The sequence below is a fragment of the Chromobacterium sp. ASV23 genome (assembly GCF_016428945.1).
Classification (GTDB): Bacteria; Pseudomonadota; Gammaproteobacteria; order Burkholderiales; family Chromobacteriaceae; genus Chromobacterium; species Chromobacterium sinusclupearum.
In genome coordinates this window covers 1-57,019 of the sequence record NZ_JAELTR010000017.1, presented here as the reverse complement: position 1 = coordinate 57,019, position 57,019 = coordinate 1, and the positions used below count along the sequence as shown (strand labels likewise).

General features: G+C 62.3%; 50 protein-coding genes (1 of these 50 cut by a window edge). 13 read left to right on the top strand and 37 right to left on the bottom strand.

All coding sequences use genetic code 11. The features are described 5' to 3' along the window. The 4 genes from JHD59_RS09570 to JHD59_RS09555 all read left to right on the top strand — a co-directional run. A protein-coding gene (locus tag JHD59_RS09570) for an intermembrane transport protein PqiB (protein ID WP_199154060.1) crosses the window boundary here: on the top strand, positions 1-136 show its 3' portion. 1,484 nt of this gene lie to the left of the window's left edge; the window shows 136 of its 1,620 coding nt (coding positions 1,485-1,620); its start codon lies off the left edge, out of view; it ends in the stop codon at positions 134-136. After that, complete coding sequence (locus JHD59_RS09565) at positions 133-714, top strand: membrane integrity-associated transporter subunit PqiC (protein WP_199154059.1); 582 nt, start codon at positions 133-135, stop codon at positions 712-714. Before JHD59_RS09570 ends, JHD59_RS09565 begins: the two co-directional genes overlap by 4 nt. Next, positions 711-1,235 carry a molybdopterin-guanine dinucleotide biosynthesis protein B gene (gene mobB / locus JHD59_RS09560; RefSeq protein WP_199154058.1) on the top strand — a complete coding sequence of 175 codons (525 nt, stop codon included), beginning with the start codon at positions 711-713 and terminating at the stop codon, positions 1,233-1,235. Before JHD59_RS09565 ends, mobB begins: the two co-directional genes overlap by 4 nt. 143 nt (positions 1,236-1,378) lie before the next feature. Then, positions 1,379-2,320, top strand: a complete 942-nt coding sequence (locus tag JHD59_RS09555) for a DMT family transporter (RefSeq protein ID WP_199154057.1) — start codon at positions 1,379-1,381, stop codon at positions 2,318-2,320. Between the two features lie 180 nt (positions 2,321-2,500). Here the strand turns inward: JHD59_RS09555 and JHD59_RS09550 are convergent, their stop codons facing one another. From JHD59_RS09550 to JHD59_RS09510, 9 genes are all read right to left on the bottom strand, one after another. Further along, complete coding sequence (locus tag JHD59_RS09550; protein ID WP_103321625.1) at positions 2,501-3,070, bottom strand: hypothetical protein; 570 nt, start codon at positions 3,068-3,070, stop codon at positions 2,501-2,503. Further along, a complete protein-coding gene (locus tag JHD59_RS09545) occupies positions 3,067-3,720 on the bottom strand; it encodes a DUF484 family protein (protein WP_199154056.1) in 654 nt (217 codons plus the stop codon). The genes JHD59_RS09550 and JHD59_RS09545 overlap by 4 nt, the downstream gene beginning before the upstream one ends. 54 nt (positions 3,721-3,774) lie before the next feature. After that, on the bottom strand, positions 3,775-4,605 hold the full coding sequence (dapF, locus tag JHD59_RS09540; protein ID WP_199154055.1) for a diaminopimelate epimerase: 831 nt from the start codon (positions 4,603-4,605) through the stop codon (positions 3,775-3,777). A 108-nt stretch (positions 4,606-4,713) separates the two neighbouring features. Next, positions 4,714-5,280, bottom strand: coding sequence for a C40 family peptidase (locus JHD59_RS09535; protein ID WP_103321628.1), 567 nt, complete (start codon positions 5,278-5,280; stop codon positions 4,714-4,716). A 379-nt stretch (positions 5,281-5,659) separates the two neighbouring features. After that, positions 5,660-6,925: an Hsp70 family protein gene (locus JHD59_RS09530; RefSeq protein ID WP_199154054.1), complete on the bottom strand. Its 1,266-nt coding sequence runs from the start codon at positions 6,923-6,925 to the stop codon at positions 5,660-5,662. A gap of 77 nt (positions 6,926-7,002) precedes the next feature. Then, on the bottom strand, positions 7,003-8,097 hold the full coding sequence (locus tag JHD59_RS09525) for a site-specific integrase (protein WP_199154053.1): 1,095 nt from the start codon (positions 8,095-8,097) through the stop codon (positions 7,003-7,005). 89 nt (positions 8,098-8,186) lie between these two features. Continuing rightward, on the bottom strand, positions 8,187-9,647 hold the full coding sequence (locus tag JHD59_RS09520) for a GDL motif peptide-associated radical SAM/SPASM maturase (protein ID WP_199154052.1): 1,461 nt from the start codon (positions 9,645-9,647) through the stop codon (positions 8,187-8,189). 82 nt (positions 9,648-9,729) lie between these two features. Further along, on the bottom strand, positions 9,730-10,284 hold the full coding sequence (locus JHD59_RS09515; RefSeq protein ID WP_071108554.1) for a DUF1842 domain-containing protein: 555 nt from the start codon (positions 10,282-10,284) through the stop codon (positions 9,730-9,732). A 52-nt stretch (positions 10,285-10,336) separates the two neighbouring features. Then, positions 10,337-10,990, bottom strand: coding sequence for a DUF1842 domain-containing protein (locus JHD59_RS09510; protein WP_199154051.1), 654 nt, complete (start codon positions 10,988-10,990; stop codon positions 10,337-10,339). A gap of 292 nt (positions 10,991-11,282) precedes the next feature. On the opposite strand from JHD59_RS09510, the gene JHD59_RS09505 reads away from it, so the two are divergent. The 3 genes from JHD59_RS09505 to JHD59_RS09495 all read left to right on the top strand — a co-directional run bounded on the left by JHD59_RS09505 (position 11,283) and on the right by JHD59_RS09495 (position 14,211). Then, positions 11,283-12,326, top strand: coding sequence for a DNA-binding protein (locus JHD59_RS09505; RefSeq protein WP_199154050.1), 1,044 nt, complete (start codon positions 11,283-11,285; stop codon positions 12,324-12,326). A gap of 123 nt (positions 12,327-12,449) precedes the next feature. Next, positions 12,450-13,178, top strand: coding sequence for a pseudouridine synthase (locus JHD59_RS09500; protein WP_071108556.1), 729 nt, complete (start codon positions 12,450-12,452; stop codon positions 13,176-13,178). Positions 13,179-13,212: 34 nt separating this feature from the next. After that, a complete protein-coding gene (locus JHD59_RS09495; protein ID WP_199154049.1) occupies positions 13,213-14,211 on the top strand; it encodes a hypothetical protein in 999 nt (332 codons plus the stop codon). Positions 14,212-14,409: 198 nt separating this feature from the next. Here the strand turns inward: JHD59_RS09495 and JHD59_RS09490 are convergent, their stop codons facing one another. The 4 genes from JHD59_RS09490 to JHD59_RS09475 all read right to left on the bottom strand — a co-directional run bounded on the left by JHD59_RS09490 (position 14,410) and on the right by JHD59_RS09475 (position 17,859). Then, on the bottom strand, positions 14,410-15,474 hold the full coding sequence (locus tag JHD59_RS09490) for an RNA methyltransferase (protein WP_199154048.1): 1,065 nt from the start codon (positions 15,472-15,474) through the stop codon (positions 14,410-14,412). A gap of 178 nt (positions 15,475-15,652) precedes the next feature. After that, a complete protein-coding gene (locus tag JHD59_RS09485; RefSeq protein ID WP_103321635.1) occupies positions 15,653-16,879 on the bottom strand; it encodes an MFS transporter in 1,227 nt (408 codons plus the stop codon). Beyond that, positions 16,869-17,315, bottom strand: coding sequence for a MarR family winged helix-turn-helix transcriptional regulator (locus JHD59_RS09480; RefSeq protein WP_071108560.1), 447 nt, complete (start codon positions 17,313-17,315; stop codon positions 16,869-16,871). Before JHD59_RS09480 ends, JHD59_RS09485 begins: the two co-directional genes overlap by 11 nt. A gap of 271 nt (positions 17,316-17,586) precedes the next feature. After that, positions 17,587-17,859, bottom strand: a complete 273-nt coding sequence (locus JHD59_RS09475) for a hypothetical protein (RefSeq protein ID WP_199154047.1) — start codon at positions 17,857-17,859, stop codon at positions 17,587-17,589. Between the two features lie 73 nt (positions 17,860-17,932). On the opposite strand from JHD59_RS09475, the gene JHD59_RS09470 reads away from it, so the two are divergent. Further along, complete coding sequence (locus JHD59_RS09470; RefSeq protein WP_199154046.1) at positions 17,933-18,157, top strand: hypothetical protein; 225 nt, start codon at positions 17,933-17,935, stop codon at positions 18,155-18,157. A gap of 369 nt (positions 18,158-18,526) precedes the next feature. Continuing rightward, complete coding sequence (locus JHD59_RS09465; RefSeq protein WP_199154045.1) at positions 18,527-19,825, top strand: CitMHS family transporter; 1,299 nt, start codon at positions 18,527-18,529, stop codon at positions 19,823-19,825. Positions 19,826-19,910: 85 nt separating this feature from the next. Here JHD59_RS09465 and JHD59_RS09460 read toward each other — a convergent pair whose 3' ends face one another. Further along, complete coding sequence (locus JHD59_RS09460) at positions 19,911-24,143, bottom strand: hypothetical protein (protein WP_199154044.1); 4,233 nt, start codon at positions 24,141-24,143, stop codon at positions 19,911-19,913. Between the two features lie 437 nt (positions 24,144-24,580). Here JHD59_RS09460 and JHD59_RS09455 point away from each other — a divergent pair, with 437 nt between their 5' ends. Further along, complete coding sequence (locus JHD59_RS09455; protein ID WP_233163974.1) at positions 24,581-25,798, top strand: glycerophosphodiester phosphodiesterase family protein; 1,218 nt, start codon at positions 24,581-24,583, stop codon at positions 25,796-25,798. Between the two features lie 56 nt (positions 25,799-25,854). Here the strand turns inward: JHD59_RS09455 and JHD59_RS09450 are convergent, their stop codons facing one another. After that, positions 25,855-26,691: an alpha/beta fold hydrolase gene (locus JHD59_RS09450; RefSeq protein ID WP_199154042.1), complete on the bottom strand. Its 837-nt coding sequence runs from the start codon at positions 26,689-26,691 to the stop codon at positions 25,855-25,857. Between the two features lie 27 nt (positions 26,692-26,718). Next, entirely contained in the window at positions 26,719-27,237 is a 519-nt protein-coding gene (locus JHD59_RS09445; protein WP_199154041.1) for an acylphosphatase, read from the bottom strand. A gap of 190 nt (positions 27,238-27,427) precedes the next feature. Between JHD59_RS09445 and JHD59_RS09440 the strand changes: the two genes are divergently transcribed. Continuing rightward, a complete protein-coding gene (locus tag JHD59_RS09440; protein ID WP_199154040.1) occupies positions 27,428-27,913 on the top strand; it encodes a GNAT family N-acetyltransferase in 486 nt (161 codons plus the stop codon). 127 nt (positions 27,914-28,040) lie between these two features. Continuing rightward, the gene (locus JHD59_RS09435) at positions 28,041-29,624 is read left to right on the top strand and encodes a hypothetical protein (protein WP_199154039.1); all 1,584 of its coding nucleotides are present in this window, start codon (positions 28,041-28,043) and stop codon (positions 29,622-29,624) included. Between the two features lie 115 nt (positions 29,625-29,739). Here the strand turns inward: JHD59_RS09435 and JHD59_RS09430 are convergent, their stop codons facing one another. From JHD59_RS09430 to JHD59_RS09330, 21 genes are all read right to left on the bottom strand, one after another. Further along, entirely contained in the window at positions 29,740-31,272 is a 1,533-nt protein-coding gene (locus tag JHD59_RS09430) for an aldehyde dehydrogenase (NADP(+)) (RefSeq protein WP_233163973.1), read from the bottom strand. Continuing rightward, positions 31,269-32,648 (bottom strand): diaminobutyrate--2-oxoglutarate transaminase family protein, encoded by a 1,380-nt coding sequence (locus tag JHD59_RS09425; RefSeq protein ID WP_199154038.1) that lies wholly within the window; start codon positions 32,646-32,648, stop codon positions 31,269-31,271. Before JHD59_RS09425 ends, JHD59_RS09430 begins: the two co-directional genes overlap by 4 nt. A 150-nt stretch (positions 32,649-32,798) precedes the next feature. Then, the gene (locus JHD59_RS09420; protein ID WP_199154037.1) at positions 32,799-34,229 is read right to left on the bottom strand and encodes an FAD-binding oxidoreductase; all 1,431 of its coding nucleotides are present in this window, start codon (positions 34,227-34,229) and stop codon (positions 32,799-32,801) included. After that, on the bottom strand, positions 34,226-34,777 hold the full coding sequence (locus JHD59_RS09415) for a hypothetical protein (RefSeq protein ID WP_199154036.1): 552 nt from the start codon (positions 34,775-34,777) through the stop codon (positions 34,226-34,228). The genes JHD59_RS09420 and JHD59_RS09415 overlap by 4 nt, the downstream gene beginning before the upstream one ends. Before the next feature lie 63 nt (positions 34,778-34,840). After that, a complete protein-coding gene (locus JHD59_RS09410) occupies positions 34,841-35,899 on the bottom strand; it encodes a TauD/TfdA family dioxygenase (RefSeq protein ID WP_199154035.1) in 1,059 nt (352 codons plus the stop codon). Between the two features lie 17 nt (positions 35,900-35,916). Further along, entirely contained in the window at positions 35,917-36,579 is a 663-nt protein-coding gene (locus JHD59_RS09405; protein WP_199154034.1) for a class I SAM-dependent methyltransferase, read from the bottom strand. A gap of 125 nt (positions 36,580-36,704) precedes the next feature. After that, positions 36,705-37,877 (bottom strand): citrate/2-methylcitrate synthase, encoded by a 1,173-nt coding sequence (locus JHD59_RS09400; RefSeq protein ID WP_199154033.1) that lies wholly within the window; start codon positions 37,875-37,877, stop codon positions 36,705-36,707. Then, positions 37,849-39,726 (bottom strand): acyl-CoA dehydrogenase, encoded by a 1,878-nt coding sequence (locus JHD59_RS09395; protein ID WP_199154032.1) that lies wholly within the window; start codon positions 39,724-39,726, stop codon positions 37,849-37,851. The genes JHD59_RS09400 and JHD59_RS09395 overlap by 29 nt, the downstream gene beginning before the upstream one ends. Before the next feature lie 34 nt (positions 39,727-39,760). Continuing rightward, positions 39,761-40,747: a hypothetical protein gene (locus JHD59_RS09390; protein WP_199154031.1), complete on the bottom strand. Its 987-nt coding sequence runs from the start codon at positions 40,745-40,747 to the stop codon at positions 39,761-39,763. A gap of 4 nt (positions 40,748-40,751) precedes the next feature. Next, positions 40,752-42,299 carry an acyl-CoA ligase (AMP-forming), exosortase A system-associated gene (locus JHD59_RS09385; RefSeq protein WP_199154030.1) on the bottom strand — a complete coding sequence of 516 codons (1,548 nt, stop codon included), beginning with the start codon at positions 42,297-42,299 and terminating at the stop codon, positions 40,752-40,754. Continuing rightward, positions 42,296-43,486, bottom strand: coding sequence for a hypothetical protein (locus JHD59_RS09380; protein ID WP_199154029.1), 1,191 nt, complete (start codon positions 43,484-43,486; stop codon positions 42,296-42,298). The genes JHD59_RS09385 and JHD59_RS09380 overlap by 4 nt, the downstream gene beginning before the upstream one ends. After that, positions 43,473-44,465 carry a hypothetical protein gene (locus JHD59_RS09375; protein ID WP_199154028.1) on the bottom strand — a complete coding sequence of 331 codons (993 nt, stop codon included), beginning with the start codon at positions 44,463-44,465 and terminating at the stop codon, positions 43,473-43,475. Before JHD59_RS09375 ends, JHD59_RS09380 begins: the two co-directional genes overlap by 14 nt. Positions 44,466-44,488: 23 nt before the next feature. After that, on the bottom strand, positions 44,489-45,478 hold the full coding sequence (locus tag JHD59_RS09370; RefSeq protein ID WP_103321656.1) for a ferritin-like domain-containing protein: 990 nt from the start codon (positions 45,476-45,478) through the stop codon (positions 44,489-44,491). 10 nt (positions 45,479-45,488) lie between these two features. After that, positions 45,489-46,031 (bottom strand): hypothetical protein, encoded by a 543-nt coding sequence (locus JHD59_RS09365; protein WP_199154027.1) that lies wholly within the window; start codon positions 46,029-46,031, stop codon positions 45,489-45,491. Then, positions 46,028-46,876 carry a hypothetical protein gene (locus tag JHD59_RS09360; RefSeq protein WP_199154026.1) on the bottom strand — a complete coding sequence of 283 codons (849 nt, stop codon included), beginning with the start codon at positions 46,874-46,876 and terminating at the stop codon, positions 46,028-46,030. Before JHD59_RS09360 ends, JHD59_RS09365 begins: the two co-directional genes overlap by 4 nt. A gap of 28 nt (positions 46,877-46,904) precedes the next feature. Continuing rightward, positions 46,905-47,150, bottom strand: coding sequence for an acyl carrier protein (locus JHD59_RS09355; protein ID WP_103321658.1), 246 nt, complete (start codon positions 47,148-47,150; stop codon positions 46,905-46,907). Between the two features lie 31 nt (positions 47,151-47,181). Then, complete coding sequence (locus JHD59_RS09350) at positions 47,182-48,276, bottom strand: hypothetical protein (RefSeq protein ID WP_199154025.1); 1,095 nt, start codon at positions 48,274-48,276, stop codon at positions 47,182-47,184. A 53-nt stretch (positions 48,277-48,329) separates the two neighbouring features. Further along, positions 48,330-50,204, bottom strand: coding sequence for an AMP-binding protein (locus JHD59_RS09345; RefSeq protein WP_199154024.1), 1,875 nt, complete (start codon positions 50,202-50,204; stop codon positions 48,330-48,332). Positions 50,205-50,656: 452 nt separating this feature from the next. Further along, the gene (locus tag JHD59_RS09340) at positions 50,657-52,114 is read right to left on the bottom strand and encodes a hypothetical protein (protein WP_199154023.1); all 1,458 of its coding nucleotides are present in this window, start codon (positions 52,112-52,114) and stop codon (positions 50,657-50,659) included. Between the two features lie 422 nt (positions 52,115-52,536). After that, entirely contained in the window at positions 52,537-53,001 is a 465-nt protein-coding gene (locus tag JHD59_RS09335) for a hypothetical protein (protein ID WP_103321662.1), read from the bottom strand. A gap of 295 nt (positions 53,002-53,296) precedes the next feature. Beyond that, positions 53,297-53,965 carry a hypothetical protein gene (locus JHD59_RS09330; RefSeq protein WP_199154022.1) on the bottom strand — a complete coding sequence of 223 codons (669 nt, stop codon included), beginning with the start codon at positions 53,963-53,965 and terminating at the stop codon, positions 53,297-53,299. Between the two features lie 606 nt (positions 53,966-54,571). Between JHD59_RS09330 and JHD59_RS09325 the strand changes: the two genes are divergently transcribed. After that, positions 54,572-55,912 carry a DUF5677 domain-containing protein gene (locus JHD59_RS09325; protein WP_199154021.1) on the top strand — a complete coding sequence of 447 codons (1,341 nt, stop codon included), beginning with the start codon at positions 54,572-54,574 and terminating at the stop codon, positions 55,910-55,912. The last annotated feature ends 1,107 nt before the right edge of the window (positions 55,913-57,019 follow it).

The following is a 57,019-nucleotide window of genomic DNA, read 5'->3' as shown; positions in this document are numbered from 1 at the left end:
CGATTCGCCATTGCAGCAGGATGTGCGCTCCGCCGCGCAGGAAGTCAAGGAAACGGCGCGCAGCTTCCGCGCGCTAGCCGATTATCTGGATCGCCATCCCGAGGCGCTGGTGCGCGGCAAGGAGGCGCAGCCATGATGAAGAATTGGATACTCGCCGCGTTATTGGCGGCGGCATTGGGCGGCTGCGCTACGCCGCCGGCCCGTTTTTACGGCCTGGACGCCGTGTCCGGTCCTACCGCGCCATCGCGGCTGGGACAGCGCGTGCTGCTGGGGCCGGTGACGCTGCCGGCGGCGCTGGATAGGCCGCAGCTGGTGCTGGACAATGGCGAGGGCGAGCTGAGCCTGCAGGAGTTCGCGCGCTGGAGCGCGCCGCTCGACCGCTTGCTGGCGCAGAATCTGGCGCTGGGCGTGTCCCGGCACAGCGGCCTGGCCAGCGTCTATGCGTATCCGCAGCCGGGCATGGACGGCGGCGAACTGCGCTATGTGCTCGATGTGCGTCGCCTGAGCCTGCAGCCGGGGCGGCAGGTGGCGCTGGAAGCGGTGTGGCAGTTGCAGAATGTAGCGGATGGCAAGGTGTTGGCGGGCGGCAGCTTCAGCCGTGCGCAGCCGGTGACGGCTGCCGACGCGCCAGCCTTGTTGGCCGCCCTGCGGACGCTGCTGGATGGCCTGTCCCTTGATATGGCGGCGCCGTTGCGGGAGCAGCCGGTACGATGAGCGCGAATCATTCTATTGTTTTGGGTATTTGCGGCACGTCCGGCAGCGGCAAAACCACGTTGCTGGAGGCCGTGTTGCCCAAGCTGCGCGAGGCCGGATTGGCGGTATCGGTCATCAAGCATAGCCACCACGATCTGCAGCTGGATGCGCCGGGCAAGGACAGCTTTCGCCATCGCCAGGCGGGCGCCTGCGAAGTGATGGTGGTGTCGCCGCATCGCTTCGGCTTGTTTGCCGAGACCGCCGCCGAGCTGACGCTGGACCAGCAACTCTCCCGCCTGTCGCCGTGCGATCTGGTATTGCTGGAGGGGCACAAGGCGCAGCCGGTGCCTAAGCTCGAAATCTATCGGCCCGCGCTGGGCAAGCCGCCGCTGTTCGAGTCTGATCCCGGGGTGATTGCCGTGGCAAGCGATAGCGCCTTGGATGCGCCTTGCCCGGTGCTGGACCTGAACCATCCCGAAGCCGTGGCGCGTTTCATCGTCGGCTGGCTGGCGCAGCGGAAGGCTGCGGCGCCGAGAGCGTGATATTCCATCATATGGATCTTGTCTGAAATAAATTACGAAACTCGCTGTTTTTTCTGGAATTTATTCTATCCGGTTTGGATTTGATTGAATTATAGTGTTGCGCTGTTTTGGTATAATTCTGGCAGTTTATTCCAGTTATCGCCATGAACAACGCAACAAACAATCGAAACGCCTATCTGCTATTGGTGCTGACCATGTTGATGTGGTCCACCAATTTCATCATCGCCCGCGCCTTGCATCAACAAGTGGGACCGTTCACGCTGGCATTTGCCCGCTGGGCCATCGCGCTATGCTGCGTGCTGCCGTTCGCCTTGCCCCGCTTGCGGCGCAATTGGGACAAGCTGCGCAAACAATGGCCGCTTTTGCTGCTGCTGGGTCTGTTCGGCATCGGCCTGACCAATACCTTGGTCTACTGGGCGGTGCAAACCACCACAGCCACCAATGCCGTGATTTTGAACAGCGCCACGCCGGTGATGGTATTGCTGCTGGGTTCGCTGTATTTCCGCCAGCGCTTGAGCAGCCGGCAGTGGTTGGGCATGACGCTGGCGCTGTGCGGCGCCTTGCTGATCGTGCTGAAAGGCAAGCTGCTGGCCATAGGCTCGTTTCATTTCGGCGCGGGGGACTTGCTGGTCTTGGCCGGTGGCCTGTGCTGGGCGATCTATACCTTGGGCCTGCGCAAGCTGAAGCCCGGGATCGATGCCATGGTGCAGATGGCGGTGCTGCTGCTGGTCGGGGAGGCGGTATTGCTGCCCTTGTTCGGCATGGAGCTGGCGCAACGCGGCTTGCCGACTCTGGACCGCGCCGGCTGGGCCAGCCTGTTGTATCTGGGCGCCTTGCCGTCGGTGGTGGCTTATCTGTTGTACAACCGTGCCATCGCCATGGTCGGCACCGCCAAGGCGGCCAGCTTTTTGTATCTGATGCCGGCCTTTGGCGCGCTGCAGTCCATTGTGTTGCTTGGCGAGGAGCTGCACTGGTATCACGCGGCCGGTTTGGCCGCCATTTTTGGCGGGATTGCGTTGAGTTCCTTGACCCGGGCGCGGACGGACCCATCTGCTGCGCCGGCCTTGCGCCCGCGGGAATCGTGATTTTCCGCTAGCGAGTCAGCCGTGGTAAGCTGATGACATTAGCAGCCGGTTTGCGTTGCCTATTTTTGTTTATGCACCCGCAAAAAAACCGTTATTGGAACGATCTGCAACGCAGGGCTGTAGCGGCGCCGTGAGAACGGCGCCGCTTTTTTATGCCTATGCGAAAGTCTGGCTATGGCTTTAGGTCATGTGCAGCAACAGCGGCACGGCCCAGTCCTTCAGCCAGGTCATCAGCAAGGGGATCATCAGGCATAGCGCGCCCCAGCTGATCCAGCTGGTGCCGCACACCGGCTGCCTGCGCATCGCCAGCAGCTGCAGCCGGTAAGCCAGATAGCTGACTATGATGGTCAGCGGCGGCGCCAGCAGATAAATGGCGCGCGGTTGCTGGCTTAGCCAAGGCGACAGGCCAAGCACGCCGATATGCAGCGCCAGCTGGCTGCACAGCAGGGCGGCCAGCCGCCGGTCTTGCCCGGGGAAACTCAGCACGCGTCCGTCCACCCGCATATGCGCCGCGGCCCACATCACGGCCGTCACGCCCAACCAGGCATAGGCATAGACGAAGGGCAGCAGCAGGGGGGAAACCAGAGCGGTATCGACTTGCTGCCGCAACAGGGCAACCAGGATCAGATAGGCGGCGGCAAAGCAGGCCAGCGCGCTGCCGCTGCGGCTGGTGCCCAGCCGCCATAGCAGGTGCAGGAAAAACAGGATGACGATGCAAAGCAGCAGCAGGCCGCCTGCCGTAGCCGTCATGCCGCCTCCAGCGCGGACAGCAGCGCGGCGGAGGCCAATTCCCCGATCTGGGCCAGGTACTGCGTATGCATGTCGAAGGTGAAGCGCTGCGCATCGTCGCTGGCCAGCACCAGAATGCCGAAGGCCTGGCCGTCTGCGCCGCGCAGGGCCACCTGGGCGAACGATTGCAGTACCGGCTTGGCCGGGAACCAGCCCATCACCTCGTCGTTGACGTAAGGGCCGCAATACGGAGCATTCAGATTGCGCGCCAACCCTTGCACCTCGTTGCGCGAATTGTAGTGCTCGTCGTCGCCTTCGGCGGCCGGGTGCCACAGTTTCAGCGCGACGCGGTCCAGCTGGAATTCTTCCGCCAGCGCGCGCTTCAACGCGGCGATGCGCTCCTTGGCGCCGCGGGCAGCCAGTTGCGCCAGCGTCAGCCGGTGTAGCCTTGCCAGCAGGCGGTCGTTGTCATGTCCGCGCTCGATCAGCTGTTGCAGCTGCGCCTCCAGTTGGCGGTTGCGGTCTTTCAGTTCCAACAGCTGCCGCTCGGCGAAGGACACCACCACGCGCTCGCCGTTTTGCGGCGCCGGCTGCAGGCCGTAACGCGCGGCCAATTGCGCCAGCAGCTCGGGATGTTCGTCGAGAAAAGCCAGGACCTGTTCGCTGTGCATCTGTCTTGCCCTTTCCTTGAGTGATGCAGAAATGAATTGGTGTCTTTGCTGGACTTAAAGTTCGATTTCGCCTTGGAAAACCGTTACCGCCGGCCCGGTCATGATCACCGGATGGCCTGCGCCGGCCCATTCGATGACGATATCGCCGCCGCGCGCGTGCACGGTGACGCGCGCGTCCAGCCAGCCTTGGCGGATGCCGCAGACCACCGCCGCGCAGGCGCCGGTGCCGCAGGCCAAGGTCTCGCCGGCGCCGCGCTCGTAGACGCGTAACTTGATTTCTTGGCGATTGAGTATCTGCATGAAGCCGGCATTGACCCGCTGCGGGAACCACGGGTGGCCCTCCACCAGCGGGCCGACTTCAGCCACCGGCGCGCTATCCACATCATCCACCCTTTGCACGGCATGCGGATTGCCCATCGAGACGATGCCGATTTCACAGGCGCGCCCGTCCAGCGGCAGCGAGTAGGTCAGCGCTTCGGCTTCGGCCAGGAAGGGCAGGTCGGCCGGGGCGAAGCGCGGCACGCCCATGTCCACGCGCGCCAGGCCGTCGCCCAGGTATTCCGGCGCGATCACGCCGCGCGCGGTTTCCACCGTGATGCGGGATTTGTCGGTCAGACCGGCGTCGCGGACGAATTTGACGAAGCAGCGCGAGCCGTTGCCGCATTGCTCGACCTCGCCGCCGTCGTTATTGAAGATGCGGTAGCGGAAATCATGGCCGGCCTCGCGCGGCGGCTCCACCAGCAGCAACTGGTCGAAGCCTATGCCCAACTGGCGGTGGCCAAGCCGGCGAATCTGTTCAGGCGAGAGGGAAACGTTTTGGCGCACGCCGTCAATGACCATGAAGTCATTGCCCAGGCCGTGCATTTTGCTGAATTTCAGTTTCATGAGCCGATGTCTGCGCTGCGTGATGCGGGATAGCGCAGATTAGCATAGCCCCGGCGGATATACATCGGGAATGGAAGCGCGCCGCCAACCGGTGGCGCGGCAGACGCATCAGGCGCGCAATACGGTGCGCGCGCCTTCATAGCGCGGGGCGAAATAGACGTTGTCCAGCCGGGCTACGCGTATGGTGCTGTTGGTGCGCGGGGCGTGGACGAATTTGCCGTCGCCGATATAGATGCCCATGTGCGAGAACGGCCGGTTCATCGTATTGAAGAACACCAGATCGCCAACCTGGCGCTGGCTGTCCGGAATCGGCTTGGCCATATTGGCGATTTGCGCCGCATTGTGCGGCAGCTTGATGCCGATGGCGTTCTGGTAGATGTAGCTGACCATGCCGCTGCAGTCGAGGCCGGCTTCCGGATTGCTGCCGCCAAAGCGATAGCCGCCATCGAGCAGGCCTATGGTGTACAGCAGGATCTCGCGGCCGTCGCCATCGGCGCTGAGGCTGGACAGCGAGGTGTCGCCCGAGGGTTTGCCGGGGCGATAGGGCGGGCGCTGGCTGGTTTTGACGGGCGTGGTGCCGCAGGCGGCCAGCAGGGCGGCCAGTCCGGCCAGCGCCGCGCCGCGCAGCAACTGGCGGCGCGCGGCGCCGTCTTGGTCCAACGTGGATTCACTCATGGTTGCTTGGACTCCATTTCTTTTCATTTGACGATACAACACCATGATTTGAAATCAAATTTCAGAAACGAGAATGGGTATCCCGCACTTCCTTCCACATTGATCGATCCGCCGCTTAGAGCCGCTCACAAAACCTTGTTAGAGAACCTGAGCCAAGGCGCGCCGACGCAGACAGTACAAGTCGTACGGCAAGGAGGCGCAACGCAGGATCAGGGGTTTTGTTAGCGGGCCTTAACCCGCCGCATCAGGCTGGGGCCGCGCCGTCATCGATGATTACAGCTTATTCGTATCCGGCGAGTATAGCGAAACTGCGCAGGCGAGTCAGCCGGCGCGGCGCTCAAGCAGCGCCTGGGCGACGCCTGCGGATCAAGATTTGGGCTTAGCCGTAGCGCTTTTTCGCCTCGATGGCGAGGCCGCTGCCGATGCTGCCGAACAGATTGCCCTCCACGTGGTGGGCATTGGGCAGCAGCGCGCGCACGCCGGCGCGCAGCGCTGGCACGCCGCTGGAACCGCCTGTGAAGAACACCGTGTCCACTTGCTCAGCCGTGAGGCCGGCATCGGCCAGCAGCTTGCATACGGTGGTGGAGACGCGGTCCAGCAGCGCGTCTATGCTGGTTTCAAAGTCCGCGCGCGCCAGGTCGCAATGCAGGCCGCGTTCGATCGGGTCCAGCGATAGACGATGCGTATCGTTGTCGGACAGCGAGATCTTGGCGGCTTCCACTTCCATCGCCAGCCAGTGGCCGGCGCGCTCCTGGATCAGCTTGAACAGCCGGTCCAGCTTTTGCGGATCTGCCGCGTCGCGGTGCACGTCCTGCAGATCCATCCAGGCCTTGCGGGTGTAGGCGAAGTTGATGGTGTGCCAGGTGGCCAGATTGAAGTACTGGCTGGACGGCATTTCAGCATTGTTGCGCAGCCGAGTCTTGAAGCCGAACAGAGGCATCACGCCGTGCAGGCTCAGTTGGCGGTCGAAGTCCGTGCCGCCGATGTGCACGCCGCCGGTGGCCAGGATGTCGCCGCGGCGCTCGTCGTGGTGGCGGCGCTCTGGAGACAGCCGGATCAAGGTGAAGTCCGATGTGCCGCCGCCGATGTCCACGATCAGCACCAGTTCTTCCTTCTGGATGGTGGACTCGTAGTCGAAGGCGGCCGCAATCGGCTCCAGCTGGAAGGAAATATCCTTGAAGCCAACCTCGCGGGCGATGTCGGCGAGCGTGTCTTCGGCCAGCTTGTCCGCTTGCGGGTTGTCGTCGACAAAATAGACCGGGCGGCCCAGCACCACGTGGTCGAAAGCGCGGCCGGCGCCGGATTCGGCGCGGGCCTTCAGCTCGGCGATGAACAGCTTGAGCAGATAGCGGAACGGCAGGGCCTTGCCTTGCACTTCGGTCTGGCTGTCAATCAGGCTGGAGCCGAGCAGGCTTTTCAGCGAGCGCATCAGCCGGCCTTCATAGCCTTCCATGTATTCGGCCAGCGCGGCGCGCCCAAAGCAGGCGTGATCTTCCTCGTAATTGAAAAACACCACCGACGGCAGCGTGATCTTGCCGTCTTCCAAAGGCAGCAGCGCGTCATGGTCCGGGCGCAGCCAGCCAACGGTGGAGTTGGAGGTGCCAAAGTCGATGCCGCAGGCGCGGGAGGCGGTTTGGATCGTCATTCGGGCATCTCCTTGAAAATAAAAGAGGCGGGATGGTACGCGGAATGACGGAGAAAGGGAAGGGTTATGCAAACGGGTTATGTGTTGTCGCGGCGCAGTTTGTGCAACTTGCTGGCCTGATGGCGGGCGTCTTCCTCGCTGTGCAGATAGCGGCGGGTGGTTTGGATGCTGGCGTGGCGCAAGTTCTGGCTGACCAGCAGCAGCGGGACGCCGGCTTCCAGCTGATGGCTGGCGGCGGTATGCCGCAACCAATGGGTGGAGGCGCGGCGCAGTTGGTCTTTCAATTCTTCGCTGGGCGCGCTGAGCAAGGCCTGGGCGAAGATTTCCTTGCAGATCAGATAGATGGCCTTGTCCGATAAGGGTTCCGTCCGACCCTTGGCGCCAATGCGGCAGACCAGCGGCGTGTCGTCGCCGCTTGTCGGCTCCGCTGGCAGGCCCAGGCTGTGCCGATAACGCGCCAGAGCCGCCATCAGTTCGTCCGATAAGGGGATGCGCGCGGCGACATCGCCCTTGCCCAGCACGTTCCACCACCAGTTGCCATGGCGCTTGGCCAGATCAGAGGCGCGTGCTGCGGCTGCTTCAGCGCGGCGCGCGCCGGTCAGATACAGCAGGGTGAACAGCCAGCGCGCGCGTTCGGCGTGGCGAATGTTTCTATCGGTGTCGCGCGGCAGCGCGTCCAGCGTGCTTTGCAGATGCTGCCAGCACGCGGCATCGAGAAATCGCTCAACCTCCTGGCGCTGAGTCTTGCCGCCGCGGCGGCGCAGCAGCTTGAACGGATTGCCGTTGAGGTAGCCGGCGTCGTTGAGGTAGGAAAACAGCGCGCCCAGCACGGTCAGGCTGTGGTTGATGCTCTGCGGCGACAGCGGCTTGGTGAACGGCTTCCATTGGGGATGGCTGCGCGGCCGGGCCGGGCCTATCCATTGCTCGGCCGGATGCGGAGAGGCTAAAAAGCGCCGGTAGTCCTGCACGTCCTCCCGTTTCATCTGGGCCAGCGTTTGCCGCCGGCTGTCCAGCCAGAGCAGCAGGCGTTCCGCCTCCTTGCGATAGCCAGCCAGCGTGGCGGGCTTGTCAGCGTGCTCGGCCAGCCAGGTCAGCACGGCCTGGGTGTCGGATTGGGCCTGGATCAGTTGCGCCGGGCCGGGGGCGGGAGGATGAAACGTGTCGGGAAGCATGGCGAGCCATGGTAGGGCATCGGCCGGAAAATGCAAGCCGTGGCGGAGAGGCTGGCGCTTGCCGGGCGGGGCGCCGCCCGGCCATGGCGTCAGGAAACTTCTCCCAGCAGACTGCGCAGCCGCTGGATGGCTTCATCGCGCTCTGCCATTTTCTGGCGGTGCAAGCGTTCCGCGGCGATGACGTCGCCCTTGCAGTGCGGACAGGTGGTTTCGTGTTGATGGATGTATTGCTTGCAATTGCGGCATAGCGCCAGCCTTGCCGGCGGATGGCCGGTTTCCGGCGCTTTCTTGCCGCGGTTTTTCCAGCTGAGTTCTATGACTTGGCCGCTGCGGCTGATCTGGCTCACCACCTTGCCGCTGGCGATGTCTTCGGTAATCAGGTCGAAACGGCCGACGGCGAACGAATCCTGGGCGGCATCTTGCAGTTTGACGATGCGCTCGCGCAGGCCGCGCTGTTGCAAGTCCAGCGCCCGGTAGTGGCAGTACGGGTTGTTGCCGGGTTTGCCCAGCAGCGAGTGGGACGTCCAGGTGCAGCCGCCGCGACAGACATCGTTGTAATAGCAGCCGCGGCAGTAGCCCCACAAATCGTCCACCGAACGCAGCCGGCCGAAGTGGATGCCTTCGCTGTGCCGCCAGATGTCTTCCAAGGCCATGTCGCGGACATTGCCGCCGGCAAATCCCACGGTGGCCAGCGATGGACAGCCCTTGACGGTGCCGTCCGCTTCCAGCGCCATCACCGTTTGCCCCGCGCCGCAGCCGGCCCAGTGCACGCGGTCATCGCCAAAGCCGCGCCAGATGTGTTCGTAAGGGCCGTAATAGCCGATGTTGTTGCCTATGGTCATCAAGAGGCCGCGTTCCAATCCTTCCTGGTACAGGCGGGCGAGCAGCGGCATCAACTCCAGCACGCGGTATGGCTGCAGCAAGACTTCATCGTTGTCCACTGCGTTGCCCATGGCCACGGTCAATTGAATCTGCCAATGCGTGGCGCCGAGTTCGATGATGTGGTCCATCAGCGCGGGCAAATCCGGCATGGTGGCCGCGCCGATCTGGGTGTTGACGCTGACTGCCAAACCGGCCGCCTTGGCGCGCCGCAAGGTGTCGCTGGCTTTGTCGAATGAGCCCGGCACATTGCGCAATTTGTCGTGCAGCGGCGCCAGCCCGTCCAGCGAAACGCCCACGCCATTGAGGCCGGCGTCTACCGCCTCCTGCAGCTTGGCCGGGGTCAGATTGCGGCCGCCGGTTTGGGTGGCGCAATAAATGCCATGGCCCCGGATGGCGCGGATCAGTTGAGTCCAATCCTTGCGCAGATAAGCTTCTCCGCCGATCAGCGTGATTTCGCGCGTGCCCAGCTTGGCCAGCGCGTCTATCACCTGCAGGCATTCCGCCGTGGAAAGCTCGCTGTGGCGGCGATGGCCGGCGCGGGAGCCGCAATGCAGGCACTTGAGGTCGCAGGCCAGGGTGATCTCCCAGACCACGTGAACGGGATTGTAGCGTTCGAAGTCTTCGCGGCTGAGATAGCGGGCAGGGCGTTTTTCTTGGCTGTCGGACATGGGCGTTCCTTGGCGGGAAGTCCGGGCATGGCGCCCGGACTGTCTGGCGGTTCACCGCCCTCGCCGGGGCGGCTGCGGCGGGTCAGCGGCTGCCCAGTTTTTCCAGGGCTTCGTTCAGGCTACGGATCTGCGCCTCCGCTGCGGCAAGCAGTTGCCGCGCCTTGGTCTCGCCGACATCGGCCCGGCTGGCTTCCGTCAGCGCCGAAGCGTAGAGCGTATGGAAGTGGGAGCCGGCATTGGCGCTGGTATTGGAAATATCTTCCGCCACGGTGGAGGTGGCGGCCAAATGCTGGTTGACCACGTTATGCCACTCGCCGTTATAGAAGTACTTGTAGCTGACGGTGCCGTTTTGCCAGTCTGCGGACAGGTGCCCGCGCAGATGGAAGGTTTCCGCCACTTTGCTGATCGGGCTGGTGGGGCTGCCGTCCAGCACCAGGATCACTTGGTCGCCCAGGACGGAAAAATAGCCCCAGACATTGGCCTTGAAGTCCACTGGCGGATTGGTGCTCTGGAACACGCTCGCCGTGCCGGCGACCTTCTTGTTGGCGGTATCGACCACCAGATTCAGATTCAGTATTGGCGCGCCGTAAGCCGAGGTGGCGGTGGCGAGGCGAACGAGGAACAGTTCTTCGGACATGGGGAAGGCTCCCGAAATAGAGTTGGATCAAGGTGTTCGCAAAGTTTGGGGCTTAGCGCTGCAGCTTCTCTTTGAGGAGATTGGCCGCCGCCAGCAGGCTGTCGCGCTGATTGGTTGCCGATTCGCGCAGCCGGCTGATTTCGGCCGCGTCGTTCTTGGCGACGGCGTTCTGGACGGAAACCGCGTACAGCGGGGTATAGACTGGATCCGGGTAGGGGTTGACTGGCAGGCGTTCCAGCGAGCGGTTCAGATGGGCTGGCGCATTTTCCACATTGATCCAGGTCTGGCCATCGTTGTAGCTGTAGTTGGCGACCCCCTCCGCCCAAGTGCGGTCAAGCAGCAACTCGATCTTGAAGCCGATGGGGGAATTGGCGTGCGGGCCGCCATGGTTGCCTTGAGCGGTGATCAGGATGCGGCCGTCCGATGGCGGCATCACGGTAAGGTAGGTGTATTGTCCCCACACGTCATAGGTGGTGGCGGACGGATTTTGCGTGGCGACGGCCTGGGTGATTTTGGCAAAACCCACTACCGTGTCCGCCACGGTATTCACCAGCAAGCTCAGCGTCAGGGTCTGCGCTCCGGCGGCGCCAGTGGTGATGATATAGCTGACAGGGAATAGGGCATCCTGGGTGCGGCCGGCAGTGCCTTGCGCCTGTTGTAGAGCGGTGCCGTAGGGCGGCGCGGACAGGTTGGTCGATTCGCTCATGTCGTCTTCCTTGATAGAGGGTGAGGGAGGGCTGGCGTGATGGGCCGGGTCAAGGCTTGCCAGTGCTTACCGGTTTAGCAGGCGGAGCAAGACGTGTTTTGGCATTAAGGACAGGTGGGCTGGGCCGCATTTGGTTGGTTTGTTGGCAGGCATTCCATGCCTGAAACTTCCGATAAGTATAATTATCGGAAAAATATTGAAGATATGATTAAATAAATAATGATATACGTGATATATTTTATTCATTACATTTGCTACACTTTGAGGGAAACATCAAACAGGTAAACAGCACATGGCTGCGGATATCTATGCACGCATTCGCCAGGCGGCGTTCGAGCTGGTGGGCGAGGGCACCTGGCCTACGGTGGCCGACGTGCGCGCCCGCTTGGGCAGCGGCTCCAACACCACCATCAATAACGCCTTGAAGGAATGGCGGCAGGAGTTTTTATCCAGGGTGGCGGTCTCGTCGCGCCGGCCGGATTGGCCGCCTAGTTTGGCGGAGGCTTTTGAGCAGGTGTGGCAAAAAGCTTGCGACGAGGCTGATCAGCAGTTGGAGGCTGTGCGCCAAGAGGTGGCGGAAGAGGCGGCAGAGCTGCGCGCCGAGCGCGATGGCTTGCTGCAAAAGCAGGAACAGGCGGAGGCGGAGCTGCAATCGCTGCGTCATGAGCTGGAATTGCGCGCAGCCAGGCAAGTGGAGCTGGATGGTGAATTGCGTCAGGAGCGCCAGCGCGCGGAGAAGCTACAGGAAGAACGCCAGCAACTGCTGAGCGCGCAGGAGGCCTTGCGGCAGGAACTGTCGACCCTCCGCAAGGAGGCCGATGCCCGCGAGTCCGAGCTGCAAGAAAAGCATGAGCAGCAACTGCGCGAAGCGCGCGAGGAGTCCGAACGGAAAGAAGCGCTGGCCTATGACCGGCTGGAAGGCCTGCGCGTCCGGCTGTACCAGCAGGTGGAGGACGAGCGCAAAGACATGAAGCAACAATTGCAAAAGCTGGAAGGTGCGTTGCAGCAGGCCCGGCAGGATGCGGCCAAGATCGAGGGGCTGTGGCGCGAGCGGGTGCTGGAGCGCGAGCGCGAAAACGGCGGCTTGCAGGCCCGGCTCGACATGCAGCAACAGCAGGCCGAAGAGGCCAGGCAGCAATGGCAGCAGTCGCGCGAAGCCGCGGAAGCCGCAGAGCGGCGCTTGCGGCAGCTGGCTGAGGAGCACGCGCGGCTGCAGGAGCGGCAGTCGCTGTTGCCTGAACAGTGGCTGGAGCGTGTCTGCGCGGTTTTGCTGGCGGGCGAGTTGCCGCGGGAGCCGGAATCGGCCCGCGCCTGGCTGCGTTCCCAAATGGGCTGATTGCGCGCCCGTTGCGGCGCATCATGGCCAGTTGCGCCGCAATCCCCTACAATGTGCATCGACTCAATAGCGGCCTCCGCAGCGCAATGCGACCGGAGCCGCTTTTTCATTACGGAAAGACAAATGGAACCTGTACGCCTGTCAAAACGCATGGCCGAACTGGGGCTGTGCTCGCGCCGGGAGGCAGACAGCTATATCGAGCAAGGCTGGGTCAAGGTGGATGGCGAAGTGGCCATCCTGGGCCAGAAGGTGCTGCCGCACAACCGGATCGAAGTCGACAAGAAGGCTCAGGATGCGCAGTCCGCCCGCGTCACCATTCTGCTGAACAAGCCGGTAGGTTATGTGTCCGGTCAGGCCGAAGACGGTTACGAGCCGGCCGTGGTGCTGGTGAAGCCGGAAAACCAATGGTCGGAAGATAGCAGCCGCAAGCGCTTCCAGCCCTCGCATTTGCGCGGCCTGGCGCCGGCCGGCCGGCTGGATATCGACTCGGTGGGCCTGTTGGTATTGACGCAGGACGGCCGCGTCGCCAAGCACCTGATCGGCGAGCACTCCGAGGTAGAGAAAGAATATCTGGTGCGGGTGGAAGGGGAGCTGATCCCCAACGGACTGGCCCTGCTGAACCATGGTTTGGAGCTGGACGGCAAGAAGCTGTTGCCGGCCAAGGTGAGCTGGCAGAACGAAGATCAGCTGCGTTTCGTGCTGCGCGAAGGCAAGAAGCGGCAGATCCGCCGCATGTGCGAGCTGGTGGGCTTGCGCGTGGTGGGCTTGAAGCGCATCGCCATCGGCAAGGTGAAGCTGGGCAACCTGCCTACCGGGCAGTGGCGCTACCTGCGCGACGACGAGCAGTTCTGATACCGATAATCAGGCGAATAAACGGAGAGGCGGCATGTTCGAACGGTGGTTGCGCAAACTGGGCCTGGACCCGCAAAGCCGACAGCGCGCTCGCGAGCAGGCAGCCCTGATCGAGCAGTTGATCGATACCTGCGACCGGCGCCTGCGCCTGCTGCCCGGTTATCAGGACGCGCTGGCGCCAGGCATGCGCATCTCGCAGACGTATTTGTCATCGCTGATGTCGCAGCTGCCGCCGGTATTGGAGCTATCGCTTCCCAGCTTCTCGCGCGATCCGCGGCTGGGTCTGTTGTTCTCCGGCCCGGCCAGCCTGCTGGAGCTATTGGAGAGCAGCGAGACCTTGCGCGAGTTTTTCCTGTCGGCGTCCAATGGCGACGAAGCCTGGGCCTTACTGGCCATGCAGCGCAGCGAGACCGGGCGTTTTGGCGTGTCCATGGAAAACGGCGAGCTGCGCAGCGATGTGGCGCAAGTGGTCGTCAGTTTCGATGGCCACCGGCTGATGGTGCCCAGCCCCAGCCAAGAGGCGTTCCTGCAGCGCTCCGGTGCCCACGCGCTGGATGTGCTGAGCGCGGTGATCGCGCGCCGCTTGAGTCTGATGGAGCAGGGTCGGCAGTTGCTGGAGTCGGAGCAAGCCAGGCTGCAACTGCGCCGGTTGGCGCTGCAGTCTGAAGGTTGCACCGTGGTGGATGGCCAGGCTGACGACGACCTGCCGGACTCTGTGGCCGGCGTCGACGCTCGGCTGGCCGAGCTGAAGCCGCAGCTGGCGGAGCTGCGCAGCCATGCCGGCCTGGAAGGCACGCTGGATGTGGTGCGCCAGGTGTTGGAGCGGCCGGAGGATTATTTCTGTGTGCAGACCGTGACGCTGCGGCTCAATCGCATGGGCATCAAGGTGGAGGGCGATGATGAAGGCGCCACCGATCTGATGCTGGAAGAGGTGGTGCTGGGCAAGCTGCAACCCATACGCCGCGCCCTGGTGCCGGTGCGGGTGCGGCGGGATGATATCGCCGAACTGCGGCGGCAGTTTGGCCAGGGCTGAACGGTTTCGCGCGGCACGAGCGTCAAAGCGGGCCAGCACTCCGAGGCGCGTGCCGGATCGGGTATTTCGCGAGCCGCTCCGAGTAAAAACAGTGCAGCTTGCGACGAACCGGCTATGCTGAATACAGCACAAGTTTCAATCGGCCTCAGGGCGGTCGGTTGAATCTGCCCCGACCATCTGGCCGGGGTTTTTTTTGGCTCAGCGCGCGTCTTTGGTCTGCGGCCGCCCGGCTTGGCGCCGCAGGCGGCTGACATCGATGATCCCAGAGGCCCGCGCGCGCAACTGGCCACAGCCGCCGTCCACATCCTGGCCGGCGGAATCCCGCACTTTGGTCAGCACGCCGTTATCGTGCAGATAGCGTTTGATCGCTTGCACGCGTTCGCTGGACGGGCGCTGGAAGCTGTCGCCCTCCACGCTGTTGTAGGGAATGATGTTGAGCACACCGTACTTGCCCTTCAGCAGGCGCGCTGCCGCGTCCAATTCTTCCTGACTGTCGTTTACGCCGGCCAGCAGCGTCCACTGATACTGAATGGGATAGCCCACTTGGCGGGCGTAGGCTTCGCCGAGTTCGACCAACTCCGCCGGCGCGATGCGCGGCGCGCGCGGCAGCAATTGCTGGCGCAAATCGGCGCGGGTGGTGTGCAGGGACAGCGCCAGCGCCGGCTTGACCAGCAGCTGCGGCAAGCGTTCGAAGACGCGCGGATCGCCCACGGTGGAGAACACCAGGTTTTTGTGGCCGATATTGCCATCGGTGCCCAGCCACTGGATGGCCTCCAGCACATTGTCCAGATTGTGCGCCGGTTCGCCCATGCCCATGAAGACCACTTTTTTCACGGGACGGATGCGGCGGGCGAGAGCGACCTGGGCGGCGATCTCCGCGCTGCCCAGCTGGCGCAACAGCCCGCTCTTGCCGGTCATGCAGAAGGTGCAGCCTACCGCGCACCCCACCTGGCTGGACACGCACAAGCCGTCGCGCGGCAGCAAGACGCTCTCCACCATTTGGCCGTCGTTCAATTCCACCAAGAGCCGCAACGATCCATCTTCCGCCGTGTGCTGCGAGCGGATGCGCGCCAAACCTTCCAACTGCGCGGCAATGGGCGGCAGGCCGTTGCGGACGGACAAGGGGAAATAGTCCTCGCTTTTCTGGTGGCGAGTGCCGGCATCGAGCGGCTGGCCCTTGAGCCAGGCGCGGTTGATGCGGCCGATGTGGCAAGAGCGGGCGCCGATAGCGGCGAGAGCTTGATGGAATTCCTGGATACGCATGCGCTGCTTTGGATACGGTTGCCGCGCGCGTGGATATCTCCGCGCGCAATGATTCAAGCCGCGTAGAGTACCGCAAGATGAGGATAAACGGGTGGGTTTCGCGCGCCTGCGGCGATGCGGCGCGATTAAGAGAGAACCCGCTCCGCCGAAGCGGAGCGGGTGAGACGCTTGTGACAGATCAGGCGCGGGCGGTTGCCTCTTGCATGGCTTCCGCAGGCTGGATCAGCAGCCGATTGGCGAAGAAGCAGATCAGCGCCAGGATCAAGTAGACGCCCAACAGCGCCGGCGCGGTGTGGACAGACAGCAGGCTCAGCAGGAAGGAGGTGGCGCTGGTCATCAGGATATTGATCAGGAACATCAGCGCGGTGGCGGTGCCGGCGATATGGCGGAACAAGGAAAGTCCGCGCCCCATGGACATCGGGAACAGCATGCCCTGGCTGAAGAACATCAGCGCGCTGATGGCGCACAGCAGCGGCAGGCTGTCCGGCCAGATATGGGACAACACCGCCCCGAGCAGCGTCACGGCCAGCAGCAGCTGCGTCATCCTTTGTTGCAGGCGGGCTACCGGATAGCGTCCAACCAGGTAGCGGCAGACAAAAGTGGCCAGCAGAAACACGCAGCCCAAGCCAAACGCGATATGGCCGAAGACGAGGGGAGAGTAGTGCCAGCCTGACTGGATGATGAACGGCCCCACAGTGTTGAAGGCGATGCTCATCGAGTAGATCGCGCCCATCAGCACCACCATGCCGATGAACTGGCGGTGGCGCATCACTTCGCCCAGGTTGCGGCGTATGGTGGGCACATTCAGCGGATGGCGGCGGAAGTGTGTTTCCGGCACGAAGCAGGCCACCAGCAGCCACATCAGCGCCATCGATCCGGCGAAGAACACGAAGCAGGCCTGCCAGCCGGCGTAAACTTGCAGATAAGCGCCCAGCACCGGACCGATGATAGGACCAAGACCGAACATGCTGCCGCTGATCACGCCCATCTTCACCAGTTCCTGCGGCGCCAGCACGTCCGGATACACCGAGCGCGCCACCACGGAAATCGTGCCCACCATCAAGCCTTGCACCAAGCGGGTAGCCAGCAGCGCGGGCAAGGTAGGCAGCCACAAAGGCAACAAGCTGATCAGCACGAAACCGGCCAGGCCGCCCAGCAGCAGCTTGCGCCGCCCCCAGGCATCGGTCAGGAATCCGGAAAAGAAATTACCCAGCGCATATCCCAGTAGATACAAGCTGATCAGATTCTTGATGGCGCCGTCCGACTCTCCCAGCATCGTCGCCATGGCCGGCAGCGATGGCGAGACCAAATCCACTGCCATGCCGAACAGCGGCATCAGCAGCAGCAACACGGCCAGCAGCCGGCGCAGTTGTTTGGGCGGTATGGCGTGAGCGTCATTTGTCATGGTCTTTGTCTTCCTGGCTTTGCGACAGATTGGTTTGCATTCTTTGCAGCATGGTCTGCATTTTTTGTTGCTCTTCCGGGCTGAAGCCCTGGAACAGTTGCTGATCCACGCTATCCACCGCGGCGAGCAGCCCCGGCATCAGTTTGTCGCGGCAGTGTTCGGTCATCTCGACGAACATGCAGCGGCGGTTGGCTGCCCAGGGACGGCGTCGGATATAGCCGTCTTTTTCCAGGCCCTCCAGCGTCCTGGCCAACTGGCCTGGGTCCATGTCCAGCTGGCCGAGCAGGTTTTTCTGCGTGCAGTCGCCGGATTGATGCAGCATCAGCAGGATCTGCCGCTGCGAGCGGGTGATGCCTGTGCCCTGCAGCCGGCTGTCCAGCAAACGCCGTTTAAGGTTGACGATATGCGCCAGCGCATGGCCAAGAAAATTCAGCATAGGGTTTCCAATGTTGACTATGTCAACAATTGTATTGATCAATATATGACAAAGTCAAATGTTTGCGTGGCGCGCTGCAAGCAGGACATGCGAAGTGACAAACGCAAAATTCCAGGTTCCGAGTTGGCCGGTTTGGACGAGGGATGAGAGGCAGGCTGGTTTTCAGCCGGAAGACAAGGGGCGTAAAAAATGCCGGCAGCTGGGAGGCTGCCGGCTGAGACATGGCGGGCTTAGGGCTTCCACCTTCTGGCGCCAGCCCTTTGGGCAGTGCTTATTTTTTCAACTTGCCATTCACCTGCGCCAGCGCCGCCGTCCAGACATTGCGCACGGACTGGCTGGCGTTGTCGCTGCAACGTTCCAGCATGCGGCGGAAATGCTCGGCGTCATGCTCCTCCGCCTGCTTGTTCACAGTCTCCTTGTGGCCATTCTTGACTACTTGGTGTTCGACGGTCTTGATTTGCACAGCGCAGTACTTGTCGCCGGCGGCCAGCGCAAATGGCGCGGCAAGACTCAATGCAAGGAATAAGGCTAAGACTTTAGGCATGGCATGGCTTTCCCCCGGCGCTGCCGGGCTTGATGCGATGTGTCGTTGAAATAAGACGGAAAATGAAAACCCAATGGCATTTTTGATCGGCATTGAGTGGTTATTCATGAGCGGCGCCATTCTATTTCAGCCAGAGGAAATGCTAAGTAAATGGTCATTAAGGTGTTTGACGGCAGGTTTTTTTGTTTACAAGGCAGGCGGATTCGAAGCGCATCGGCGTGTCGGCGCAAAGCCCATTCATGAGCTTAGAGTGTTTGTTCTAATTGGATTTCCAGGCGGGATCAGCGAGCCGGAATGACATCGTTTGCGCATGCGCTTGTCGTTTACAAACTCTTGCGTTCGGGTAAATGCATGACAAAGAGAGAAAAGCCATTTCGCTTTTCCCCGGATAAAAACGATGAAGAAAACGGGCCGTCTTGGCGGGCAATCAGCAATCCATCCGCTTATGGACAATGACTTTTTCCCGCATGTAGTCTTGTTGTTTCAGGCTTCGAAATGGGCGGCCAGAGGAAAGGGCGCCCATTATCAATGACGCCGTTTCGGATACAAGAAGAGCCTTAGCGCCGCTAATCAATCCCCTGATCCTAGGTTGCGCCTCCTTGCCGTACGACGGGTACGGTGTGCGTCGGCGCGCCTTGGCTCAGGTATGCACCCCTCGGAGGAGAACATGCTTACCCTAGCTGGACTGGCCATCATCATTACCGTTGTATCGCTGTTGATCTTCCGCAAGCTGGCCCCCGTGGTCTGCTTGACGCTGGTGCCGTTTCTTGGCGCCTTGCTGGCCGGCTTTGGCTTTTCGGATATCGGCAAGTTTTATGGCGCGGGGCTGAGCTCGGTTGCCCAGGTGGCGACGATGTTCATCTTCGCCATCACTTTTTTTGGCGTGATGCAGGACACTGGCGTCTTTCGTCCCATCGTCAATGGCATGGTGCGGCTGTCGCGCGGCAATCCCGTCGCCGTGGCCGTCTGCACTGCCGTGGTGGGCATGCTGGCGCATCTGGACGGGGTGGGCGCGACCACCTTCCTGTTGACGGTGCCCACCTTGCTGCCGCTTTACCGTCGCCTGGGCATGAATCCCTATTTAATGATGCTATTGCTGGCGCTTGGCGCCGGCATTCTCAATATGATGCCCTGGGCCGGTCCGCTGGGCCGCGCGGCCGCGGTGACGGATTTGGACCCAGCCAAGCTGTGGCAGCCCCTGATCCCGCTGCAATTGATAGGCGCGGCGTTGCTGGTGTCGCTGGCTTTTGCGCTGGGCATGCTGGAGGCGCGCCGCCTGCGCAAACAAGGCGTACAGGCCGGCCTCGACATGGACCCGCAGGTGGACGCCATCGATACGCCGCATGCGCCGCAGCGTTTCATGATCAATGTCGCGCTGTTTCTGACGGTGATCGGCACGCTGATCTCCGGCATCCTGCCGTCGGGTTATGTGTTCATGATTGGCCTGGGCGTGGCGCTGTTGATCAATTATCCGAATGTGGATGAGCAGCTTGAGCGCATCCGGGCCCACGCGCCCAACGCGCTGCTGATGGGCGCCATCATTCTGGGGGCCGGGTCCTTTCTGGGCGTGCTGAACGGCAGCGGCATGCTCAAAGCGATTGCTGCTGACCTGGTGCGTGTGCTGCCGGACGGCGCCGCGCCGCATCTGCACCTGATTTTGGGCGTATTCGGCTTGCCGCTGGATCTGGTATTGAGCACCGATGCCTATTATTTCGCCCTGTTGCCGGTGATTCTGGAAATCGTCTCCGCCTATGGCGTGGAAGCCACCACTGCCGTCTATGCCTTGCAGATCGGCAATGTGATCGGCACTTTCGTCAGTCCGTTTTCGCCCGCGCTGTGGTTGGGATTGGGCCTGGCCGGGCTGGATATGGGGCGGCACATCCGCTATTCGCTGCTGACGATGTGGTCGTTCTCGCTGGTGTTGATGGGGTGCGGGGTTTGGCTGGGGCTGATCGAGATGGCTTGAGCCGGTTTGCGTCGGTTGAAGGCTGCAAGTCAGCGCTTGTCTGGCGAAAGACGCGACGGCCCCAATCGAGGCCGTCGCTGTCCGGCTACATCGATGCCGCAGGCTGGAAGCGCACGGCATTTTTCAACGATTGCTCAACCTTCTCGCGTATCTGCATAGCCAAGGCCTTGTCCACTCCGGCCTGGAGGAACGCTTCTGAATCGGCGTCCAGCTTGAACGCCGGCGCATCATCGGGCGCGGCATGAAGCAAGGCCTGATCGAATCGCAGGCCAATCTCCGCCTCCGTGCAGTCCGCGAACCCCGGCTCGGCCTGCAGGCCCTGCGCCAGGCGAGCGAGCCTGGCGTCCAGCGCCTGCTGCGCCAGAGACTGCAGCGCTTCGGTCTGAATATCCTGGCGCTGGCTGATGGACACCTGCTGTTCTTTGATGCGGCGGGCGAGCGTGTCGCGCGCCTTTTGCAAGGCTTGGCCGAGAATCTCGTCGTTCAGCTCCTTCTGCACGGCCCGGTCAAGGCCAGGCATCAGCCACGATGTCAGCGTTGACCACAGGCTATGCGTGCCGAGCGCGGCTGAGGCCGCCATCGCGCAGGCCGCGATGATGCCGGCTGCCGCCCAGCCCAAGGGCCCCGCCGCCAGCAGCCCCAGCAGAGCGCCGGCTGCAAGCGGCGCCGCCACCGCCGCCGCCACCAGCAGCGCCTTTTGGCCGATGCTGGCATGTTTCCAGGTTAGCGATACCTCCTTCAGCGCCCGCTCCATCGGCCCCAGCTTGCCGGCCTGGGCGATGTCTCGGCCAATAGTGCCCGCGTTGCGGAGCGCTTCGCGTTGCAAGGCATAGCTGGCCATAGACTTGAGGCGATCGCCGATGCTGGCCTCCGACCCTAACCCCATGCCGTTTAGCACCGCGTTGACGGCGACGTTGATATTCCGGTGCTCCGCCACCTTGTCTGCGATGCCTTTTTCCACCTGGGTTTGCGCGGCGCCGCCCATGAATTGCAGCATCGCGGTGGCGATGCCTGCGCCGGTGCCGGCGCCTAGCAAGGTGGCGCCGACGCCGCCGGCCAGCACGCCGCCGATGTTCTGGCTCAACACGCCCTTGACGCCGCCCACGGCATACGGCGCCCAGTCGGCCATGCTGAGCAGGGCGATCAGCGCCGGCGGCAGAGTCTGGCCTTCCTCGATGCCGACCAAAGCCTCGCGCTTGCCGAACAGGGCGTCCTGCATCACGCTGTCCATCGTTCCGCGCTGCCAGGCGGTGTTGAACATGTCGCCCAGGAAGGCCGCCTTGCCGGTGGCGGTCAGCGCGTGATAGACGTGATTGAGGTTGCTGGACAGATGAGCCAGTTCTTGCGGATAGGCGCTGGCCCAGGCCAGCAGCTGGCGAGGGGTAAAGCCCAATTCCTCCAGGGCTTGCTTGGGGTCGCTCGGCAACTTCGCCAGGCAGTTGAGCATGTCCTGCCTGGCTTCGGACATGCTTTTGCCGGTCAGCGCCAACTGATGTTGCAGCAGCAAATCGCGCGGCTTGTCCAGTTGCTCGCCCGCCAGGCTGGCCACGCTATCGCCCATCATCGAGGCCAGCCAGCTGCTCCAGTACACATCCTTGGGATAGCCGCCGCCTCCCGCGCTGTTGGCGCGCCGCTCCTCCTGCTGCAAGCTGAGCAGGGCCAGCCGGAACTGCGCGCTCTGGTGGGTGATTTCCCGCTGCGTGCTGTCCAGCTTTTGCTGCAGGTTCTGGTATTTGATGGCGGCGGCCGCTGTCGGGTTTTCCTGGATGATGTCCTGGATGCGCTTGCCGCCTTGCGGATCATACGCGTCATGCAAGATGCTGGCCGCCTCATCCAGATCCTGCTGTAAATTGGCGCGCAAGCGGGTCAGGTTGGCGGTGGCCTGGATAGTGTCTTTGATGGCCTGGCTGCGCAGCTGATAAATTTTCAGATTGATGCCGGCCAGCTCTCCGGCAAAAGGCTGGGTTTCCGCCGCCAGCCGGCTTTCCCACTTGGGCGACTCGCTTTTTTGCAGCTGGCTGGCGCGCTGCAGCCTATCCACATCCGCCAGCGGCGCGGAGGCGTCCAATACCGCTGCCAGCATCTGGTTTTCCGCGCGGACGTCCTCCAGCGCCTTGGCCAGCGTAGCCGGGATGCTGTCGTCGCTCTCCTTGGGCAGGCTGCTTAGCAATTGAGCCAATTGCGCCAGCTTGCCCTCATAGGCTTGCAGCAATTGGGCGCGCTGCTTGAAAAACGCCAGATGTTCATCGGGATGCGCCTTGAACTGCGGCAACAGCTTTTGTTGCTCGACCGCGGCGTGAAAAGTCAGTTGGGGCAGGCCGCGATGCGCGGCTTGATGCTCAAGCTGGTGTTGCAGTTGCAGGCATTGCCGCGCCGCCGCTTGCAGTTGGCCGCGCGTCGCGCTGTCCAAGGTGGCATAAGCCTGCAAGGCTTCTGCGCCGACCTGGGTGTCCTCGGCGACAAAGTCTTCGGAATTCAGCTGCAGGCCATCGTGGCCGACGGTGGCGACGCCGCTGCGCGCCAGCAGGAACAGTACGCCATCGAGGGTGGTTTCACTGTCGTCCACCATGGTCAGGTCGTCCAGACCGCTGATGTCGATGGAGGCTTCCAGCCCGCTGCGCGCCTTCTCCGCATGCCTTTGCGCAGAAGCGGCAGGATCGCGCCAGCGCATCAGGCAGAACCGCTCCAGCGCTGTCACCTGGATATTGCGCTGAGCGGCTGCGGTTTTGTATTCGCCGGACGCCGTGATCGCCTCTTGCTCCTTGCGCAGAGACTGCGCGGCCGCTTTGCCGGCGTCATTCAGCAGATGAAGGAAGCACAGCTTGTCATCCCGAGTTTGCAGCAGTTTGGCGCGTTGCTCGCCCAGTTGCGCGTAGCTGCCGGGATCGATGACAAAGCCTTCCGCCTGCGGCAGCGGCGCCGGGTCTGGCCGCGTCTGGCTCAGGCCGGGATAAAAAGCGCCCAATAGAAGCAGCGCCGTGTCCAGCTTGGGCGGCGGCGCGCCGTTCAGCATCAGTTTGGCAAGCGCATCGCGCAAGCTCTGCGGGGTGACCGGCTGCCGCTCGCCAAGCGCGTTTTGCAACTGAGCCAGCCAGAGCTTGTCCTGCGCGCTGAAGGTTTTGCCGGATAGCGTGGATTTGGATGCGATCTGCTCGGCCGCCGCTTCCATCCGCATGCGCCAGTTGCCGCGCGCGCCCTCTGGCGCTTCTGCCTGGCCCAGCTCCTGCAGGCTGGCGCGGAGCTCGGCCAATTGCGTTTCCATGTGGCGGGCGCTGCCCGCCAGCTCCTGCACCGTCTCTTGGCCTGCAGGCTGGCCGTTGAGAGACGCGCATTCTCGCCGCAGCGCTTCCAGCATGCTTGCCGCTTCAGACAGCGCATTCTCCGCCTGTTTGACGCTGTCCTGCATTTCCGCGGCGGACGCATCCAGCCAGCAAGAACGGTCCTGCGCCTGGGCGAACAGGCCGGGCAGGGCGCCCAGCATGGCATTCAAACGGGAAGCGATCTCCGCCAGCGTTTTATACGCGGGGTCCGGCAAGCCGCCTACCAGCATATCCTTGGCGCGGCCCAGCCAGTTGAAATGGTAACGCTCCATTTGCGGCAGCTTGCCGATGTCCAGCGGCGGCGGCAGCAAGGGGGCCAGCTTGATGTTCTGCCATGGCGAGGCGGCGGGCTGCTCGATCAGCAGACGCGCCGGCACCAGCATAGGTCCCGACAGGCTGTCAGACGTTTTGCGGGATGGCAGGTCGGCGAACGCCGCGCGCGCGGTTTGCCAGTCGGCGTCGCTGATATCTTGCATCGGCAGGCGCAGCAGGAGCTGATTGCCGGCAAACAGCGCTAGTTGCGGTCCATTCGCCTCGTCTTGCTGGAGCTGGCATGCCAGCGCGTCGGCCTGATGCGGCGGCGCATCGGTTTTCATCCGGCAGACAGCCGCCAGCGGATGGGCGAAGGCGCTGAGGTTTTGCGGTTTCAACAGCGGCGTCTCGCGCAGGTTCAATTGCGCCAGGGTGGGGCCGCAGGCATGGCGGCTGACGGCCTGGTCGCCTATCCGGCAAATGAAGCATTGCGACTCGGCATGGTAGTCGATGCGGAGTTTGTCCTGGTGTTCCTGCCTGGCCAGTTGGCGCAGCGCAGCCATGGCCTCCAGGGCGGCGGCGCTGTTGTCGCCGTGGTGGACGATGGCTTGGCACAGGGTTTCTGCCGCTTGCAGCTGTTCGTCCGGGAACAGCTGCTGAAAGCCGTCAGGCGGGCCGACGCGATGGCTCTGGCCTTCGCTTGGGGCCAGGGCCTGAGAAGGGTTCAGGGGCAAGGATGCAAGCATGGATGGTCTCCCTCTGGCGATGGCGTGTCGATTGCGTCTGTCCGAGCGGATGCCGCGGAGCATGAGGCGATTCTATGAAGCAGGCGCGGGCGGGCAGCTCAGGTGTTGACCTGAACCGGAAGAGCGGCTGCAGAAATCCGAAAGTTTTGCCGAATCAACGAATTCCATGCCGCAGGCGGCCCGCCTTGCGTGGCGGGCGGCGGGCAGACAAGCGCCGGAAACCGATAATTCCCGGCGTTTTTCCAAAGTGGCGGTTTTCGCTCTGGCAGAGAATGCGGCCTCAATCGACATGCCGGGAGATCAATGGAAAGCCAAACGTCATGCGTCGCCATGGCGGCTGGATGGCCTGGCGCCGCAGTCTCCCTCCGCAATCACGCAATATCATGCAAGGACCGCCCCATATGCTTAACCTTCCCCTTTCTCTCCATTCGACATCCATGATCCAGAACGGCGGCGTCGCGACCGGGCAAGACAAGCCATCGTTGACGCAGCTGGATGAAAGCGACAAGCAAACCATGCTGCAATCGCGCGGTTACAGCGAAATGCTCAAGGAACGCACCGGCCACCATTTGTTGTTGACCGCCCATCGCGGAACCGGCCCCACCAGCGTGTTCGGCTCGACGTTTCCGGAGCGCTATTTGCCGGAAAACAGCCTGGAGGCAATCAAGGCGGCCATTTTGCAAGGCGCGGACGCGATCGAAATCGATATTTTCAAGTCGCGCGATGGCCAGGTGATGGTGACGCACGATGATGAGATCTGGCGCAATGCGTTTCAGGCCGACCGCAGCGGCGCGACGCTGCCCGATGGGGAAAGCAAGGCGTCCTATCTGGTTGGCCAAAAAAGCGTGGAAGAGCTTAAAGCCATCCCGATTGGGCGCAACGGCGAAACCATGCCCACCTTGGCCGAGGTGATGACGCTGGTGAACGACGCCAACCAGACGCTGACGCAATACGGCAAGAACCCCATCATCCTGAACATCGAGCTGAAAGACGAAACGGCGGTCAATGAGCTGTTGAATCTGTTGCAGGATGCGGCGCAGGCCACGCCGCTGGACAACATCGTGTTCTGCTCGTTCAAGCACGAGGCCCTGAAAGAGCTAAAACACCAGGCGGCGGAGCGAGGCATGGGCGGCGTGAACATCGCGCCCGGCATCAAAACGGCGGACTTGTTCGGCAAGGACAATATGAATCCGGATTTTTCCTTGAAAGACCCGAAGGCGGGTTATCACGCCCTGGCGATGGATAATTTGCGCGCCCTGGTGGAGGGCAATGACTTTCAGGGCTATGACGGCATCTTGTGGGATTTGCGCGAGCCCATCGTCGATCTGGCCGTTTCCGGCGGCAAAGCGATCCATGCTTCGACGTCGGATTTCCGCCAGTATGGCGACAACCGCGATTTCACCCATGTGCTGCTGGAGCTGAGCAAGCGCGTGGATACCTTTTTCAAGTGCGACAATGTGGACGATGCGCGAAAAGTATTGCTGGAGTCCAGCATCCTGCTGAACGGCGTGGGCATCCAGTTGATGTACAAACAAACGCCGGATGGCGAGGACTGCTTCTATTTCTACCGTCCGAATGATCAGCAGGATATCAGCCACATTCTGCAAACCGGCGCCAGCAAGCCTATCGCGTACTCCAAGCTGGCGCTGAAATAAGCCTGCGGCTGAGGCAAGGGCCGCCGCCCTTGCGCTCATCCGCCATGCCCGGCCGGCTATGCCAGGCCGGCCATTTGGCGGAGCGCATGCCGCCAGCGTTCCGGCGCGGCCTGGTAGCAATGGTCGTGATCGCCGCCTTCGATCAGCAGTTGCTGCTTGGGCCCGGTGCTCAGGCCGTACAGGCGCTGGCCCAGCTCTACCGGAATGACCTCATCGGCCGTGCAATGGATGAACAGCTGCGGCATTTTCAAATCTTCTATCTTTTCCTTGGACAGGAATTTCTGCCGCAGCAGCTTGGGAAGCGGCAGCCAATCCGCTGTCCAGGCGCGGCCGACGTCCGCGGCCGAGGTGAAGGCGCCGTCGACCACCAGCCCGTCCAAGCGCTGCGCATGGCCGGCCAGGTCGATAGCGACGGCGCTGCCCATGGAGTGGCCGTATAACAAACGCCGAGTCGCCTGCGGCGTCCGCTCCAGAAAACGCGCCCAAGCCAGCCGGGCATCGGTATAGACCGAAGTTTCGCTGGGCAGGCGCAGGGCGCTTTCGCCATAGCCGCGATAGTCTATTGCCATCACCGCAAAGCCGGCCTGGCGCAGGCTGAGCATCAGCCCGATATCGGTGGACAGCGTGCTTTCATTGCCATGCAAATACAGCACGGCCGGCGCGTTGGGCTTGTCCGCCGGCAACCACCATACATGCACGCGGCCGGCCCGCGTGCCGCCGCCGGCCGGCGCGTCCAGCCACTCTTCGGCATAGGGCACGCCAAAGTCTTTGGGATTGACGCTGACCTGGCGCGAGGGCTGAAGGATCACCAGCCGCTGCGCCACCTGCCAGCCTATCCAGATCAGTGCCAGCAGGGCGGCGCCATACAGCATTTTGCGATAAGTGGGTTTCACCGGGTTTCTTTCCTGCGGAGCCGACGCTTAGCGAGCCTGGCAGCCAGGTTCCGCTTTTTTCCAGTCGTCCGGGTCCAGCGTGTTTTTGAGAATGGCGCAGTATTCCTGTTTGGCCTCTTTCTTGGAGATTTTCTTGTCGTCCTGGCGCAGCGTGAATACGAGATTGTACGGCTTGGTGATGTGGCGGCTGGTAGAGGTCCAGCCCGTCACGGTAAAGGTGCGCAGCGCCGGATCGAATATCCCATCCCGAGTGGAGATCTTCACGTCAGCCGATTTGTCCGTGCCGCGTCGGATGCGCGACAGCGCGTCCTGAAGCCGCTTGTCCTTGCCTTGCAGGCTGAACTGTACAGTCTGCTCTTCCGTATTGCGTGCGGTTCCGGCCAAATTGTACTGGATCGCCTGCTTCAGGATCATGGCGCGAAAGCCAACCTGTTGCACCTTGCCGCTGGCAGTGCCGTCTATGGCTTGCGGACTGGCGGCCTGGACTTGGACGGCCATGAGCAGTGTCAGCAGGGCGAAAACGAAGCGGCGTGGCAAGCGTGTCATGAGGGATCTCCCGGCGCGATGCCCGGCATGTCGCCTGGGCGGATGGGGCGATTATATCTTCCTGCTTGCATGCCGGGCCGGCTTGTGCGGCGGCAAAGTGAACTCTTTTGCGGCACAAGGGTCCATCGAAGCCCGGGAGTCATGCAAAGTGGCTCCCATTCGTTCTTTAAACAATACAGAGAAGACCAAGATGCAACACGACATCCGTTTCCAGTCCGTCAATGAAGACAACTTTGAAGACATCATGGATCTGGAACTTCATCCGGAGCAGGAAGGCAATCTGGCAAGCAATGCTTACTCCGTGGCCCAGATGGCGTATTACGATAATTTTATCGGTTACGGCATTTACCTTGGGGAAGAGCCGGTCGGCTTCATCATGCATGCGGTGTTGCCAGAACTGCAGGACCCGCAGGAGCTGGCGATCTACCGCTTCATGGTGGATAAGCGCTACCAAGGCCAGGGCATAGGCACGCGCGCGCTGCGCCAGCTGATCGAGCGTTTGCCGGGCGACTTTCCCCGCGCCGAACGCATCACCATCTGTTACCACTCGGACAAGCCGGAATTGCGCGCTTTCTATCAGAAGCTGGGCTTTGTGGAAGTGGGGTTCGATCCGGATTCGTTTGGCGAGGATGGCAGCGGGCCGGGCGACAACGTGGCGGAAATCCGACTGCGCTGATGCTGAACGGCAGGCATGGCGCCGGAGGTGTGTTGGTCTTTTCTGTACGGCCGCGCAGATTGCGGCGCCATGCTCAATATTCCAATGAAATTGCCGATATGGTTCATCATGACAAAAGAAAACCGTGATGAACCTATCCCCACTCTTTGGCGCGCAAAACGGTCTTGGCCGGCTGCGCGCCATCTCTTTCTCCCCCAAGCTGGCCGATACAAATGCTCCCCGCGCCGAAGCGCCCCCCTTGCTTGACAGCAAGGGCTTGCAAGTGGGGTCGCCCGAGTCCCGCTTCGGCATGAGCCGGCAAAGCCTGCAGCTGCTCAAGGCCTACGATGTGCGCAATATCTCTGGGCGCGACTTGTATGACCTGATGGACGTGCTGGCGGCCAATCATGATATCGACCCGCAACTGGCGGCCGACATACGCGGCAATATCGACTCCAACGGCTGGAAAACCGGCGCAGAACGCAATGCGCTGCAAACGTATGACGATGCCCGTGATGCCGTGGTGGCGGACGTCAAGTCCGGGAAGCAACTTCCGCGCTTTGCCGATCCCAATCTGCGTTATCAGGATAAACTGCTGGGTTTGTTCAAGCAGTTGGCCGGCTTGCATGACGCGCTGCAGAAAGATGCGCGCGTGGAAACCGCCGCGGAGGGCGGGGCCCGCCAGGCCGCCAATCTGATGCGGCTGGATCGCTGGATGGCCAGCGCAGATCGAAACCAGCAACAGGGCCTGCCTTTGCCCCCCGCCAGCAAGGACACCTATTTTTCCATCACCGAGACGATGGATGCCTTGGGCATAGCCGTCAATCCGTCGCATGAGGATCTGACGCCCTCCGCCACGCTGGAGCGGGCGCGCGATGGCTACCGCAAATGGCGCGACCAGCATCCCGGTGAAACCCTCGCCATCGAATTGCAAGCAGACAAGCCCGACGATCCATCGGTCAAAACCGCCAACGCGCAGCCTTCCGCGCCGCTGCCGCAGGAGGATGTCCAGGCACGCGCGCAGGACAAGGCCAATATGCTGGCCCAGGCGCAGTACGGCATGCCTGTCGCCATGCTGCAGTTGATCAAGAGCGTGGACTTCAACAAGGTTTCCGCCCAACAGCTCAAGCAGTACGCGGGTTTGCTGCGCGATTACGGGGTGATCAGCCAGGATGATGTGGATGCGCTGACGCCGTTTATCCGTAGCGGCGAGGGAAGCCCTGCCAGGTATTTTCACGATGATCTGGCGGATGCCTCCCAGCAGGTGCAAGAGACTATCCAGTCGCGCGATCTGGAGGTGAACAATCCGCAGGCCCTGGCGCGCCAAATGAACCGAAGCGCCAACGACAAACAAGCCTTGACGCTGATCGGCCGCATGAGCCAATTGCACCAGCAATTGCAGTTTGATGACCGGGTGCAAGCCATCTCCGGAGATGGCCTGCGCCAGGCCGGGGATTTGGCCGCCTTCCAACGTTGGACCCAGGTTGAGCAGAACCCCGTCAATCGCCCCGAAGATGTCGTGCCGGAGTTCAGCAGCAAGGACCAGGCGGAAGGCATTCTCCGCGTGCTGCAGCGCATGGGCGTGGCATTGACGCCGCTGCAGGGCAACCCCGGCCCCAGCGCCCGTCTGGAATCGGCCTGGAAAGACTACCAGGCATGGCGCAAGCTGAATCCTGCCACCCAGCCGAGCATGCCGCTTACGCCGTCCGCCAGGCTGGATGCTTATGCCTGAGGGCATCAACGTTACAAAATCTGGCAGCTATCTATCCGCAAGCCCGCCCTCCGTGCCAGAGCGATCCACATCGTAGCGTGATCTGTTCTGCCAGCGACGTCTAAGCCATCCCGAATCATGCATCTTGCAGCGCCGGCGGAAGCAGCGGAGCGGGCATGTTCTGGTAGCACACGGGCCGTAAGAAGCGCGCCATCGCGCCGATGCCAACGGAAGTGCTGCGGCTATCGGTGCATGCCGGGAATGGTCCGCCATGCACCATGGCGGGTGAGACTTCCACCCAGTTTGGAAAGCTGTTAGCGAGGATGCGGCCTGCGCGGGCCTCCAGCAGCGGCAGCAGTTCTCGCGCCAGCGGCAGATCGGCCTCGTCGAGTTGCAGCGTGGCGGTGAGCTGGCCGTCCAGGCTGGCCACGATTTCAAATAGTTCTGCCAAATCGCGGCAGGCGACGATCAATCCGCAGGGACCGAACACCTCTTCCGCTAGCTCGGGCGCGGCGAGAAAGGTCGCGCCATCGGTCTCGAACAGCGTCAGCTGCGCTGCGTGCGGCCCTGGGCTGGGCATACCTGTGGCCAATTCCGCGACGCCGGGAAGGCTGCGCAGCCGTTGCAAGGCCTGGCGGTAATTGCTGTGTATGCCTGGCGTCAACATGGTTTCGGCTGGCTTGGACGCCGCTTTCAGCGCGGCGGAACGTTGAAGCCGCGTCAGGGATTCGTCTTTCAGCGCCAGTAGCAGCGACGGGCGGGTGCAGAACTGGCCTGCGTTCAAGGCTACCGCGTCCACCCAGCCAGCGGCGATGTCCTCCGCGCGGTCCGCCAAGGCATGCGGCAAGAGCAGCACAGGGTTGATGCTGCCCATCTCTGCGAAAACGGGTATGGGTTTGGGGCGTTGCGCGGCGGCGCGCAGCAGCGCCAATCCGCCCGCGCGCGATCCGGTGAAGGCTACGGCTTCTATGGCCGGGTGCGCGGCCAGTTTCAGGCCGATGTCGTTGCCATCCCCGATCAGCAGCGAGAACACGCCTTCAGGCAGACCGCACTCGGCAACCGCTTGCTGAATGATGCGGCCGGTCAGCTCGGAAACGCCAGGGTGCGCCGGATGGGCTTTTACCACCACAGGGCATCCTGCTGCCAGCGCGGCGGCGGTATCGCCGCCGGCCACCGAGAACGCCAGCGGGAAATTGCTGGCGCCGAATACGGCTACCGGGCCTATGGCGACGTGGCGCGCGCGCAAGTCTGGCTTGGGCGGCAAGCGGCCGGGCTGGCCCGGCTCCAAGCGCGGACCGGCGTCCAGTCCTTGCCGGGCGGCCAGGGCGAACTGGCGCAGTTGGCCGGCGGCGCGGCCGCGCTCCATGATGAGGCGCGCCGGAGACAGGCCGGTTTCGCGGGCGGCGCGTTCCTGCAGCGCGCCGCCTTGCGCCTGGAGTCCGGCTGCGATGGCCTCCAGCAGCCGCGCTCGCGTTTCGCCGGAACTGGCGCGAAAGGCGGTAGCGGCTTCGCGCGCGAGCCGGCAGGCCCGCTCCACTTCCGATGCTCCGCCGCAGCCGAACGCCGGCTCCAGTTTTTCCCCGCTGGCGGGGTCGATGGCGCGCAGCGTGCCAGACTGGCCATATACCGAGGCCCGTCCTATCAGCATTTCTCCACGAATCTCCATCATGACTGCAGCGCCTCGCGGATGGAGCGTTCCAGCTTGTCCATCGCCTCGTCCAGTTGGGCTTCCGTGATCACCAGCGGAGGCAGCAGCCGCAGCACGGCGGAATGGCGGCCGCCGGTTTCGATGATCAGGCCGTTGGCCAGGCAGCGCTTCTTGATGGCGCGCGCCAGTCCGCCGTCAGCCGGACGGCTGCCCAGCGCATCTGCGGCCGCGCCCGGGCGGACGATCTCCAAGCCCCACATCAGGCCGCGGCCGCGCACGTCGCCTATCACCGGTTGACGTTCCGCCAGCCCGCGCAGCGCCGCGCCCAGCTTTTCGCCATGAGCGCGAGCGCGGGCCACCAGCTGTTCGGACTGGATCACTTCCAGCGCGGCGGCGCCGGCCACCATGGCGATCTGATTGCCGCGGAAGGTGCCGGCGTGGGCGCCCGCCTGCCAGGCGTCATATTTCTCGTGATACAGCAGCAGGGATAGCGGGTAGCCGCCGCCCACCGCCTTGGAAATCACGATGGCGTCCGGCTCGATGCCTGCGTGCTCAAAGGCGAACATGTCGCCGGTGCGGCCGAATCCGGTCTGGATTTCGTCGATGATCAAGGGGATGTCCAGCCGCGCGGTAATGTCGCGCAGACCGCGCAGCCAGCGGGCGGAGGCCGGGATCACGCCGCCTTCGCCCTGGACCGCCTCGACGATCATCGCCGCTGGCTGGGTGATGCCGCTTTCCGGATCGCTCAACATCCGCTCGATATAGGCCAGCGAGATGTCTTCGGCGCGCTCGCCGCCCACGCCGAATGGACAGCGGTAGGCGTAGGGGTAGGGCAGGAAGTGCACATCCGGCATCAGGGAGGCGACATGCCGCTTGGCGGTGAGGTTGCCGGTAAGCGCCAAGGCGCCGGCGGTCATGCCGTGATAAGCGCCGTGGAAGGCCAGCACCGTGCGGCGGCCGGTGGCGGTTTTGAACAGTTTCAGCGCCGCCTCCACCGCGTCCGCGCCGCTGGGGCCGCAGCTCTGGAAGCGGATGTGGCGGGCGAAGTCAGGCGGCAGGCATTCCAGCAATTTTTGCAGGAAGCGGTATTTGGTCGGCGTGGTGATGTCTAGCGCCTGGGCCACATGGCCGGACTGCAGGAATTCGATCACTTTCTGTTGCACCTGCGGATGATTGTGGCCCGTGGCCAGCGTGCCGGCGCAGGACAGGCAGTCCAGGTATTCGCGGCCCGAGGTGTCAAAGACCTGGGCCAGGTGACCACGCTCGATGACCGTGTCGATGGAGTTGGCGTAGGTGCGGGCGGAGGATTCGCGCGCCTTGACGAAGTCGTACATCTGTTGCCCGTCATCGGTATTTTGATGCGAGACCGGAGTGTTGAGGCGTTCAGTTACGTTCATATGGCACCTTGTCTTGGTGGGGTGGAGCCGATTGCTGTTTGCGCCGCAGACAAACCGCCTGATCCTGCGCTGTGTTTCCTTGCCGCACGACTGATTGTCTGCATCGGCATGCCTTGGCTCAGGGTTTGTGCGAGGTTTTGGTTGCGGCTTCTAGTCGTAGCGGTGGCGTCCCAGCGCCGCTGCCGGGTCTAATAGCCGTTGCAGTCCCGCGGCAAGTTCTTGCGCGGCATCGCTAGTGTGTTTGCGGTAAAACGCCGCATTGAGCGGGCCGACGCCGTGCTCGGCGCTGAACGCGCCGCCGTGATCCGCCACCAGCCGGTATAGCGCGCTTTTCAGCATGGCCAGCCGCGCCGGGCTATAGCCTGCGGCGCATTCTCGTGGCAGCAACACGATCAGGTGGCAGCCGCCATCGCCGAAGTGGCCGAAGTCGTACAAGCGCAGCGCCGGGTGTTCATCGGCCAGCCAGCGCTCGGCGGCGGCATGGAAGGTGGGCAGGCGGGAGCGCGGCAGGCCGACATCGAACGACAACGGCAGGCCTTCCGCCGCCAAGGCCAGCGGCAGACTGTCGCGCAAAGCCCATAAGCTGTCCGGCCGGCCGAAGGCGGCATCGATCAGCAGGCCGCGTTGCAGCAGGGTGGCCAGCAATGTTTCAGCCTGCTCCTGCAACATGCTGTCCAGACCGGGCATCGCGCTGGCGATTTCCACCAGCGCGTAGCAGCCGGCCGCGGACTCGGCCAAGGGGTGGCGCAAGGCAGGGAAGTGGCGCAGCGTGGCCATCAACGCCGATTCGCCCATCACCTCGAAAGCGGACAGCATCTCGCCGAAGCGCTGCTCGCAGGCGTCCAGAACATCGAGCGCCGCCGCCCGGCTGGGCAGCGCCGCGAGCAGCGTCAGCACGGAAGCGTCGCGTCGTTTCAAGTCCCAGGCTGCCGCGGTGACCACGCCTAGCGCGCCGCCGCTGCCGACAAACAGTTGTTTCAAATCGATCCCGGCGTTGCGCTTGCGCAGCGGGGCGAGCAGGTCCAGCACGCTGCCCTGTTCGTCGGCCAGCACGATCTCCAGGCCCAGCAGATTGCGGCGGACGTCGCCGTGGCGCAGCAGCCGGCTGCCGCCGGTGTTCGCGCCTATCAGGCCGCCGATGGCCGGGTCGCTGCCCACGTCTATCGGCAGCCACAGGCCATGCGGCTCCAGCAGTCGGTTCAGCTCGGACAAGGCCATGCCGGCCTCTGCCACTGCGCTGCGATTGAGCGGGTCAAAGGCGCGCAGGCGGCGCATTCGCGCCAAGGACAACACGACCTGGCGGCCGGAACCGTCCGGCACCGCGCCGCCGACCAGACCCGTGCGATTGCCCTGGGGCACCAGCCGAACACGGTGGCGCACCGCGGCGCGCATCAGCGCGCTGACCGTTGCGGTATCGTCCGGCAGCAGCACGGCGGCTGCCTGGCCGCGGCAACTGGAGGCGTCTGCCTCGTATGGTTGGCAAGCCTCGCCGCGCAGCAGGGCGCCCGGCGAAAGCAGCTTGGCGGCATCGGCCAAAAAGGCATCGAGTCCGGCGATGGGAGCAAGTAGGGTGGCGTTCATCGCGTTTGCCTCGCCAGCGCCAGTTGCCGCGCCAGCCGGCCGCGGATCAGCAGCACAGCCAGCATGGGAGCCACGCCTCCCAGCATCGGGCTGTGGCGGAGCCAAAGCGCGATGGCGACGGCGATGCCGGCCGCCAGCAACAGTTGCCCCGATACGCGGCGTACCCGTTCCGGGTCTGGGTGCGGCTCCCCGATAAACCCCTGCGAAGAGAACAGCGTCGCGGCGAGGCCGATGGCAAACACCGAGGCCAGCGCCGGCGCGGCGCCGAAGCCGCGCCCCCACAGATCGACCGCGTCGGCCGAAACCAGCGCCAGCAGCGCGCCGATCGCCAGATAGAGATCAATGCCTAAGGCAATCCAGCTGCCGGCCCGCCGCTTCAACAACCAGATCATATGCGGCAGCGCCAGCGCGCCGCCGGCCAGATAGGCATCCTGCCAGCGGATGCCGTCGGCGCCGGGACCAAAACGCCCCCACATCAGAAAGCAGATGGCAGGCACGAAAGCCGCCGCATGGGCGAGATAGGAGCGTCCCAGCGTGGTGATGGACATGCTGATTTCCTCGTATGGCTATGCATGGACGCTCGCGCCGGGCTGCGGCGCGGGCGGAAAGGCTCAGTCGAACAGGGCCACCTGGATGTCGCGGCTGCCCTTGAACGGGTTGCGGCCATGGGCGACCGCGATGTTGTCCAGCAGCAGCAAGTCGCCGCGCTGCCAGGGAAAGGCGATTTCCTCGGCATCCAGCGCGTCGTAGATTGGTGCGATCTCATCCAGCGTGATCGGGGTGCCGTCGCCCAGCCTCACCTCATACGGTCGCGCGGGCCGGTCGCGGTACAGCAGACGGATATATTCGTAGCCGGCCGCGCCCATCGAGCGGGCGTTGTTGTGCTGGGTGCTTAGCTGGTTGAACCAGATGTCCTCGCCGGTTCCAGGGTGTCGCGCGGTGGCGCCGCCCGTGTGCGACACGGTCAGACTGCCGTCGTCCAGCCAGCGGAAGCTCAGGTTGGTCTCGCGGCACAGCTGCTCCACCCGCGCCGGGTCATCGCTCTGGAACACATCGTCCCAGGGGCGATGGTATTCGCGCATGGTGGAGTTCTTTAGCTCGCCGTCCTGGCTGGGACGGCGAAAATTACGCAGGTACTGGATGCCGCTTTGGCGGAAGCGCTCGATCAGCGCCGGCGGCAGCCGCCGCGTGACCGCGCGCATGTCGCAAATGATGGTTTCGCCGCCGCTTTCCGACGGCTGTTTGCAGAAGAAGGCCAGTTTGTGCGGATACTGCGCCATATAGGCCTTTTCCTGGTGCAGCCCTATCTTCAGCGAGGCGGGAATCCGTGTGGACTCATACACCTTGCCGTCGATATTGCGGCGCGGCGTGGCGCCGCCGATGTAGCCGAAGGCATGCTCCGGATACAGCTGGGCGATAGCTTGGAAGTCAGCGGTGTCCCTCAGCGCGAAGCCGCGCAGCAGCACGCTGCCGAAGGCGAGCAGCGCCTGGTCCAGCACGGGCAGCCGGTTGCGATACCAGTCGGCGAATGCCGCCGCGTTGGAACGCAAGGTCTCGTCCAGCGGCGTGATCAACAGCGGCATGCGCCACGGCGACAGCGGACGGCAGGCCACCCTGGCGTGGCCCAGCGCGTGTTGAAAGCGCAGCGCTTGATCGGCGGCGTGTTCCATCGTCATCTCCTCGGTTTTTAAACCGCCAGCGGTTTGCGGATCAGGATTTCGAAGCCGAGCGCGCCCATGCCGGCGCTTGGACTGGTCACGGCGCAGCAGTCGGCCAAGCCGGCCTCCGCCACCAAGGCGCGCGCCTCGTCCAGCGTGACCTTTTCCTCGACGTGGGTGGGCGGGTAGCCGACGGCGGCGCGCATCTGTGTGAACTTCTCCAGCAGTGCCGGGGAGACATCGCGGCGCATGTCGTGGACCAAGCCGACGCCGCCTGGCTGCAGCACGCGGTACATTTCGGTCAGGCTCTTGATCTTGTCGGGCAGGTGGTGCAGCGTGGCGCGGCTGACCGCCATCGCCAGGCTGGCGTCGGCGAAGGGCAGGTTTTGCGCGTCGCCCACTTTCAGCTCGATGACGCCGTCCAGGCCGAGATCGGCGATGCGCGGCCGGCCGCCCTCCAGCATGGTTTCATCCAGGTCCAGGCCGATGAAGCGCCAGTTCTTGAATACCGGGTCGGCCGCCAGGCGTACCGGCACCACGGCGGTGGCGGTGCCGATGTCCACCAGCGCGCCGGGCGCCATGTCCCGGGCCAACTGGCGGATGCGGGTGACGAACAGCACGTCCCACGGTTCCAGCGCCTGGGAGGCGAAACGGTCGTATTCGTCCGCTGGGCGAAGGTTTTTCAGTAGCATTGAGTTTCTCCATAAAAGTAAAAGCAGGATGGCGAGAGGCTGGAGCAAGGACTGAGGCAAGGCGCGCCGCCGCGGACAGTCCGATTGCGCCACGCGGCATCAGGCCTTTCCCTGGTCACGATTTTTTACAGCCAACCCACCGGAACGGTAGCCAGCAGCTTTCGTGCGGCCTTGCTGTTGACGCCAAAAGCCGGGCGGTCGCGGCGCTCTATCGCATGCGCCACCATTGCGGCCACGCGGGCGCACAAGCCCAGGCCCACGCCCCAGCGCGGCTCCGTCACACCAAGGTCAAGCAGGCTGGCGGCGGTGATGAAGTCGATGTTGGGCCGCAACCCTTTGCGCTCCAGCGCGCGGCGGCATGCGAGATCGAACAGCCGGATGTAGGCGCCGCCGAACCCCCATTGCGTGTACAGGGCCCGGATGTGCGGCGGGCGCGGATCTTCGACGAACAGCGGGTGGCCAAAGCCGAACAACAGCTGGCCGGGCGAGTCCAGCGCGCGGTCTACCGCCGCGAACACGGCGTCGTCGCTAGCGTCCGGGCCTATGTCCTTCAGCCAGGCCAGCGCCTCCTCGGCCGCGCCCACATGTTTGGGGCCGCTGGCCATGAAGCCGGCCGCCACCGCTTGCGGCAGGGTGACGCCAGTGCCGATGGCGGTCCGCGGCACCAGCACGGTCGGCGTGATGTAGCCGAAGCCGGCGTGCCAGGCCACCAGCAGCGCATCGATGGCGCGCAGCGCGGCCGGATCGCGGTGGGCGGCGCCCATTGCCGACAACACCCGTTCGGCGTGGCTCTCGCCGCAGGCGGGGCCGGCGCCGCCGCCGAGCGCGGTCGCCAGAAAAACCGGCGCGCAAGCGATGCACACCAGCCCTTGGATGAAGTCATCCGCATCCGGCAGGCCATGTGCGGCGGCCTCGGCGCGGACGACCCGCTCCAGCGCGGAAAGGTCGGCAAGGAATCCGCAGGCGGCGGCCTGCACCATGCCGGCGCCGCAGTCCGCCACGGCGCGAATGCCGTTCAATACCGCGTGGCCTGGGAGCGCGGCGGTGGCGGCGGCTAAAGTCGCGTCCACCGCGAGGGCCGCCTCTGGCTTGGGCATGTCGCCGAACCACACCCGCCACAGCGCGCGGGAGAAATCGATGCTGCCTATCAGTTCGTTCAGATTGCTGCCGCGCACCCACAAGCCTTCGTTCGGTTCTATGGTGGCGCCATCGATATCCGTCCCGCGGTACAGCGTGCGCGGGCCGCCGAACAGCGATTGCGGCGTTGCCTCAGACGGCGGCGAGACGGTTTGCGTCATGGCTTTCCTCCTGGGCGAGTTCGGCTAGGGAGACGGCGACAGCAGCTTCCGGCAGGTTGGCAATCACCTGCTTGTGCTGATGCACCGTGGGCAGGATGTTGGCGAAGAAGTAGCGCGCAGTCTTGAGCTTGCCGTGGTAGAAGGCAGCCTCGCGCTCATCCTGGCCGCGCGCAAGCGCCTGGGAGGCCAGCGCGGCGCTTTCCAGCAAGGTCCAGCCGCAGACGGTGTAGCCGAGCATCTCAAGAAAGCGGGTGTAAAACTGGCTGCTTTCCTGCATGCGGCCCTCGCTGACGGCCTCGCCCAAACGGGACAGCGATTGCTCGACCGCAGACATGGCCGCGTCCAGCTGCAACAGCAGCAGGGCGAGCGAGGGATCGGCGTTGCCGCTGGCAAGGAAGGCGTCCAGCTCCTCGCGCAGGTATTTGATCAGCCTGGAATTGCGTCCGAAGCCCAGCTTGTCGCGCACCAGGTCCTGCGCCTGGATGTAGTTGGTGCCCTCCCAGATCGACAGGATTTTCACGTCGCGCGCGTTCTGCTCCACCGGATAGGCGTCGGTATAGCCGATGCCGCCATGCACCTGGATGGCCAGTTCGCAGATCTTCCACGCCTGGTCGGAGACGAAGGCTTTGCATACCGGCGTGAGCAGCTGGACCAGTTTGCGTTGCTTCTCCACCCGCATGTCGTCCGGCGCGGCTTCGGCCTCCAGCGCGAAGGCTTCGGTGGAGGCGGCGGTGAGCTTGCCGACGAGGCCGCGGCAGCCCTCCACCCTGGCTTTCATTTCCAGCAGCATGCGCTGGATGTCGCCATGCTCGGCGATAGGCAGGCTGGGCGCGGCATGGTCCGAGGTGCGCTCAATGGCGCGGCCCTGGCGGCGTTTGCCGGCAAATTCGACCGAGTGCAGGTAGGCTGAAGAGGCGAGGCCCAGGCCGATGACTGCAGTGCTGATGCGGGCCTGGTTCATCAGCGGAATCAGCTGCAGCAGGCCGGCGTTCTTGCGGTTGCCCAGCAGCACGCCGCGCGTGACGCCTTTGCGGCCGAAGACCAAACGGGTGTTGGCGCAGCCTTTCAGGCCCATTTTGACCGGCAGTTCGGCGCACTCGACGAAATTCTCCTCCAGCTCGCCGGTTTCCGGGTTGGGCCAATAGCGCGGCACCAGCAGGCAGGACAAGGAGTAGGAGCCGCTGCTGCTATTGCCCAGACGGCCGAGCACGAAGTACACGGTGTTGTCGGTGAGGCTGTGCATGCCGGCGGAAATGAATACCTTCTCGCCGGTCACCGCATAGACGCCTTCCTGCTCCAGCGGTTCGGCCTGGGTTTTGACGGCGGTCAGGTCGCTGCCGGCCTGCGCTTCGGTGGCGCAGAAGCAGGCGTCCCACTCATGGCGCTGCAGCTTATCCAGATAGGTGGCTTTCTGCTCCGGCGTGCCATGCAGACGGAACAGCTTGATCGCGGGCAGGTTGAAGCCGCCGTAGGTCATGAAGGCAGGATTGGCGCCCATGAACATTTCCTGGATGGCCTGGCGGATGATCGGCGGCAGCGCCGGGCGGTGGATGTCGCCTGAATTGCCCAGCACCGGCACCCATTCCTGTTTGTAACGCTGCCACAGCGCATGGAATTCCTTGGGAATCACAACCTCGCCATTGGCCAGCAGACGGCATTCCTGCCGGTCGGAGGCTTGGTAGGCGCGTCCCAGTTCCAGCGCGAATTCGCGGGCCTGGTCCAGCAGGCGGTCGTAATGGGGGCGGTCCTTATCGTTGAATGGCGGCCGCGACAGGAATTGGCGTTCCGTCCGGTTTTGTTCCCACAGGAAGAAGCGCAGCTCGCGCAGGCTGACTTTGTAAGCGGACATATCGGTTCCCGTTATTGAAAATGGCGCCGCAGCTTCAGGCCGCGGCGGAAATCTGCGCCACCATGGCGCCTGACATGCCGCACAGCGCGGCATCCCATAGCAAGGCGGTGGCCTGTTGACCGGGTTGCAGCGAAGCGCGCAGCCGTTGCAGCGCCAGCAGTGGATCGGCGCTGGAAAAATGGCAGCCTTCCCGCGCCATGCGGCGCGCCGGGGCGATGCCCAATTCGTCGCCGACGCGGTTGGCGAAGCCTTCGCCAAAACCGGCGGGCAGCATCCATTCGATGTCGGCCGGCCGCATGCGCGCCTTGTCCAGCGCCGCGCGCGCCGCCAGGATGGCTTGCGGCAGCAGCTGGTCGGCCAAGTCGTTGGGCGTGAGCGCCCATGGGTTGGCAATGGCCTCGCCATAGTCGACGGCATGGGCGTAGATGCGTCCCCAGCCCTCGCCGTCGCGACTATCCAGCAGCATGGCCGCGGCGCCGTCGCCGTAGGCCACTAGGTCGCCCCAGGCGCGGAAGAACGGATAGAGCCATTTGTCGGTGGCCACCAGCAGCACGCTGGCGTCCTGATGGCAAAGCGCTTCCACCAGCGTCAGCGCGTTGTAGACGCCAGCGGTGCCGGACTGGCCGACGGCGAAGGGGAGCGCCTCGTCCAGCCCCAGCGCGTGCTGGATGCGTCCCGCCACCGATTCGTTGATGCGTTGGTTCAGCGAGGCATTGGCGACGACGATGTGGGTGACGGCGGCCAGATCTTCGGCGGGGACCTGCTCGCGCAGGCTGGCTACCGCCTGCAGCGCCAGGTCGGCGTGGCTAAGCTGGGCGCTGGCTACCGGCAGCGAAGCCGGCGAGCCCGGCATCAGCCGCAGGGTTTCCGCTTCGTCCAGCTTGCCCTTGCCGCGCGGCAGGGCGTAGGCGGCGGACGGGAACAGCAGGTGGCCGTAGCCAAGATTGCGCTCTGCGGCCTGCACGCCGTGAAAGGCGGCGCGATCCGGTACAGAGGAGGCGATGGCGCGGATTCTGAGCATGGCGTCACCCTTTTATGGTGGAAGGAGAGGCGAACAGTCCGGAGAACTGCTGCTTCAATTGCTTGCGGTCTATCTTGCCGTTGGGGTTGCGCGGCAGCGGCTCTGAATGGAAGGACAGATGATGCGGCACCATATAGCCGGGCAAGCGCTCTCGGCATAGCCGGATCAACTCGCCCTCGGCTACGCCGGCCGCGCCGTGCAGGCTGACCACCACCGCCTCGCCCAGCATGGGGTGCGGCACGCCGTAGGCGGCGGCTTCATGGATGCCGTCCAACGCGAACAGGATTTCCTCTACCTCTGTGGGACTGACGCGATAGCCGGAGGTCTTGATCATGTCGTCGCCGCGCGCCACGAAGTACAGATAGCCCTCGTCGTCGCGGTAGACGATGTCGCCGGACCACACGGCGGTTTCCTGCCGCGGAATCTGGCCATGCACGCCCGGCCAAGGCCGAAAACGGTGGGCGGTCAGTTCCGGGTCGTTCCAGTAGCCCAGCGTGACGAAGGCGCCGCGGTGCACCAGCTCGCCCGGCTCGCCCGGCGCGCATTCGCTGCCATCAGGCCGCAGCACGCGGATATCGGCATTGGGCACCGCCTTGCCGATGGAGCCGGGGCGGGCGGCGGCGTCTTCCGGTTGCAGATAGGTGGAGCGGAAGGCCTCGGTCAGGCCGTACATCAGATAAGGCCTGGCCTGCGGAAAGGCCAGCCGCAGCTTGTCCAGCAGCGGACCGGGCATGTGGCCGCCGGTGTTGGCGAAGCGGCGTACGCGCGCGCCGGTGGCCGGCGGCCAGCTGGCGGCCATCAGCTGCATCCACAGCGGCGGCACCCCTGTGATGGTGGTGACGCCATGGTTTTCGCAGAAGGCCGGCACTTCGCTTGCCTGCAGGAAGTCCAGCGGGGCGTAGCAGGCGGCGCTCGCCAGCGCGGTGGTCAACTGGCTGAGGCCGGCATCGAAGCTCAGCGGCAGGATGCCAAGGATCACATCGCGCTCATCCAGACCCAGGTAGGCCGATACGCTGTCGGCGCCGGACACCAGATTGCGCTGCGACAGCACCACGCCTTTGGGCCGGCCGGTAGAGCCGGAGGTATAGAGGATGGCGGCCGGGTCGTTATCCGTCACCTCCGGTGCGGGGGCATCCAGGATGGTGTCGGGCAACGCTTCCAGCTGCCAGGCATCCAGCGGCAGCCCATCCAGCGCTTCGCCCAGCCGTTTCAGCCTGGCGCCGGTGCTGATCAGAAGCCGGGCGCCGCTGTCAGTAAGAATGTGGCGCAGCTGGGCAGGCTTCAGTTGCGGGTTGACCGGCACAAGAATGGCGCCGCGGGCGTTGACCGCCAGCATCATGGCTACGCTGTCATATTGCTTGCCGGCATATATGGCGACGCGGTCGCCCGGCTGGATGTCGGCGGCGGCGAGCCGAGCGGCGTGGATGCTTGTGTCGCTCAGCAACTGGGTGTAAGTGGCGCGGATGGCGTTCTGGGCGAAAGCGGGGCGTTCGCCGTGGCGCAGCGCGCTCAGTTGCAGCAGGTGGTAGAGGCTGATGCGGGCGCGATTCATGAGGACTCTCCCGACTGATGGATGAAGGCGCCGGCCGCGCCCAGCGACAGAAAGCCGCTGACGCTGTAGCTAGGGTGGTAGGCGCCGCATTGTTCAAAAATCACCATGTCGCCGACAGACGGCGCGGCGACGGGGGCCGGCTGCCAGCCGATGACGTCCGCTCGGCTGCAGGTGCTGCCGACGTATTTCACCGGCAGCATGGGCGCGCCATCGGTGGCGGGTTGGCGGCGCAGCAGGCGCGGGCGGGCGTATTTCTTGATTGCCGACTCGGTGCGCGCCAGCAGGAAGTTGTGGCTGAGCCCGCCGTCGCATACGGCCACGCAGTGGCCGTCCAGCGTTTTTACCGCCCGTATCCGGGTGGCGAACAGTCCGGCACCTGCAAAGATGCCGCGGCCGGACTCGTGCGCCAGCTGGAAGGTCTGGCGCAGCGGCGCCAGCCGTTGCCGGTAGGCGGCGAACAGGTCTTCGTTTTCATGAAAACGCTCGCCAAAGCCGCCGCCGCAGTTGAGCATTTCAATCGGTGCGCCGGTAACGCGGGCGATGTCGGCGGCGAAGGCGGCCAGCGCGTGAGCGAGGTCGGCCGAATCTCCGCCGCTTTCATCCACGCGGAACTGGTGCGAACCCGCAAAGCTGTGCAGGCCGATCACCGGCACGTCTGCGCGCGTAAGCGCCGCAGCGGCCAGCATGGCTTCGCGCGGGGCCATGCCGAAGTGGTCGGCCGCTTCCCGGCGTTTGCCCGGCATCAGTTCGGCCGCGTTCAGCCGCAAGATGGTCTGCGGCGCATGCTGCTTGCCCAGCACGGCGATCAGCCGCTCGGCCTGGCACAGGCTGTCAATGATGAAGACGCAACGCGAAGCCAGCGCGGCGCGCATGAAGGTCTCGTCCATGGACGGGTTGTTGACGTACTTGACGGCGGATATGCGGCCGACGGCGAGATCGAGCTCGCCCAGGCTGGCCAGCTCCACGCCATCGACAAAACCGTGGCCGCAGCGGATCAGCAGCTCCAGGTTGGAATTGGCTTTCAGCGAGACGATCAGCCGGCTATCCAGCCATGCGCGCAGCCGTTGGAAGCGCGCCAGGACGATGGCGGGATCGAATACATAGCCGGGCGTCTTCACTTCCCACAGCCATTGCAGGGCGGAGTCGTCTTCCGGCAGCGGAATAGAAAGGGGGTCAATGCGCGTCATGGCGATCCACCGGGTGCAGGGTGAGGGCGGAGAAGGCGCCGCTGTTGGACTGGGTCACGCTGATCAGATGGCGGCCGGCATCCACCTCGGCCAAGCCGATGTCCGCCAGATTCACCGCCAGGTCGGAACAGCAGGCATGCCCCTTTTGCAGGATGTTGTCCGCGCGCAGGATGTCTTGCGGAATCCCCATCGCGTTGCAGATGGACTTCCAGCCCTTGTGGTCGGAGTTGTGCGGCAGCAGGCAGCCGTAGTCCTGCAGCGGCACGCCGCTGTCGGCAACCGCCTGCTGCATGACCTTGCGGGTATAGTGCCACTCCAAATTGATCATCTCGCGCTCCACCGCCGCGTTGGTATCCGAGCCCTGGTGCCACTTGCCATAGTTGCGCAGGGCCAGCGCGCCGATGCGGTTGCGGCTGCAGTTGCGGCTGACCAGCAGGCAGGCGGCGCCGTCGCTCTGGATGCCCGACATCTGGCGCAGGCGGAAGCGTTCGCCATAGACGCGGTCAGCCGATACGATGAGGACATGGTGCAGCCCGGCGTGACTGGCCATCAAGGTTTCAGCCAGGCCGATGGCTGCGGCGTTTGACGAGCAGTTAAGCTGATTGACCGAACCCGCCCAGAAAGGGCGGATGCCAAAGCGGGACACCAGTTCCAGCGGCAGGCTGCGCGGAGCCGCCGGCACGCTGAATAATTGGGTGTGCACATGGATCACTGCGCCGATGTCGGATGGGTGCAGGTCATGCTCGTCGAACAGCCGCGCCGCCGCCCGGCAGGCCAGTTCCACCTCGTCCATGTCCGGCGCGGCGTGGAAGTGGCGGCAGCCGGAGCGGATGATGGCCTGCACGCGGGCTTCCGGCAGGTTGTGCCGCAGAGCCCAGGCCTCGATGTCCTGCAGCTCGCCTGGAAAGTGGTAGGCGGCGGCCTCGATGCCTATCCAGGCGGGGGCATGCGCGGCAGGTTTGCTAGCATTGCTGATCATGCTGGATTTCCTCGTCTGGCGGGTCAGGCCGGTAGCGGCATGGCGGCGTAATCCATCACCTGCAACTGTTCGAACACGCGTTGCACCCGTGGGCTGAGCAGGCCCATTTCGCGTATGGTGGGCACCAGGCGGCGGAAGATGGAACGACGCATGGAGCTGGTGACCGGCGAGTTGCGCACCAGGTGTCCGCATTCTTTCTTCGACAGGCCCATGGGCTCCCAAATATCGTCCGCGCACAGGTGTTCGTGCAGCGTGTGGGCGCCTTCGGCGACGAACTCTTCGCGCTCCTTGCGCTCGGTGGCGGTCATGTCCTGATAGACGCGGCACAGCGTGATGCGGCCGATGGCGAAGTGGCGGGCCTCGTCGCGCTGGATGCGGGTGACCATGTCGCGGATGAACGGGTCTTGGGTATAGGCGACGATGCTCTGGAACAGCGACAGCGCGATGCCTTCCACCAGCACCTGCATCCCCAGGTTGGTGATGTCCAGCTCCTTGCTGGTGATGGTGTCGCCCAGCAGGCTCTTCAGCGATTGGCTCATCGGGTAGCGGATGGGCAGCTTGTCGTTGACCAGTCGGCCAAAGGCCTCGATGTGGCGAGCCTCGTCCATGATCTGGCCGGCCGCGCATAAGCGGGCCGACAGGCTTTCCTCGGCCACGGCCAGTTTGGAGGCGCAGATCAGCGCGGCCTGCTCGCCGTGCAGCACCTGCGACATGGTCCAGCCTTGCGAGTGGTGGCGCACTTCGGCCCGGCCCTTGGCGTCCAGCTTGTTCCAGACATCCGTGCCGTAGATCAGCAGCGTGCCGTCCGGCATGCCCAGCGGATTGTCCGCGTTCAGTTCGCAGCTCCAGTCCAGGTCGGTATTGACGTCCCACTGGTTGGCCTTGGCCTTCTGGTAGATGGCGTTCAGGCTGTCATCGCCGAAGTCGTAGCTTTCCGACATGAAGGCATCCAGCGCGAAGTTCCACTTGTATGGCTGAGTCGGGTCCTTGGGCGGTTCTAGCGTGGCTTGCATATCGATTCCTCTATCGCGTTGCGGTCTGGCCGTGCTCGGCCGTGTCGGTAACTTGCGGCGCCATCGCATCCAGCGCGGGCAGCAGTAGGGCGGCCGGGGCCGGTTGGGGGGTGTTCCAGAAAGCGAGACGCAGGATGTTGTCGCCGCTGTCCAGCAGATCGCGGCGTATGCGCTCGGCGGCGATCCAGGCCACGGGCGCCGGACTCCGTCCGGCGCAACATGCGGCTTCGCGCCGGAGGCCCGCTCCCAGCAGGACGCGGGGGTCGAACAGCGCGGCCGGCAGCGCCAAGTCCTTGGCCGGCTGGCGCAGCTGAACGAAGACGCGGCAGTCCTCGCCCAGCGCGGACCAGGACTGGCGGACCAGCCGTTCCAGCAGCGCGTAGTACTGGCGATGATTGACGAGGACTGGCGCGGCATTGTCGTGGCTATGGGCCTGGCGGCGGGCGTAGTCCTGCTCCTCCAGCAGCGGCAGGTTGATGCTGGCGCAAGGCTGGACGCGGCCATGGTCTGGATTGCGGGTCAGGCGCAGCGCCAACGTTTGTCTCGGCGTCATGCGGCCTCCAGCGCGTGGCGCAGATCCGGCGCGAAAGCCAGCTCCGCGATGGCGAAATAGCCGTTCAGCGCCAGCGAGGCCAGCACGCAACGTCCGCCCGCGTAGTCGGCGCCGGCTTCGATCTCGGCCAGCATCGACAGCCATGGGTCGCTGCCGAAGGCATGGCCGAAACGCGAATAGCGGTCGGGGTGAGCGGCAGCGGCGTCGAAGCTCTTGAACAGCGCGCGGCGCGTGGCTTCCGGGAAAAACGGCAGCGCCACGGCCATGCCGGGGCGAGGCTCGGTAAACTGGCGCAGCGCCCGTCCCATCATGGTCAGCGCGTGGGTTTGCGGCGCGGTGCCTAGCAGCAGGGCTTCATCGTCGCCATCCGGGAAAATGTCCAGCAGCAGCGTGGCGATGCCGAAGCCGGAGTGCCCCCAGCGGCTGGTGAGCCGCCAGAAAGCGAAGTTATGGATGTCCACATCCACAATCTGCAGCAGCAGCCGGCGCGGGCCGCTCAGCCTGGCCTTTCGCAACGCGTGGCGCAGGATGTAGCCCCAGCCTGTGCATTCGTAAGCATTGGTGATCCAGTCAGGCTCGCGGTCAAAGCCCTCGCGCATGCCGTGACGGAATGCTTCCGCTTCGACGGTGTCGTCGGTCAGGAATGGCGAGAGAACGGTGGAGGTGAGGACATAGTCGTCGACGCCGCCGTCGGCCGCGTGGCGGGCGGCCTCCGCGCCGGCCCTGCGTCCAAGTTCCGCTGCGGCCTCGGCCAGGGACGCCCCGGCCGCGACGAAAGGCGTTTCCGTCTGGCGGTAGGCGATGACGGCGACCTGAAAGGCCGGCTGCGTGCGCGGTTCGGTCATGGCGTTCCCCGGAGTCGGCGTCATCGGATCAGGCGGTTTGTTGCTGCTCTTGCAGCTGGGTGTCCAGCTGTTCCAGCGTGGTGTATTGGGTGATGTTCAGCTGCTCCGGGTCGATGGAGCCGTACAGCTGTTCGCAGAACACGATCAGCTCGACGACGTTGAGCGAGTCGATGCCCAGTTCGCCCAGGCCGACATTGGTGTCCACGGTCTCCACGTTCAGGATCTTCGCGGTTTCCTTGCGCAGGGTTTCCAGGGTATTGAGGGTTTCGGACATGGTGTTTTCTCCTTTTAGAGAGGGGTGGGAATCAGTTTTGGACGAACCGCGCGGCGGCGCGCAGCTCGTGGTAGCAGCGATATGAGCTGCCTTCCATCTTGGTGAAGGCCAACAGGTCGCGCTGGTCTGCGTAGCGCTCAACGGCGCCGCTGACCACCAGGTGCAGCAGCAGCTCGTTGGACGCGAACTTCAGCGCCAGCACCTTATGCACGTCCTCGTTGGCGTAGGTGCCGGTCTGGGTCTTGGCGCGGGCGGCGTCGGCGATGAAATCGCGCGCGGCGCGCTCGTCTGGCCCCAGTCGCAAGCGGCCCTGGTCGTGCAGCCATTCCACATGCGCCATCAGCGCGCGAACCAGAAAAGGGCGCACGGTGGTCAGGTATTTGTTCAGGGCGGCGGGGCCGCCTGCCTTCAGCCGGTCTGCCGGGGCCACGCTGACTTCGCCGCGCACATTGCCTAGCTGCACCACGCCGTCCAGAAAGCTGTCTCCGCACAGGCTCCGCTGCAGCGTGGCGTACTGCTCCGGCCACACCAAAAAGGCGGAGGGAAAGAAGCTGCCGGGCGTGCGCGCCGCGATGATGGCCATGCCGTCCAGATTGGCGTACATGCCCCATACCTTGTCGATGCGCAGCTTGAATCCGTCGTCTTTAGGCTCCGCCACCGTGCGCCAGCTGCCCAGCGTCGGCCCGCCGGCGTCGCTCATCAGGAAGCGCAGATTGTTGCCGCTGTCTATGCAGGCACAGGCGCGGTCGTATTGATCCGGCGTCAGGAACAGCGAGAACAGGATGCGGGCGAAGGTGCGCATGAAGGGCTTGTAGTGCGGCGCCAGTCCTTCAAGGCGGATCTGCCCGAGTATGCTTTCGCTGAGCGCGTGTTCATGATGTTCCAGCGGCATCGGCGCGTGCGCGCTGGCCTCCGGCGCGGCGAAAGGCTGCGCGGTCTGGCGAATCAACATGTCCGAATCCAGCAGCCGCGCCGACGCGCGGGCCAGCATGGCGGCCAGGCCGGAAGGCAGCTCGCCGTAGCATTGCAGCCGGTGCAGCACCGGTTGGGCGGCCAGTTCAGGCAAGCCGAGGGCTTGGGCGGCGGGCATGGGCGCGCCGTCCACGATAGTGGAATGAGTGTGCATGGAGCTTCCGTCCGGTTGTGTAGGAGGAATAGGGGCGCGCAGGAGGCGCGCGGTCAGGCTATTGCCGGTTCTTCGTCTCTGTCGCGCAGGGCATGCTCGATGTAAATGTTCCGGCACTTCAGCCTTTGCAGCTTGCCGCTAGTGGTGCGCGGCAAGCTGCCATTGGCGACGAAGACGATGGCATGCGCGCCAAAGCCAAAGCGTTCTCGCAGCATGATCTGTAGCTCGGCGCGCAACTTGTCCTTGGCCTCCTCGCGTTCGAACTCGATCAGCACGACCAGGTTTTCAGTAGCCTGGGTCTCGTCGTAAATACCGGTGGCCGCAATCGCGCCGCCAGCGGCCAGCAGCGGATGACAAGCCAGCGCGTCTTCTATTTCGTGCGGGAAATAGTTGCTGCCGCGGATGATGATGATTTCCTTCTGCCGGCCCAGCACGAATAGTTGGCCGCCTGCCAGGTAGCCGAGGTCGCCGGTGGCGAACCACTCGCCAGGCTGGTAAGGCACCTCTTGGCCCTCCGCCGGCAAATAGCGCGACATCAGCGAGCTGCCGCGAAGCTGGATTTCGCCAACCTGCCGCTCGATGGCTTCGTTGCCCGATGAGGCGATCACGCGCAGCTCCATGCCCGGTATCGGTTGGCCCATGGCCAGGATCGTGTCCGCGGCATGGGTATGCTCGTTGGCGGGATGGGCCGTGGAGAAATGGGTGAGCATATTGGAATCGATTCGGTCCGCGATCAGATACGAGAAAGCCTCGCGGTCGTAATGGATGGTTGCATCGTGCATGGTCGCGGCCAGCGTGGTTTCCGCCATGCCGTAACAGGGCTGCAGGGCCGAGCGCGACAAGCCATGCGGCTCGAAGACGCGGGCGAATTCTAGGAGGCAAGCCTGATCGACGCGCTCCGCGCCGATGAAAACATTGCGCAGTCCGCTCAGATCGACCCCTTCCATGGAGGCTGCGCGATAGCGGCGCACGCAGTATTGCAGGCCGAAGGTTGGGGTAGCTGTGGTGGTAGCGCCGAAAGCGGCGATGCGTTTGAGCCAGCCCAGAGGGTTGCGGATGAATCCAGCCGGTTGCATCAGCAAGAGCGGAGCTTGGTAGTACAGATTGGAGAGTAAGGTGACCAGGCCCATGTCGTGATACAAGGGGAGCCAGGAGGCGGTGGCGTCGCCGCGTGCCGGATCATAGCCCACTGCGCCGCCTATGCCGCGCACGTTGTCGACGACGTTGCGGTGACTCAATACCGCCGCTTTCGGATGGCCGGTCGAGCCAGAAGTCAGTTGCACATGATGGGCATCGTCGGGCGAGGGGTAAAATAGCTGAAGCGGGTTGGCGGCAGCGGCCGCTTGTTCCACTTCTTCGGTGGTGATCACCCGCACAGGCAGGCCTGCTAACTGAATCCGCAAGCCCTCTGCATGGGCTGGCTTGGCGATCAGCAGCCGGGGGGAAAACAAGCGGCTGGCGATGTGGATTTGAGAGCGCGAGGCGTCAGCCTGCGTCCGTCCCGGCAGTGGAACGGTGCAAGGAAGGGCGCCCAATAAGGTGCAGCCGGTTTGCAGCAGCAGATGATCGATGGATGCCGGCAGAGCCAGTATGACGAGATCGCCGCGAGCGGCGCCCATATCGCGCAAGCCTGCCGCCATGGCTAATGCGCGTTGCGCCAGCTCGAAATGGGAGATTCGCTTCTCTTCGCCGCTTTCTTCCATTATGGAAATGCATTGATCACTATTTGCGTCCGAATCGTTCAGAACAGACAAAATAGCTTCCGTCATTGTTGAATGGCTTTGCAACTTATTTCCCCCTTGCGCAAAGTAAATCGCTATTTCTTGCTGGTTTGGTTTTAATTGGATTGTTGCAGTAAAGTTATCATTCGTTAGTAGCATCTGCTTGAAAAATGATACCGTCGTGACGATTGAATAAGAACCTGTCATGTCGTACAGGTGAGTCCTGATCTATTTATATGTATTTGCACGAGCCAGGCCTTCTTTGCAAATAAAACGGCAGCTTGCTTTACGAAATGATTAAAGAAAATTTGCGAAATAAATATGGCTTTATTTTGTGAAAATGCCATGGATGACTAGCATTTTTATTCATGACGATGGTTTTTTGTTGATAGATTGTTTTTGATGTTTTTCTTTTGCAATATAGCCTAGAGCGGTAAGTGCATTATTTGATTATTCGGAATGCGAAAGTATTGATGAAAATTATCAGTGCTGAGAGGCCGTTCTGCCCTATATATATGTCCGGAAGATTGATCGATTCGCCAAAAAGCATCACAAGAAAGTCGGTGAACCAAGATCTGGGGTGTTTCCTTGCTTCCTGGCCGGCATGAAAAAACGGGCGCAAATTGCGCCCGTTTTGTTTTGGTGTCGCCTTGTTCTGGCTATTTGCTGTCATCCTGCATGTAGCCCAGCAGGGACCAGGCGAAATCCAGCTTGAGCGAGCCATCAAAAGCCTTGTCCTGCAGGCTCATGTAGAAGTCCGTAGCGTAAGGTTTTTGACGATTTGCCTTGTCTTTGTAATTGGTTTTAGGGTTGTACATCGCCATATTATGGCAAGTCATGCAATTGCTCTGCACGCCATAGCGGTTGATGCTGGGGTCCGGCTTGTTGCAGTTGGTGTCGGATGGCGCGGCATAGGCCCCGCCCACGGATGCGCAGGATTGAAAAACACCGGGATCGAAGCCTGCTTCCAGATGCGGGTTGTAGGCAATGAGCGAGCTACCGGTGTTTTGTCCACCGGTGATCGGCTGCGCAGGCTGCACCATTTGATAGGCTACGGCCATGGCATAGTGATTGGCCGCTGGATCCAACGGGCTTTGTTTACGGAAGGCCGCGATTTCCGCGTTGCTGGGCAAGTAGGGCTGGTCGGAATTGGCCGACCACCAGTAGGTTTGCCAGGCCCAGCGCTTGATCTCGCGCGTGGTCACATGCATGCCCACCAAAATGATGTAGTCGCCGGAAACTACTTCTCTGCCAGTGATCTGTTTCTGCACCACCTTGGCTTCTTCGGCAGTCAACTGGTGGTGGATAAAATTGTTCAGATAGAAGGTATTGCTTGTATTAGGCCCTTTGCAGCCTTGGTCTATGCTGTTGCCACCCTGGCCCGAACCTCTAATGTTGATGTACACGCAGCTCCCCCAGTCCTGCTCCAGAAATGCTTTGGCCGGGCTTGGGGTGCCTGGCCAGCCGGGCATCACATAGAGCTTGTTGGCGTACTTCTGCGCGGAAATATGCTTGTAAACAGACTTGATGGTGATGGCATTGCTGGGGAAGTTAGGTACCTCGGTGTAGCCGTTCTTCACATACTGATCCAGCGTTTTTTGCAAGAACAGCTTGTTGTTGACGGCATGCTGGGCGGCCGGTGGGTTATAGGCAACAGAAACAAAGATCTTGGTATCGCCTACATTAGCTTGGTCCGGCGCGGCTGCCTTCAAGCGAGGGGTGATATTCAGGAATTGGTGGGGCTGCTGCAGCTCCAGCGCCGGCAAGGCTCCCACCGTTGAATGTTTGGCTGTGCTGGCGTTGGCTTGCAGCATCTTGCCGCTGTTGATCTGGTAGAGCATCAGCGTGGGCGTGGACCAGGTTTCAAACGCTCGGACCGGCACCTTGTTGACCGTGCCCACCACATGGTTGAGCCCAGCCCAGATATCCCAGCTATGACGATACAGCTCGCTGTTGCGGCTGCTGTAAATCCACTCGTTCAACTGAGTTTCCGGCATCGGGAAACTGGCCGCGCCATGCACCTTGGGCAAGTCCGGCATGCATAACAGATTACCGTCGATATTGGCGATATCGCCATTGCGGGTGATGGAGTTCAGGCAGACGTTGAGCGCCGGCATGGAGGTGTTTTGCCAAGTGTCTTTCAGCGTTTGGCAACTGGCGTGCAGCGTATCGCCGACCACCTGAATCGCCCTACAGGACTGGGTATAGCTGCCGCCTGGGGCGGGCGTAGCGGCTTGAATGGCAGGCGCGGCCAGGGACAAGGCTAGGATCGGCCAACAGTGGCGATACCGAGAGGATGTTCTCATTGAGTTTCCTTTGGTATGAAAATTTCAGGCACAGGCGGCCATGTTTACTCTAGGATTTGGTTTCCCGCAGCCTGCCGTACCAACGGATGGTTCTGGATAGGTTTAGCGATTGAAAAATGGCGTCAATAATCTATTGGCATTTTATTGAGCCAATACCCGGCGGGGATGTTTGCCTGCTTTGGCCACCCTGCATATCAATCGGCCGGGAGCGGGCGCTCCCGGCCAAGGCTGGTTTAGCCGTTGTAGTAGTAGCCGAGATAGATGAACTTGCCGCCTGCGCCCTGATTGATGTCTTGAGCCATGACTACGGCAAACTCGCCAAAGTCGCTAAACGCGCTTTCTTTTGAATCACCGTATCCGGATTGCAAGGTGCCGATGTAGTCGGATTCTGCGCTGTTTTGGAAGCAGAGATAAATATAAAGGCCGCCTGCGCCATCGTTCAGATCAACATTGATTTTTTGCCAACCAGCCGGTGGGACTGCTTCTTTGCCGGTAATGAAGCGAATGGCGGAAACGCCTTTTCCGCTTTCGGCGGTTTGGTAGTAAATGTAGATGAACTTGCCACCGGAACCTTGGTTGAAATCCTGGGCGCTGCCATTTTTGTTAGCCACCACATTCCAGCCTGCGCCAGGAGGGAGCGAGGCGCGCCAGTTGTCGTCGTTGCGAGCTGCTGCCGAGATATTCACTACGTAAGACATGAGCGTAACTCCTTGTTAAGAGTGAATAAACTGGAGTGATTCCAGCGCTTACAGCTTAGCCTGTTAATGACGTTGTTTTACTGGTATTTAGGTCTATGTTGAGAACCGCTATTCGTGTGATATGTCGGTGCTGGAATGGGCGCAGTGAGCGTGTTTGCCGTCCCAAGCAGTAAACGACACCCATGAGAATAAAGCGGTGTCGTCCATCGCAGCGCCGCCGGCTGCGCAGGCTTCCGGCAAGAAACAAAAACACCGCTTCGCAATGCGGAAGCGGCGTTATTTTTGCGATGCGCAGTCAGCGGACAAATTTGTCAATCCGCTCCGCCAGGCGCAGCTGGCAGGCCGTGGCCAGCTTGAGCAGCTCCGCGCTGGTGGCGGGCATTTTGCCGGGCGGGGCGATCAGCTCCGCCATGGCGCTGAGCGTGGAGACGCTGCTATTGAGGCCGATCAGCCTGCCGTGCGGCCAGCGCTGCTTGTTGTTGGGCGCGTAATCCAGCGCCACCACCCAGCGCGAATGCTGCCAGGTGCCGGGTTCGCGCAGCACAGCCTCCATCACCGCGCGGCTGACCTGCTGCGCCGCCTCGGCGGCGAGGGCCAGCGCCAGGTGCAGGGTGTCCGCCGTATGGGCCGCGCCGGCCTCCTGCAGCAAGGCCGGGCGGGTTTCTTCCAGCCACCAGCGCCGCAGCCGCCGCGCGCCGGGTTTCTTGATGCGGCGGAACACGTCGTCCAGCTCGCCTTCGGACAGGCACAACACCGGCTCCGCCTCATCCGCCAGCCGCAAGGGCCGCCCCAGCGGCTCGCCCAGCGCCTTCAGCAAATCCTTCACCTCCAGCTTCATGCACGCGGCCACCTCCGCCGCCACCAGCCAAAACCCCTCCGGCCGCCGCACCACCCGCATGGCCAAATCCTTGGCGAAATCCAGCCGCAGCGGCGTATTCACCTGCTGATCGATAGCCGCATTCATGGCCGGGCCTCCCCAATCCAACGCGCAAACCGCGCCGCCAAAAACGCAAGCCGATACGCGGCGCGCAGGCGCAACGATGCACGCGACAAGCGGTGGGGAGGGGGAATAAGGGGAGGGGAAAGAGAAACGACAAACACAAGACGAGCATCCATGGTCATGGACTCCTAGCGGTTTTGTCTAAAGCGCCCCCTGTTGAGAGGGGCGGCCGGGTACTTCAACACCGCCGCTAGACGGCCCACAGATTTCCCCCGTTGCCGGGGTATTGTATGGCTGCACGCTACCCGGCCATAAGCTTTGGACGCGCCGAGAGAGCGGCACGACAGGAAACCTATGGACGCAAAAAAGCCACGACTTACGGGCGCGGGCTAACCGCTAGCGGAGAGGTGTGTTGAGCACCGAGAGCAAATCTAACAATGTGTTGAGCATTAAGTCAATGTATTTTTGCAATGTAGACGAAATTGCAGAATGTAGGATGGCTACTTTGAAATATATCTACATAATGATGCATGATGTTTTTATGATTAATACGAATTTTGATATTCGCAAATAAGAAAGTGCTGTAGTTTATTTTTTAAAATGCCGGATATGCTCAGCTGGGGGCAGGGAATGAATAATTCACATTTTTCAATACAAAGTTTGATTGATCAGCATATTTCTGAAGTGATGTCACCGACTAGTATTATTTCGATGGCTGTAAATAAAATCATAGAAGATCGTGGTTTGATTGTGCGAGAAGAGCAGTTGTGTGTATTGATCTCAGGGATATTGTCTGCGACTTCTAGGCAAGATGGTGATTTGCAAATAAATCTAGAGCCGCCTTGCGATTTTGGCGAAACAGAAGGTGAGATGAGAGCGGCTATTCAAGGAATTATTGATGATTTGGAAAATGTTATTCATGATTTGTCAGGTAAGCTTTCTGATTCAATTGAAGAGGTGATTCCTAAAGTCTTGGATGAGATTTCTGAAGTTATTAGCAATAGTATATCTGAGGACGCTATTGAGCATGTCCGATATATGAGGGAGGTGCAGTCAAGCCGAGCAGCAGCTATTGAGAATGTTTGGGGAGAGGCTGTTGAACAATTAGATATCATGAGATGTATGGTGTTGGAGTGGAATAATATTGCGATGAACCTTCGTTGTGGCCCTTATAAAGAGCCTAATACTGCATTCGCATTGTGTAAGCTTATCGAGAGGGCGTATGAGCTTGTCGGTGAAATTGTTACGCTAATTCGAGCTGGTTATGCTGATGGAGCTCTAGCTAGATGGCGTTCCCTTCATGAAGTTTGTGTCATTGCTATGTTTTTGGCTAAGAGATCGGACAACTGTGCCCATATGTACATGTCGCATCACCTAGTTGATGAATTAAAGCTTCTTGACACTGATAATTCTTTTGGTGTTATTTTAGCTAATGGAGTTGATAGGGGGCTTTATGTCCGAGATCTAAAAAGAAGAGTTGAGGCAATGGCTAGGAAGGTTGGGGAAGATTTCTTAAAAGACTATGGCTGGGCATCAATTGAGCTTGGTGTTAAGAAAGTTACATTTCGGGATTTAGAGAATTATGTAGGTTTAGATGTTTTACGGCGTGGGTATCGACAAGCAAACGGAGCTGTGCATGGAGGAGCTTTGGCAGCTCTTACTCGTGTTAGTCTCGGTCCCGGTGGCGTGGATAATTCGTTTGTTCCGTTAGAGTATGGTTGTGATGCGGCTATTAATTATGCGACATCATCAATGTCGATGATAGTTGTGGAGCTTTGCTTAGAAACAAAAAATGCCGATTTAATAACCATGTGTATGGTTATTCAAAGATTTGCCTCCAGGATAAGGCGTTTGATTGAGAAGGCACAGAAGGTTTCATTAACGATGACGCCGAGGGAAAAGCTACTTCTTAAGAGAAAGATATTGAAAACGTCTCGCTATAAATCAAAGAAGGCCTATGTGAAAAAGTAAAATGTATCGATAAGATTACCCCCCCCCCCTTAGATTCTGGAGGGTTTCTTGCTTGGAGTTGTCAGATTTTGATTTAAGCAATAGATTGCTTCAACCTTTGTAGGATCAGCCCAACCTGGAGCTCCCAACTCTCCAAGTTTTTCAGATCGAACCAATGCGCATATAGTCCCCTTTCAGCGCAAGCCGGCTTTCGAATCAGACTCGGGGTTTTAAGCTGCCGATTGTTCGACGCGGGGCGACGGTAGCGCCCCGCTAGTTCCGGCAGCTCCCCGAGGCTGATTTGAAAGACGGGGTTTCGCAGCGCTGTAGGGGCGGCCTGGGGTTGAAAGGGGATTGGCCGCGCAATCCCCTTGCCCGTTTGCCGGGCGGAACCGGCATGTCAAACATTATCCGCGAAGCGGATTCCAAAAATATAATGACCATCTCTAATGGGGTGCTTCAACTTCACGGAAAACGCTGGACTTTACGGGCTCAGTTCAATTTTCTATGTTGTAGTTATTTTTATCAAAGCCGAATTAATATTGCAAATAGGTATCGTGATTTTTAATTACTTTATTTTTCAAAGGAACTTGCTTTAACTGTTTTTTAAATAAATTATTCATCTTCATCCAAAGAATTCAAGTAATTAGATATTATGTCCCCGTGACATGGTAATGGTTTGCAGTGGCAACCAAGAACCTTACCTTTTAGGGATTTTATACCCTTCCTGAAGTCTTCATCATTGGTGATTTTTTCATTGAAATAGGTTCTATACTTTTCTATTACTTCATTTCTATCATCACCATTCTCCCTAATTGGGAAAGGATTTCCCCAAGGAGTTCCTCTTCCTATGTATGCGTCATAATAATCACCTTTATCTTTGTTGCTAACTTTAGTAGTCTCAATGAGAATTTTCCTCAGAGGTACTCTGTTTTTTTCTAGGTAAAAAAGTAGATCTGAATAGTCATGCCCCTGTCTCTTATACACATCTGACGCTGCCGACGACAGCACGAAAAAAGGGGGGGGGGGGGGGGGGGGGGGGGGGGGGGGGGGGGGGGGGGGGGGGGGGGGGGGGGGGGGGGGGGGGGGGGGGGGGGGGGGGGGGGGGGGGGGGGGGGGGGGGGGGGG

Bases quoted from the DNA above. Each gene is read 5' to 3' on its own strand.
- JHD59_RS09565 (WP_199154059.1), top strand. From the start codon at position 133: ATGATGAAGAATTGGATACTCGCCGCGTTATTGGCGGCGGCATTGGGC.
- mobB (WP_199154058.1), top strand. From the start codon at position 711: ATGAGCGCGAATCATTCTATTGTTTTGGGTATTTGCGGCACGTCCGGC.
- JHD59_RS09555 (WP_199154057.1), top strand. From the start codon at position 1,379: ATGAACAACGCAACAAACAATCGAAACGCCTATCTGCTATTGGTGCTG.
- JHD59_RS09550 (WP_103321625.1), bottom strand. From the start codon at position 3,070: ATGACGGCTACGGCAGGCGGCCTGCTGCTGCTTTGCATCGTCATCCTG.
- JHD59_RS09545 (WP_199154056.1), bottom strand. From the start codon at position 3,720: ATGCACAGCGAACAGGTCCTGGCTTTTCTCGACGAACATCCCGAGCTG.
- dapF (WP_199154055.1), bottom strand. From the start codon at position 4,605: ATGAAACTGAAATTCAGCAAAATGCACGGCCTGGGCAATGACTTCATG.
- JHD59_RS09535 (WP_103321628.1), bottom strand. From the start codon at position 5,280: ATGAGTGAATCCACGTTGGACCAAGACGGCGCCGCGCGCCGCCAGTTG.
- JHD59_RS09530 (WP_199154054.1), bottom strand. From the start codon at position 6,925: ATGACGATCCAAACCGCCTCCCGCGCCTGCGGCATCGACTTTGGCACC.
- JHD59_RS09525 (WP_199154053.1), bottom strand. From the start codon at position 8,097: ATGCTTCCCGACACGTTTCATCCTCCCGCCCCCGGCCCGGCGCAACTG.
- JHD59_RS09520 (WP_199154052.1), bottom strand. From the start codon at position 9,647: ATGTCCGACAGCCAAGAAAAACGCCCTGCCCGCTATCTCAGCCGCGAA.
- JHD59_RS09515 (WP_071108554.1), bottom strand. From the start codon at position 10,284: ATGTCCGAAGAACTGTTCCTCGTTCGCCTCGCCACCGCCACCTCGGCT.
- JHD59_RS09510 (WP_199154051.1), bottom strand. From the start codon at position 10,990: ATGAGCGAATCGACCAACCTGTCCGCGCCGCCCTACGGCACCGCTCTA.
- JHD59_RS09505 (WP_199154050.1), top strand. From the start codon at position 11,283: ATGGCTGCGGATATCTATGCACGCATTCGCCAGGCGGCGTTCGAGCTG.
- JHD59_RS09500 (WP_071108556.1), top strand. From the start codon at position 12,450: ATGGAACCTGTACGCCTGTCAAAACGCATGGCCGAACTGGGGCTGTGC.
- JHD59_RS09495 (WP_199154049.1), top strand. From the start codon at position 13,213: ATGTTCGAACGGTGGTTGCGCAAACTGGGCCTGGACCCGCAAAGCCGA.
- JHD59_RS09490 (WP_199154048.1), bottom strand. From the start codon at position 15,474: ATGCGTATCCAGGAATTCCATCAAGCTCTCGCCGCTATCGGCGCCCGC.
- JHD59_RS09485 (WP_103321635.1), bottom strand. From the start codon at position 16,879: ATGACAAATGACGCTCACGCCATACCGCCCAAACAACTGCGCCGGCTG.
- JHD59_RS09480 (WP_071108560.1), bottom strand. From the start codon at position 17,315: ATGCTGAATTTTCTTGGCCATGCGCTGGCGCATATCGTCAACCTTAAA.
- JHD59_RS09475 (WP_199154047.1), bottom strand. From the start codon at position 17,859: ATGCCTAAAGTCTTAGCCTTATTCCTTGCATTGAGTCTTGCCGCGCCA.
- JHD59_RS09470 (WP_199154046.1), top strand. From the start codon at position 17,933: ATGGCATTTTTGATCGGCATTGAGTGGTTATTCATGAGCGGCGCCATT.
- JHD59_RS09465 (WP_199154045.1), top strand. From the start codon at position 18,527: ATGCTTACCCTAGCTGGACTGGCCATCATCATTACCGTTGTATCGCTG.
- JHD59_RS09460 (WP_199154044.1), bottom strand. From the start codon at position 24,143: ATGCTTGCATCCTTGCCCCTGAACCCTTCTCAGGCCCTGGCCCCAAGC.
- JHD59_RS09455 (WP_233163974.1), top strand. From the start codon at position 24,581: ATGATCCAGAACGGCGGCGTCGCGACCGGGCAAGACAAGCCATCGTTG.
- JHD59_RS09445 (WP_199154041.1), bottom strand. From the start codon at position 27,237: ATGACACGCTTGCCACGCCGCTTCGTTTTCGCCCTGCTGACACTGCTC.
- JHD59_RS09440 (WP_199154040.1), top strand. From the start codon at position 27,428: ATGCAACACGACATCCGTTTCCAGTCCGTCAATGAAGACAACTTTGAA.
- JHD59_RS09435 (WP_199154039.1), top strand. From the start codon at position 28,041: ATGAACCTATCCCCACTCTTTGGCGCGCAAAACGGTCTTGGCCGGCTG.
- JHD59_RS09430 (WP_233163973.1), bottom strand. From the start codon at position 31,272: ATGATGGAGATTCGTGGAGAAATGCTGATAGGACGGGCCTCGGTATAT.
- JHD59_RS09425 (WP_199154038.1), bottom strand. From the start codon at position 32,648: ATGAACGTAACTGAACGCCTCAACACTCCGGTCTCGCATCAAAATACC.
- JHD59_RS09420 (WP_199154037.1), bottom strand. From the start codon at position 34,229: ATGAACGCCACCCTACTTGCTCCCATCGCCGGACTCGATGCCTTTTTG.
- JHD59_RS09415 (WP_199154036.1), bottom strand. From the start codon at position 34,777: ATGTCCATCACCACGCTGGGACGCTCCTATCTCGCCCATGCGGCGGCT.
- JHD59_RS09410 (WP_199154035.1), bottom strand. From the start codon at position 35,899: ATGGAACACGCCGCCGATCAAGCGCTGCGCTTTCAACACGCGCTGGGC.
- JHD59_RS09405 (WP_199154034.1), bottom strand. From the start codon at position 36,579: ATGCTACTGAAAAACCTTCGCCCAGCGGACGAATACGACCGTTTCGCC.
- JHD59_RS09400 (WP_199154033.1), bottom strand. From the start codon at position 37,877: ATGACGCAAACCGTCTCGCCGCCGTCTGAGGCAACGCCGCAATCGCTG.
- JHD59_RS09395 (WP_199154032.1), bottom strand. From the start codon at position 39,726: ATGTCCGCTTACAAAGTCAGCCTGCGCGAGCTGCGCTTCTTCCTGTGG.
- JHD59_RS09390 (WP_199154031.1), bottom strand. From the start codon at position 40,747: ATGCTCAGAATCCGCGCCATCGCCTCCTCTGTACCGGATCGCGCCGCC.
- JHD59_RS09385 (WP_199154030.1), bottom strand. From the start codon at position 42,299: ATGAATCGCGCCCGCATCAGCCTCTACCACCTGCTGCAACTGAGCGCG.
- JHD59_RS09380 (WP_199154029.1), bottom strand. From the start codon at position 43,486: ATGACGCGCATTGACCCCCTTTCTATTCCGCTGCCGGAAGACGACTCC.
- JHD59_RS09375 (WP_199154028.1), bottom strand. From the start codon at position 44,465: ATGATCAGCAATGCTAGCAAACCTGCCGCGCATGCCCCCGCCTGGATA.
- JHD59_RS09370 (WP_103321656.1), bottom strand. From the start codon at position 45,478: ATGCAAGCCACGCTAGAACCGCCCAAGGACCCGACTCAGCCATACAAG.
- JHD59_RS09365 (WP_199154027.1), bottom strand. From the start codon at position 46,031: ATGACGCCGAGACAAACGTTGGCGCTGCGCCTGACCCGCAATCCAGAC.
- JHD59_RS09360 (WP_199154026.1), bottom strand. From the start codon at position 46,876: ATGACCGAACCGCGCACGCAGCCGGCCTTTCAGGTCGCCGTCATCGCC.
- JHD59_RS09355 (WP_103321658.1), bottom strand. From the start codon at position 47,150: ATGTCCGAAACCCTCAATACCCTGGAAACCCTGCGCAAGGAAACCGCG.
- JHD59_RS09350 (WP_199154025.1), bottom strand. From the start codon at position 48,276: ATGCACACTCATTCCACTATCGTGGACGGCGCGCCCATGCCCGCCGCC.
- JHD59_RS09345 (WP_199154024.1), bottom strand. From the start codon at position 50,204: ATGACAGGTTCTTATTCAATCGTCACGACGGTATCATTTTTCAAGCAG.
- JHD59_RS09340 (WP_199154023.1), bottom strand. From the start codon at position 52,114: ATGCCGGCGCTCAACGTCTGCCTGAACTCCATCACCCGCAATGGCGAT.
- JHD59_RS09335 (WP_103321662.1), bottom strand. From the start codon at position 53,001: ATGTCTTACGTAGTGAATATCTCGGCAGCAGCTCGCAACGACGACAAC.
- JHD59_RS09330 (WP_199154022.1), bottom strand. From the start codon at position 53,965: ATGAATGCGGCTATCGATCAGCAGGTGAATACGCCGCTGCGGCTGGAT.
- JHD59_RS09325 (WP_199154021.1), top strand. From the start codon at position 54,572: ATGAATAATTCACATTTTTCAATACAAAGTTTGATTGATCAGCATATT.